Here is a 54,891-nt window from a genome sequence, read left to right as displayed (position 1 = left end):
CCGGGTCGCGCCCGGCTCCACGATGAAGATCATCACCGCGGCGATGCTCATAGACAACGGCGTGACCTCGATGACCGGCGCCGCCCCCTGCCCCGACAAGGCGATCTGGCAGGGACAGGTCTTCAAGAACCTCACCGGCATGGAACCCGACGAGTCCGCCACGCTGGCCAACAGCTTCCAGCGCTCCTGCAACACCGCCTTCATCAAGCTCATCGACGAGAAGCCGCTCACCGACTCCTCGCTGATGGAGGAGGCCCAGGAGCGGTTCGGCCTCGGCAAGGACAACTGGAAGACCGGCATCGTCTCCTTCGACGGCAGCGTGCCCGCCTCCACCGGCCCGGACCGGGCGGCCAACGCCATCGGCCAGGGCCAGGTCCAGATGAACCCGCTCAACATGGCCTCGGTGACGGCCACCGCGATCACCGGCACGTTCCGTCAGCCCTATCTGGTCTCGCCCGACCTGGACGACCGGGAGATGGCCACCGCCGAGGGCCTGTCGTCCGAGACGTCGTCCCAGCTCAAGCAGATGATGCGGCTCACCGCCACGCAGGGCACCGCGATGGAGGCGATGTCCGGGCTCGGCGGCGACATCGGCGCGAAGACCGGGTCGGCGGAGGTCGACGGGCAGACCGTGTCCAACAGCTGGTTCACCGGCTTCCGGGGCGACATCGCCGCGGCGGCCATGACGGAGGAGGGCGGCCACGGCGGCGACGCGGCCGGGCCGATCGTCGCGGACGTCCTGCGGGCCGGCGGCTGACCTCACCCCCCGCGGGGCGGGACTGAACACCGTGTGCCGTCGTTGGAAGCGTGACGGCATCGAGGGAAACGGAAAGCAGTGGGCAACAGAAGGCGTGTCGCCGAGCGACGCAACAGCAGGCGGCCCGTCGTGATCGGCGGGGTGATCGCCGCGGTCGTCGCCGGGGCCGGGGTGGGCGCCTGGGCGCTGTCCGCCGGCGGCACGGACGCCGGGGACGACGCGCGCACCACGGCGGCCGGGAAGAACGTGAAGACCGGCCCCCTGTCGGCCACCGAGGTCACCACGGCGGCCGAGCGGTTCCTCACCGCCTGGCAGCGGGGCGAGGTCGCCGAGGCGGCCGCCGCCACCGACGCCACCGCCGCGGCGAAGGCCCTGCTCACCTCCTACACCGAGGACGCCCGCATCGAGGACGTCACCCTCACCCCGGGCACCCGCAGCGGCGACAAGGTCCCGTTCTCCGTCAAGGCGACGGTGGTGTACGAGGACGTCCGCAAGGCCCTGGCGTACGACAGTTCCCTGACCGTCGTGCGCCGCGACGGCGACGGCGAACCCCGGGTCGGCTTCACTCCCGCCGTCGTCCACCCCGACCTCGGCGAGGGCGACAAGCTGGTCACCGGGGAGGCCGGGACGCCGCCCGTGAAGGCGGTGGACCGGGACGGCGGCGAAATCACCACCGCGAAGTACCCGTCGCTGGGCACGGTCCTGGACGGGCTGCGCGAGAAGTACGGCGAGAAGGCCGGCGGCCGTGCCGGGATCGAGCTGCGCGTGGTGCGCGGCAAGGAGTCGAAGGCGAAGAAGCTCTCCGACAAGACCCTCCTGGAGCTGAGCGAGGGCACGCCGGGCACGGTGAAGACCACCCTCGACCCTCAGTTGCAGGCCCTCGCCGAGGAGCAGGTGGCCGCCACCGAGAAGGCCTCCGTCGTGCTGACCCGCGCCTCGACGGGCGAGATCCTCGCCGTCGCCAACAGCGGCCACGGCTTCAACACCGCCTTCCAGGGTTCGCTCGCCCCCGGCTCCACGATGAAGGTCGTCACCTCCTCGCTGCTGATCGAGAAGGGCCTGGCCTCCGCCGACAAGGCGCACCCCTGCCCGAAGTACTTCACCTACGGCGGCTGGAAGTTCCAGAACGACGACAAGTTCTCCATCAAGGGCGGCACCTTCAAGGCGAGCTTCGCCCGCTCCTGCAACACCGCCTTCATCAGCCAGGCCGGCAAGCTGTCCGACGACGCCCTCACCCAGCAGGCCCAGGAGGTCTTCGGCCTGGGGATGAACAACTGGGCGATCGGGGTGCCCACCTTCGACGGCTCGGTCCCGGTGCAGAGCGACGCCCAGAAGGCGGCTTCCCTCATCGGACAGGGCGGGGTGCGGATGAACCCGCTGAACATGGCGTCCGTGGCGGCGACCGTGAAGTCCGGCACCTTCCACCAGCCGTACCTGGTCGCCCCGTCGGTGGACGACCGCGAGCTGGCCACGGCCTCCCGCACGATGTCCGCCGGCACCCTGTCCCAGCTGCGCGAGCTGATGGCCTACACGGCCGACTACGGCACGGCGGCGGAGGCGATGGCGGGGGTCGGCGGGGACGCCGGCGCGAAGACCGGGTCGGCGGAGGTCGACGGCCAGAAGAAGCCGAACGGCTGGTTCACCGCCTACCGGGACGATCTCGCCGCGGCGGGCGTGGTGCAGGCCGGCGGCCACGGCGGCGAGACGGCCGGGCCGATCGTGGCGGCGCTGCTCAAGGCGGGCGGCTGACGGTTCAAGGCGGGCGGCTCAAGGCGGGCGGCTGACGTCTCAGCGCGGGACGGGCTGCGCCACCGCCGGGTTCGCCGCGTACGTCCTGCGCAGGAAGCGCAGCAGGTCGTCCGTGTCGAACTGGACCACCGAGCAGCCGCCCCGCTCCGGGTGGAACTCGACCACGGCCCGCACCCGCCCGCACGGCCACACCCGCACCTCTCCGGTCCCGGCCGGCGCCCGCAGCCCCCGTTCGAGCAGCTCGCGCGCGAAGCGGAACCAGCGCGGGCCGGGCAGCCCGAGCCGTACCGACCGGGGGTCGTCCTCGGGGTCGTACCGCAGCACCACCGGTACGCAGCCGCCGTCGCCTTCGTCCGGTATGTCCGCGTCGGTGAGCACCTGGACCCGTGCGTACTGTTCGACCACCGACATCGACCGGCTCCTTCACCCTCGACCCTTCTCCAATGTCCCACATTTTCCGTGTCACGCCTTTTGGGCGGTATGCCTGATATGAGATAAGCCTTTACTTCGCTCTTGCACAGGAGTCGCAACTACTCCTTATCATCGGAAGGTGCACGTACCTGACGGATTCATCAACGCCCCGGTCTCCGCGGTCACCGGAGTCGTCGCCGCCGGCGCCGTGGCGGTCAGCCTGCGCGGCGCGCGGCGCGAGCTTGGGGGCACCTCCCGCGCGAGCGAAGCCGAGCGTGGGGGAGAGCGCACGGCCCCGCTGGCCGGCCTCGTCGCGGCGTTCATCTTCGCCGTGCAGATGCTGAACTTCCCGGTCGCCGCGGGAACCAGCGGACACCTCCTCGGCGGGGCCCTGGCCGCGATACTCGTCGGCCCCTGCACCGGGGTCCTGTGCGTCTCCGTCGTCCTCCTCATGCAGGGCATCCTGTTCGCGGACGGCGGCCTGACCGCGCTCGGCGTCAACATCACCGACATGGCGATCGTCACGACGGTCGTCGCCTACGCCGTCTTCCGGGGTCTGGTGAAGGTGCTGCCGCGCACCCGGCGCTCGGTGACCGTCGCCTCGTTCGTCGCGGCGCTGCTCTCCGTCCCGGCCGCCGCCGTCGCCTTCACCCTCCTCTACTGGATCGGCGGCACCACCGACGTCCCGATCGGCAAGGTCGCCACCGCCATGATCGGCGTGCACGTCCTGATCGGCATCGGCGAGGCCGTCATCACCGCGCTGACCGTCGGCGCCGTCATCGCCGTACGCCCGGACCTGGTGTACGGGGCGCGCGGGCTCCAGCAGCGGCTGAAGCTGCGGGTCGGCGGCGAACTGGTCGACGCGCCCGCCGCCGAGCCCGCCCCGGTGGCGGCCACCGGCTCCCGCCGCACGATCTGGCTCACCGGCCTGGCGGTCTCCGTCGTCCTCGCCGGGTTCGTCAGCTTCTACGCCTCCGCCTCCCCCGACGGCCTGGAGAAGGTCGCCGCCGACCAGGGCATCGACGCCAAGGCCGAGGAGCACGCCGCCGCCGACTCCCCGCTCGCCGACTACGGCGTCAAGGACGTCACCGACGCCCGGCTCTCCGGCGGCCTCGCGGGCGTGATCGGCGTCGGCGTCACGGTCGTCGCGGGCAGCACGGTGTTCTGGGCGGTCCGCCGGCGCCGCACCGCGGACACCTCCCCGACCAGCACGAGCGTCTGAGATGGGCGCGGGCCACGCCCACCGGCTCTACCGGCACGGACACTCCCCCGTGCACACCCTGCCGCCGCACACCAAGCTCGCCGCTGCCTTCGGCTTCGTGGTCGTCGTGGTGTCGACGCCGCGCGAGGCGATGTGGGCGTTCGGGCTCTACGCGCTGCTGCTCGCGTCGGTCGCCTGCGCGGCCCGCGTCCCGGCCGGCTTCCTGCTGAAGCGGCTGCTGATCGAGGTGCCGTTCGTCGCGTTCGCGGTCCTCATGCCGTTCGTGGCCGAGGGCGACCGGGTCGGCGTACTGGGCCTGTCCCTGAGCGTGAACGGCCTGTGGGGCGCCTGGAACGTCCTGGCCAAGGGCACCCTGGGCGTCGCCACCTCCGTGCTCCTGGCTTCCACCACCGAACTCCGCGCCCTCCTGCTGGGCCTCCAGCGCCTGAAGCTGCCGCCCCTCCTCGTCCAGATCGCGTCCTTCATGATCCGCTACGGCGACGTCGTCACCGACGAGATGCGGCGGATGCGGATCGCCCGGGAGTCGCGCGGCTTCGATGCGAGCGGGGTACGGCACTGGGGCGTGCTGGCGAAATCCGCCGGGGCGTTGTTCATCCGCTCCTACGAGCGCGGCGAACGCGTCCACCTGGCGATGGTCAGCCGCGGCTACGCCGGTTCGATGCCGGTCATCGACGAGGTGATCGCCTCCCGGGCGCAGTGGTCGTACGCGCTGGCCCTCCCGTGCACCGCACTGCTGGTCTGTCTGCTGGGATGGATGCTGTGACTGCTTCCCTGGAGGTCTCCGGCCTCGCCTACGCCTACCCCGACGGACACCAGGCCCTCTTCGGCGTCGACTTCTCGATCGCGCGCGGCGAACGGGTCGCGCTGCTCGGCCCCAACGGCGCCGGCAAGACGACCCTCGTGCTCCACCTCAACGGCATCCTGACCGGCGGCGCGGGCACGGTGACGGTCGCCGGGCTGCCCGTGGGCAAGAAGCACATGGCCGAGATCCGGCGCCGGGTCGGCATCGTCTTCCAGGACCCCGACGACCAGCTCTTCATGCCGACGGTCCGGGAGGACGTGGCGTTCGGACCGGCGGCGGCCGGGGTGAAGGGCGCCGAACTGGAGGAACGGGTGGACCGGGCACTGACCCGGGTCGGCATGGACGGCTTCCAGGACCGCCCGCCGCACCACCTGTCCTTCGGGCAGCGCCGCCGGGTGGCGGTGGCCACGGTGCTGGCGATGGAACCGGAGATCCTCGTCCTGGACGAGCCGTCCTCCAACCTGGACCCGGCCTCCCGTCGCGAACTCGCCGACATCCTGCTCTCCCTGGACGTCACCGTCCTGATGGTCACCCACGACCTGCCCTACGCCCTCCAGCTCTGCCCGCGCTCGCTGATCCTCAGCGACGGCGTGATCGCGGCGGACGGCCCGACCGCGGACCTGCTCTCCGACGACGCCCTGATGCGCGCGCACCGCCTGGAACTCCCCTTCGGCTTCGACCCCCGCTCGGTGACGACGGCCTGACGGCCGCCTGACGACGGCGTGACAACGGCCACATGAGGAATCGCCGGTGAACGGTGCGTGTTGCACGCACTGTTGTGGGCGAGTGGCAGCGGAAAGGGGCGAGGAGCGTGGACGTGGCGGTGGACGTGGCCGTATGCGGCACAGTGGCCGAGGAGTTCGAACCGGTCAGGGACGCGTTCGTACGGAACTTCACCGCCCTCGGCGACCGGGGCGCCGCCGTCGCCGTCTACCGCGACGGCCGCAAGGTCGTCGACCTGTGGGCCGGCACCCGCGACCTCGACGGCACCGAGCCCTGGCAGCGGGGCACCGCCCAGGTGATCCGCTCGGCCACCAAGGGCGTCGCCGCCGCCGTACCGCTGCTGCTGCACCAGCGCGGCGAACTGGACCTGGACGCGCCGGTGCACGCGTACTGGCCGGAGTTCAAGGCGCACGGCAAGGAGGGCGTCCTGGTCCGGCACGTACTGGCCCACCGGGCCGGCCTCCCCGTCCTCGACCGCCCCCTCACCCCCGCCCAGGCGCTCGATCCGCTGCCCGGGATCGAGGCGGTGGCCGCCCAGACCCCCGTCTGGGAACCCGGCACCGACCACGGCTACCACGCGCTCACCTACGGCTGGCTGCTGGACGGGCTGGTCCGCCGGGTGACCGGCCGCGGCACCGGCGAGTGGATCGCCGACGAGATCGCCCGCCCCCTCGGCCTGGACCTGTGGCTCGGGCTCCCGGCGGGCGAGGAGGCGGCCGGCCGCGCGGGCCGGACCGGCCGCGTCGAGGACGTGGAACCGCCGTCCGGGAGCCTGCGCATGCGTCCCAAGCGCTCCGTCACCGCCGCCTACGACGATCCCGGCTCCCTCACCCGCCGCGCCTTCGGCGCGATCACGCCGTTCCCCGACCAGAACGACCCGGCGTACCGGGCGGCGGCGCTGCCCGCCACCAACGGCATCGCGACGGCCGACGCGCTGGCCCGCTTCTACGCCGCGCTGACCGGCGAGGTCGACGGCGTCCGGCTCTTCGAGGCGCGGACGCTGGCGGCGGCCCGGGCGCAGGAATCAGCGGGCCCGGACCGGGTCCTCGTCGTCGGCACCCGTTTCGGCCTGGGCTACATGCTGCACGGCAGCGCGTCCCCGTTCCTCGCCCCCGGCTCCTTCGGCCATCCGGGGCGCGGCGGCGCGCTCGGCTTCGCCGACCCGGAGTCGGGCATCGCCTTCGGCTACGTCACCAACGGCTTCCGCAAGACCGTGACGGCGGACCCGCGGGCGCAGGCCCTGGTCCGGGCGGTACGGGCGGCGCTGGACGCCGGCCGCTGACTTCCGCCCCGGGCGCTGACACCCGGACCGGACGCTGACACCCGGACCGGGTGCTCAGACGTGGATCGGGTGGGACACCCTCCCCGACGCCTCGTCGATCTCCCCGTGCGCCTTGTCGAGCAGCCGCATCGCCAGCTCGTTCAGCGCCCGCGCCGCGGCGACCTCCTCACCGACCCGGGGTTGCCGGGCGTCGGCACGGTGCCTGCTGGCATGTCCGTGCGCCCGTACCTCCGTACCGTCCGACAGCCGCACCAGCGCGACCGCCCGCGTATGCCGATCGTCCTCCGTGAACTCGACCTCTACATGCCATCCGACCGGTGTGGGCATCATGACGTTCACCTCCGTGGGCCCCTGTTTCCAGGGTGCTACCGACGGGCGTGTTCGCGCACGTCCACGAGGGTCGCGCCGGCGTGGGTGACGAGGTCCCGCGGGGCCATGGGGAAGACGGTGTACGGGGTGCCGGCGGCGGCCCAGACCGTCTCGTGGGCGAGCAGGGAGCGGTCGGCGAGGACGCGGGTGCGGGTGCGGTGGCCGAAGGGCGGGACGCCGCCGATGGCATACCCGGTGGTCTCCCGTACGACGTCGGCCTTGGCGCGGGTGACCTTCTGGGCGCCGAGTTCCGCGCGGACCCGGTCCACGTCGACGCGGGAGGCGCCGTCCATGAGGACCAGCACGGGGACGCCGTCCGCCGCGAAGATCAGCGACTTGCAGATCTGGCTCAGCTCGCAGCCGATCGCTGCGGCGGCCTCGGCGGCGGTGCGGGTGGCTTCCGGGAAGCGCCGGACACGGCCGTTGAGGTCGTCGAGCCCCATGTCGCGGAGGGCGGCGGCGAAGCGGGGATGGGCGTCGGGAGCGTCGTCGGTCGTCGTCATGGCGGCACGGTAGCGAGTGACGGGCGTGGCGGGCGACCGGGTTGTCCGGTGGCCGTCGGGGCCACTCGCTTCTCTGCCAGTGTCGTGCTTCCACGGCCCGCCTCAAGGGCGCTCCGCTGACGCTCCGCGTCGCCTTCGGCGATGGGCCTGCGGCCCACCCTTGACCCGGTCCGCTCCAGCACGGGCCAGAAGCGAGCGAGCGGCCCGAGAAAAGCGGTCCCCCAGCGGCATCGGTCCCCCGGGCCGGTTCCCCCGCACCCGGCGCGGCGGATGCGCGCTCACACCTCACATGCACGCCGGGCCGTCTCGGCGGCCACCGCTCCGTACGGGGTGCGGTACCTGCCGGGGCCCCGGTCCGGGTAGGGCTGCTGGAATTGGATGACACTTCGGCCCGAAGTGTCATCCAATTCCAGCACCCCTACCCCGGAGGACCGCCGACCGGCCCCCACGATCACCAGCCAGCCGCACCCCTCGCCCTCCCCCTCTCGCCGCAACCCCGTACGGACCGGTCGGCCGCCGAGACGGCCCGGCGTGCTGGCGAGGCGCGAGCGCGTCCCCTCACGCCGGGTACCGGGTCACGGGCGTCGGGGGACTCGCGGGCGGGGCCACCGCTTTCCCCGGGCCGCCCGCTCGCTTCTCACCCGTGCTGGAGCGGACCGGGTCAAGGGTGGGCCGCAGGCCCATCGGCGAAGCCGACGCGGAGCGACAGCGCAGCGCCCTTGAGGCGGGCCGTGGAAGCACGACACTGACAAAGAAACGGGCGGCCCCCACGGCCACAAGACAACGTGCGGGGGAACAGGGAAGCCGGTGAGGGCCACCCGTCCCCACGGGACCCTCACCGGCTGGTCACTCAGCCACGCAGCGTCAGGCGCGTGCCAGTTCCTTGTCCTCGTCGGGGTCCTTGCGGCCGTCGGACAGGGTCTTCAGGCCCTCGCCCTCGACATCCACGTTGGGCAGCGCGCGGTCCAGCCACTTCGGCAGCCACCAGGCGCGCTTGCCGAGCAGGGCGAGTACCGCCGGGACGATGGCCATGCGGACGACGAACGCGTCGAAGAAGACCGCGATCGCGAGGCCGAAGCCGATCATCTTGACCATGGACTCGCTGGAGCCGATGAAGCCCGCGAAGACGGCCATCATGATGACCGCGGCGGCGGTGACGACCCGTGCGCCGTGCTTGAAGCCGGTGACGATCGCTTCGCTGGGCCGCTCGCCGTGGACGTACGCCTCCCGCATGCGGGTCACGAGGAAGACCTCGTAGTCCATGGCCAGGCCGAAGACCACGCCGACCATGAAGATCGGCATCATCGACATGACCGGGCCGGTCTCCTCGACGCCCAGCAGGCCGGACAGCCAGCCCCACTGGAAGACCGCGACCACGGCGCCCAGGGCCGCCAGCACGCTCAGCAGGAAGCCGAGGGCCGCCTTCAGCGGGACCAGGATCGAGCGGAAGACCACGATCAGGAGGAGGAAGGCCAGGCCGACGACCAGGACCAGGTACGGGATCAGCGCGTCGTTCAGCTTCTCGCTGACGTCGATGTTCATCGCCGTGGAGCCGGTGACCAGGGTCTGCGCGCCGGTGTCCGCCTCGACGTCGGCCCCCGCGTCGCGGATGCCGTGCACCAGGTCCTCGGTTTCGACGGAGGACGGCTTGGAGTCGGGGATCACGGTGATGGTCGCCGTGTCGCCCGCCTTGTTCGGCGCCGCGGGTGTCACCGTGACGACGCCGTCGAGCTTCTTGATCTCGTCGGACACCTCGGTGAACGCGCCCTGCGCGTCGTCGCTGCCCTTGGCGTCCACCACGACCATCAGCGGACCGTTGAAGCCGGGCCCGAAGCCCTCGGACAGCAGGTCGTAGGCGCGGCGCTGGGTGGTGGAGGTCGGCTGGGAGCCGTCGTCGCCCAGGCCCAGTTCGAGGGAGCCCGCCGGGACGGCCGCCGCGCCGAGGCCGACGATGCCCAGGAGGAGGACGGCGACCGGGCGGCGGACGACGAAGCGGGCCCAGCGGGTGCCCATGTTGGGCTTGTCCTGCCGCTGGTCGCGCTCGGCGCGGGCGCCGCCCAGGAACTTGCTCTTGGCGCCGGCCGGCTTGACCCTGCGGCCGGCGTAACCGAGCAGCGCCGGGACCATGGTGAGCGCGATGAGGACCGCGATGGCGACCGTGCCGGCCGCCGCGACGCCCATCTTGGTCAGCATCGGGATGTTGACGACCGCCAGGCCGACCAGGGCGATGACGACGGTGAGGCCGGCGAAGACCACCGCCGAGCCGGCGGTGCCGACGGCCCGGCCGGCCGCCTCCTCGCGTTCGCGTCCCTCGGCGAGTTCGGCCCGGTAGCGGGAGACGATGAACAGGGCGTAGTCGATGCCGACCGCGAGGCCGATCATCATCGCCAGGATGGAGGTGGTGGAGCCCAGTTCCAGGGCGCTGGCCAGGGCGGTGATGGAGGAGACGCCGATGCCGACGCCGATGAGCGCGGTGAGCAGCGGCAGTCCGGCCGCGACCAGGGAACCGAAGGTGATGACGAGGACGACGGCGGCGACCGCGATGCCGATGATCTCCGTCGAGCCGGTCTCCGGGACGGCCTGGAGCGCGTCACCGCCGATCTCGACGGTCAGCCCGGCGTCCCGCGCCTGCTGGGCGGCGTCCTCCAGGGCCTCCTTGCCGGCCTCCTCCAGCTCCATGCCGGAGACGTCGTACGTCACCGACGTATAGGCGATGGTGCCGTCCTCGCTGACGGTGTTGCCCTCGTAGGGGTCGGCGACGGAGGTGACCTCGGAGCCGTCGGAGAGTTCGTCGACGGTCTTGAGGACGGTCGCCTTGTTGTCGGCGTCCGTCATCTTCTCGCCGTCGGGCGCCTTGAAGACGACGCGTGCGGTCGCCCCGTCGGCGCTCTGGCCGGGGAAGCGCTGTTCCAGCAGGTCGAAGGCCTTCTGGGCCTCGGTACCGGGGATGGAGAAGGAGGAGTTGCCGGCGGATGGGGCGCTGGCCGCGCCGATACCGGCGACGGCGAGCAGCGCGACCCAGATCAGGGCGACGAAATGCCGTCGCCGGAAGGCGAGGCGGCCGAGTTTGTAGAGGAACGTGGCCACGAGGGCGTACTCCCGGTCATGTCGTGGAGTGATTCAGGGCAGGGGTGATCAGCCCGGCGACGTGAGCGGTGACGTCAGGTGGGGGCTTGCAGAAGGGGAGGTGTCAGGAGGCGGAGACGCCGAGGGCGGGGAGGATCACGGCGTCGATGTAGGAGGCGAGGAAGGCCCGGGTGGGTGGCTGTTCGTCCAGCAGTACGGTCGTGGCGAAACCGCCGACCATCATGTGCACGAGGAAGTCCAGGGCCGGGCAGTCCGGTCTGATCTCCATCCGGTCGACGGCGCGTTGCAGCACGCGCCGGAACTCGGCCATCTCCGGTTCGATCAACTGCCCCCGGAACGCCTGGCGCAGGTCCGGGTTCCGGTGCAGCGCCATGGCCACCCCCCGCATCAGCGCGGAGTTCTGTTCCATGGTGCAGTCGTCCTCGCGGGTCAGCAGGCAGTGCAGGTCACCGCGGATCGACCCGGTGTCGATGTCGGCGATCTTCCCCGGCTTGTTGTGCCGGATGGCCTTGACGACCAGCTCGGCCTTGCCGCCCCACTGGCGGTAGAGCGTCGCCTTGCTGGACCGGGTACGGGCGGCCACGGCGTCCATGGTGAGGGCGTCGTAGCCGACTTCGCGGAGCAGGTCGAGCACGGCCCCGTACAGCTCGGCCTCGCGCTCGGGAGTGATCCGGCTGCGGCGCGCCGTCGCGGCCTCGGCCATCTCCCTCACCCCCTCCTCCGTGACGGTCACGGTCGTCACGGTCATGGACAACACGGTCTGCTTGTGTGTCGAAGATAACCCATCCCCACTAGCGAAACGAAACGGTTTCGTACGTGTCCTCGGTCACGGTTGTCAGTTCCCCGTAAGGCCGCTGCCCGCGCCCGTCACGAGTTGCTGCGCCACCGTCCCCGGAAAAGCATGGACAGGGTGAGCTATCTGCGTTTTCCGCACCTCCACGCCGACCTGCTGTGCTTCGTGGCCGAGGACGACCTCTGGCTGGCGTCGCCGGCCGACCCGGGCCGCGCCCGGCGGCTCACCGTCGACCGCACCAAGGTCTCCCACCCCCGCTTCTCGCCCGACGGCCGCCACATCGCGTACACGAGCTGGCGCAGCCTCCTGCCGGAGGTGCACCTGGTGCCCGTGACGGGGGGTCCGGGGCGGCAGCTCACCCACTGGGGTTCGCTGGACACCCGGGTGTGCGGCTGGGCGCCGCCGGACGAGGACGGCGGGTCCGCCGTGCTCGCCGTCACCTCGCAGGGCGAGCCGTTCTCCCACCTGACCTGGGCGTACAAGATCTCCTGCGACGGCGATCCCGGCCGCAAGCTGCCCTGGGGACCGGTCTCCGACCTCCAGGCCGCCGAGATCGACGGCGAGCGCAGGACCCTCCTGCTCACCGGCACCCCTCCGCACGAACCCGCCGCCTGGAAGCGCTACCGGGGCGGCGCCACCGGCCGCCTCTGGCTGCACGGGCAGCGACTGCTGGAGGGCCTGGACGGCCATCTGCACTCCCCCATGTTCGTCGGCGGCCGGATCGCCTTCCTCTCCGACCACGAGGGCGTCGGCAACCTGTACTCGTGCGCGTACGACGGCTCCGGCCTGCGCCGCCACACCGACCACGACGCCTTCTACGCCCGGCACGCGGCGAGCGACGGCACCCGCGTGGTCTACCAGTGCGCGGGCGAGCTGTGGATCGTCGACGACCTCGCACCGGACTCGGTGCCGCGCCGGCTCGACGTACGGCTGGACGGTGCGCGGGCGGGACGGCGTACGTACCAGGTGCCCGCCGCCCAGCACGTGGCCGGCGTCTCCGTGGACGAGACGGGGCGGGCCAGCGCGGTGGTGGTGCGCGGCAGCCTGTACTGGCTCACCCACCGGGACGGTCCGGCCCGCACCCTCGCCGACACCCCGGGGGTACGGGTGCGGCTGCCGGAGATGCTCGGCGCCAGCGGGCGGGTCGCCTACGTCACGGACGCCGAGGGCGAGGACGCCGTCGAGATCGCCCACCTGCCGCGCGCCACCGGGGGGCGGGCACCGAGGCGGCTGGCCTCCGGGAAGATCGGCCGCGTCCTGGAGACGGTCTCCGACCCCCAGGGCGAACGCCTGGCCCTCGCCACCCACGACGGCCGGCTCCTGCTGCTCGACGTCTCCGACACGGATGAGGAGGCGGGGGGTGGGACGGGGTTTGGTCTGGGGGCTGGGGCGGGGTTCGGCGTGGGAGCCGACGCGGAGGCCGGGACGGGGGCTGGCGTGGGGACCAGCACAGGGACCGGTACGGGGCCGGACGCGGGGACCGGGACAGGCCCGGACGCGGAGTCCAGCACGGAGACCGGCACGGAAATCAGTACAGGGGCCGACGCGGAGACCAGCACACAGACCAGCACAGGCACAGGCACAGGCACAGGCACCGTGCCGGACGCGGTGACCGACGTGGGGACCGGCACCGCCTCCGGCACGGAACCCCGCACCGGAACCCACGGCCTCACCGAGCTGATCCGCTCCGTCAACGGCCCCGTGCGCGACCTCGCCTTCTCCCCGGACGGGTGCTGGCTGACCTGGTCCCACCCCGGCATCGGCCGCACCCTCCGGCAGATCAAGATGGCCCGGATCGGCGGCCGGGCGGACGGCCCCGTCGTCATCGACGTCACCGACGGCCGCTTCGAGGACGAGAACCCCGTCTTCACCCGCGACGGCCGCTACCTCGCCTTCCTGTCCTGGCGCGGCTTCGACCCGGTCTACGACGTGCACACCGGCGACCTCTCCTTCCCGCTGGGCTGCCGCCCCTACCTGGTCCCGCTCTCCTCGGCCACCCCCTCCCCCTTCGCGCTGAACCCGGAGGGCCGCCCGGCCGCCGGCGGACTGGACCCCGTGGAGGAGGGGACCGGCGAGGGCGGCGCGGTGACCGTCGAGGTGGAGGGCCTGGCCAGCAGGGTGACGCCGTTCCCGGTCACCGCGTCCAAGTACTCGGCGCTGCACCCGGTGGACGGCGGCGGACTGGTCTGGCTGCGCTGGCCGATCTCCGGCGCGCTCGGCGAGACCTTCGCCAACCCGAACGACCCCAGCGAGCGGCCCACGCTGGAGCACTTCAGCCTCGCCAAGGCACGCAAGTCCGAACTCGTCGACCACCTGGACTGGTTCTCGGTCAGCGGCGACGGCACCCGGCTCGTCGTCCTCGACGAGGGCGACCTGCGGGCCGTACCCGCCACCGAGCCCGGCGACGGCGACTCGACCACCTGGATCGACGCCCGCCGCATCCTGCACCAGGTGGACCCGGGCGCCGAGTGGCGGCAGGCGTACGCGGAGGCCGGCCGGCTGACCCGTGCCTTCTTCTGGGAACCGGGCATGTGCGGCATCGACTGGGACGCGGTACTGGCCCAGTACCGCCCGCTGGTGGAGAAGGTCGCCACGCCGGACGACTTCGCCGACCTGCTGCGCGAGGTCCTGGGCGAACTGGGCACCTCGCACGCCTATGTCGCCGCCGCCCGCCGCAACGAGGGCCCGGCGCACTACCAGCGCCTCCAGGGCCTGCTGGGCGCCGATTTCACCTGCCGGGACGGCCGCTGGACCGTGCGTCGGGTGCTGCCCGGCGACTCCTCCGACTCCAAGGCCCGCTCCCCGCTGGCCGGCACCGGCATCCGCGAGGGCGCGGCCCTCACCCACGTCGACGGCCGCCCCGTGGACCCGGCCGCCGGGCCCTTCCCCCTGCTGGCGGGCGCGGGCGGCACGACGGTGGAGCTGACCTTCGTACCGGCCGAGGACGGCCCCGCCCGCCGGGTCGCCGTCGTCCCGCTCGTCGACGACCGGCCGCTGCGCTACCAGGACTGGGTGGCCAAACGCCGGGAGGTGGTGAGGGAGTTGAGCGGCGGGCGGTGCGGCTACCTGCACATCCCGGACATGGGCGGCTCGGGCTGGGCGCAGTTCAACCGGGACCTGCGGATGGAGGTGTCCCGGCCCGCGCTGATCGTGGACGTGCGCGGCAACGCGGGCGGGCACATCAGCGAGCTGGTGGTGGAGACGCTGAGCCGCACCATCCTGGGCTGGGACCTGACGAGGAACGCGCAGCCGGTGTCGTACGCCTCCAACGCGCCGCGCGGGCCGGTCGTGGCCCTGGCGGACGAGGCGACTTCCTCCGACGGCGACATGATCACGGCGGCGTTCAAGCTGCTGAGGCTGGGGCCGGTGGTCGGGCAGCGCACCTGGGGCGGGGTGGTCGGCATGACCGGCCGGCACCGCCTCGGCGACGGCACGGTGATCACGGTGCCGATGAACGCGGCCTGGTTCGACGCGTACGGCTGGTCGGTGGAGAACCGGGGCGTCGACCCCGACGTGCCGGCCCTGCGCACCCCCCTGGACTGGGCCGAGGGCCGCTACCCGGTGCTGGACGAGGCGGTCCGGCTGGCCCTGCGGCTGCTGGAGACCGAGCCGCCCGCCACCCCGCCCGGCCTCCACGACGTACCGGACCGCTCCCGTCCGCCGCTGCCGCCCCGGGACCAGAACCGGGACCAGAACCGGGACCAGAACCGGGACCAGAACCGGACGTAAAGGGGGCGCCCCCCGTTCGAACGGGGGGCGCCCCTGCGGCCGTCAGCGGCGCGTCAGGCTTCGCGGTCCCGGCGGGAACGCTCCGACGGCTCCTGGTGCAGCGGCTGGTCCATGCCCTCGTCGTCGTCCCGACGACCCGCACGGTCCTGCATCCGGTCGCGGGCCTGCTCGGCCTTCTGCCGGCCCTGCTGTTGCATCCGCTCGGTCTTCTCCTGGAACTGGTCCTTCATACCCATGTGGGTTCACTCCTGGGTGAGATCGGACCCTGCCGGCGACTGTGCCGGCCGGGCCCGATCAGGTTCACACGGGCGGTGACCGTCCGCATGTCGATCAGTCACGGAGCGTGGCGCGCTGCTGCTCGTCGGCCGCGCCACCCGCTCCGACCAGGCCCTTGCCGACGCCGGAGAGCCGGTCGCCGAACCGCCGCATCTCCCGCTGCCCGACGGTGCCGATGAGCCCGGGGAGGTAGCCGCGCACGCCCTGCATGCCGCGCAGCCACCACTGCCCGTAGACATGCGTCCGGCGCCGTTCGATGCCCTCGACGAGCCGGTCGACCGCAGGGCCCAGCGGGTATGTCTTGTTCGACGGCCAGGGCAGCCGCTGCCGCAGCTCCCGCATCACGTCGTCCTGGTCGGCGCCGCGCACCATGTCGGTGTCGGTCCAGGAGAGGTAGCCGACGCCGACCTTCACGCCGCGGTGCCCGACCTCGGCGCGCAGGGCGTGCGCGTACGCCTCCACGCCCGACTTGGAGGCGCAGTACGCGGACATCATCGGGGCGGGCGTGAGCGCGGCCAGCGACGCGATCTGGAGCAGGTAGCCACGGGTCTCCAGGAGCGCCGGCAGGAAGGCGCGGCCGGTCACCGCCGAGCCGATCAGGTTGACCTCGACGACCCGCCGCCAGGAGACCGGGTCGGAGTCGACGAATGGGCCGCCGGTGGCGACACCGGCGTTGGCGACGACGATGTCGACGCGGCCGAACCGTTCCTTCACCTCACCGGCGACCCGGGCCATCACCTCGTGGTCGGTGACGTCGGCGTGCCAGATCTCGCTCTCCCCGTGCAGCCGGCCGGCGACCTGCTTCAGCCCGTCCGGCTCCAGCCCCACCAGCGCCACCCGCACGCCGCGCACGGACAGCTTGCGGGCCAGCAGTTCCCCGACGCCGCGCGCCGCTCCGGTGACGACGGCGACCCGTCCCTCCAGGCTCACCCTGCTCATGCGCTCTCCTCGGCAGCTACGGGTAGGTGGGTCTCGGCGAGTGTGCGTATCTTCGCGGTGATGAGGTCCGGGGCCTCCAGAGGCGTCATGTGACCGACCCCGGGCAGTTCGGTGAGGCCGACGGGGCGGGGCAGCGCGGCGGCCAGCTCGCGTGCGTGCACCGGCGGGGTCAGCCGGTCGGCGGTGCCGACGACCACCTCGACCGGGACCGTCAACTCCCGTATGCCGTGCTCCAGATCGAGCCGGTCCAGCACCCGGGACCAGGCGTGCCGCACCCCGCGCGGGCAGGCGTGCACGATCCGGGCGCACGCCTCCACCATGTCCGGCGCCGAACCCCGGCCCATCGTCCCGTACTTGAGGACGCGCCGGGCGGCGGGCGTGACCGGTCCGAGCGGTGCGCGGGAGCCGAGGACGCGCCGGGTCAGCCAGGTCCGTACCGGCCCCGCCGGCAGCGGCAGCACCGTCGAGGAGGCGACCAGCCGCGCGGCGCCCGTGCTGCACAGCAGGACGGCGGCCACGTGCTCGCGCACCGCGGGGCGGGCGCCGGCGGCGAGGACGGTCATCCCGCCCATGGAGTGCCCGGCGACGACGGCCCGTTCGCCGGGGGCGAGGGTGGCGTCCAGTACGGCTTCGAGGTCGTCGGCGAGGGCGTCGGTGGTGCAGGCGGGGCTCGCCGGGCTGCGGCCGTGCCCGCGCTGGTCGTAGGCGATGACCCGGTGGCCGTCGGCGGCCAGGGCCCGTATCTGCGCGGCCCAGAAGGCGGTCGAGCAGGTCCAGCCGTGGGCGAGGACGACGGCGGGGGCTCCCTGGGGCCCGCCGTGCACCTCTACGTGCAGCCGGGCGCCGTCGGCGGACACGGCGGTCAGCTCACGGACGGGGACGGGCGGCGCGTACGCTCCGGAGGCGACGGCGGACATCCGGCTCACGCGCCCACCTCCGCGCTCCGCTCGGCCGGCGCCTGGTGCGCGGCGGGGCGCAGGACGTCGTACTCCGCGAGATCCACGCGCCGGGTCGCGCGCCGGAACTCGGTGGTCGTACCGGGCCAGATGGTGGTGTTGCGGCCGCTGGCGTCCAGGTACCAGCTCGTGCAGCCGCCGGTGTTCCACACCGTCCGCTTCATCCGCTCCTGCACCCGCCGGTTCCAGGCGTCGACGGCGGCGGGCCGGGCGTCGAGGGCGGCCCGCCCGCCCAGCACGCGCAACTGCCGCAGATAGTCGGCGAGGTAGTTCAGCTGGGACTCGATCATGAGGATCATGGACGTGTTCGCGAGGCCGGTGTTGGGCCCGATGACCGTGAGGAAGTTCGGGAACCCGGCCGCCGAGGCGCCGCGCAGCGCCTCCATGCCGCTCTTCCAGCTCTGGGCGAGGGTGTGCCCGTCCGCGCCGACGACGCGCTCCGCGATCGGCATGTCGGTGACGTGGAAGCCCGTCCCGAAGATGATGACGTCGGCCTCGGTCTCGGTGCCGTCGGCGGCGACGAGGGTGGAGCCGCGCACCTCGCTCAGTCCGCTCGCGACGACGTCCGTGTTCGGCCGGGCGAGCGCCGGATAGTAGTCGTTGGACAGCAGGATGCGCTTGCAGCCGATGCGGTAGTCGGGGGTCAGCTTGGCGCGCAGGGCCGGGTCCTTGATGGCGCGGGCCATGTTGCGTTTGGCGAGGAGTTCGACGAACCCGAGTTCCTCGGGGTGCTTGGTGAACGCCTGCACCTGGAGTTCCCGGATGCCCCACAGCAGGCCCCGGCGCAGCCGCGTGGTGGCGGGGAGCGTCCGGTGCAGGAAGCGCTCGGCGCCGCTGATCGGCCGGTCCATGCGGGGCATGACCCAGGCGGGGGTGCGCTGGAACAGCGTCAGCCGGGCGGCCTTGGGCTGGACGGCGGGTATGAACTGGATGGCGGAGGCGCCGGTGCCGATGACGGCGACGCGCTTGCCCGTGAGGTCGTGGTCGTGGTCCCAGCGGGCGGAGTGGAAGACCTTGCCGGGGAAGGAGTCCAGCCCCGGGATGTCCGGGATCTTCGGGTCGGACAGCGGCCCGGTGGCGGAGACGACGACGTCGGCGGTGAGGCGCCCGCTCGCGGTCTCGATCTCCCACCGCAGCTCCCGCGCGTCCCAGGTCATCCGCCGCACCTCCGAGTGGAAGCGCAGGTGCGGGCGCAGCCCGAAGGTGTCGGCGACGTGCTCCAGGTAGGCGCGGATGTGGCGCTGCCCGGAGAAGGTGCGCGGCCACTCCGGATTGGGCGCGAAGGAGAACGAGTACAGGTGTGACGGCACGTCGCACGCGCACCCCGGATAACTGTTGTCCCGCCAGGTCCCGCCGACCTCGCCCGCCCGTTCCAGGATCACGAAGTCCGTGATCCCCTCCCGGCGCAGCCGCACGGCGGCACCCAGCCCGCCGAACCCGGACCCGACCACCGCGACCCGTACATGCTCGTGCTCGGTCATCCCGACGCCTCCACGCACCGCCGTAGACTCTGCCAGTGAACACTGGCGCAATGGGGAGCGTAGAACAGCGTCCTACCGATGGGTAGGGGTCGGGGAAAAGAAAGTTACCGGCGGTACGCCGTAAGGTCGGGGCGTGACGGACAAGCGCGAGTACCGCATGGAGGAGCTGGCCCGGCTGGCCGGCATCACGGTGCGCACCCTGCGCTTCTACCGCGAACGCAAACTGCTCCCGCCGCCCCGCCGCGAGGGCCGCATCGCCTGGTACGACGACCACCACCTGGCCCGCCTGCGCACCATCTCGGCGCTGCTGGAACGCGGTCACACCCTCAACGGCATCGCTGAGCTGGCCGACGCCTTCGACCACGGCCGCGACGTCGGCGACCTGCTCGGCCTCGGCGAGCCCACCGAGGAGACCCCGGTCCGCCTCACCCCCGAGGAACTCGCCGACCGCTTCCAGGGCCAGGACACCCCGGAGAACCTCGCCGCCGCGATGGACCTCGGCTACCTGGGCACCGACGGCGACGAGATCGTCCACATAAGCCGGAGCCTGCTGGACGCCTCCACGGCCCTGGTCCGCGAGGGCGTCCCGCTCGCCGAGGTCCTGGCCGCCGGCCGCCGCGTCCGCACCCACGCCGAGGCCCTGGCCGGCCTCTTCACCGACCTGGTCCTGCGCCACGCCTCCGAGGCCGACCTGCCCCGGCTACGGCCGCTGGCGCGGAGCGTGGTGGAGGCGGAACTGTCGCTGGCGCTGGACCGGCGGCTGCGGAAGGGGGAGGGGGAAGAGGAAGGGGCGTAGGCGGGGGCGGGGTCCGGGGGGGGACCCGCCGCTGACGGACGTCGACGTGGCGGGAGCCGTCGGCGCACACCAGCGCTCGCGGCTCACCCCGGGCGCAGCCCACATACACCACCGCCACCCGCGACCGCTCGCGCGCCTCTCGCGCGGTTCAGGCGTCGAAACGGCCGCGTGCGCCCTCGATGTGGCCGAGGTGCTGGTGGGTCCAGCCGCAGATGGCGTCGACCGCGGCGAGCAGGCCCCGGCCCGGCTCGGTGAGGGTGTACTCGACCCGCGGCGGCACGGTGGGGTGCACCTTCCGGTCGACCAGGCCATTGCGCTCCAGCATGCGCAGATTCTGGGTGAGCATCTTGTGGCTGACGCCCTCGACCTCGTTCCGCAACTCGCTGAAGCGCAGGGTGCGTTCGCCGAGCGCCTCGATGATCAGGAGCGCCCACTTGTTGGCGACGTCCGAGAAGATCTCCCGGGCCAGGGAGTCCGCGCGCCGCAGATCGGCGTCCTCGGGCAGGCCCTTGAGCAGTCGCTTGGTCACCATGAGGTTCCTCAGTCACCGAAAAGTGCGTTCTTCCAGGTCAACCCTGACTCTCTTACAGTTCCCGAGTAACCACAAGAGAGCAGCCAGGAAAGGGCGAGAACCGTGGCCACCATGGATGTCTTCCAGTACGACGTGCCGGCCGAGAGCGACTTCGGCTACGCACAGGCGATCAGGTCCGGCGAACTGATCCACGTCTCCGGACAGCTCTCGTTCGACGAGGCGGGCGAGTTCCGTCACGCGGACGACTTCGCCGCCCAACTCGCGCGGACCTACGTCAACATGGACAGGGTCCTGGACCACTACGGGGCCACCCGGAACCAGGTCGTCTCGCAGACCGTGTACGTGGTGAACCTGCGGCGCAACGCCGCGACGGCGGCCAAGGGCAATCTCGGGTACTTCGGCGACCACCGCCCGGCCAGCACGGTCCTGGGCGTCACCGAACTGACCATGCCCGGCCAGGTCGTCGAGATCAGCTTCGTCGTCGACACGAGGCTGCCCGCTTGAGGGCTCGAATCCGTCCTGTGGACAGCGGCGGTCGTTGTCACAATGAGTGGCCCATCGACGCGTTCACGGAGCTGACCATGCGAAGATCCGCTGTCCTGTCGGCCGTTGCCGCCGCCCTGGCCGTCCCGTTGGCGGCACCCGCGGCCGATGCCTCGGCCGGTACGCAGGTGACCGAGGTCGTCTGTCAGGATCTGTCCGCGTTCCCGGAGTACATCCGTCACATCTTCCTCAGTCCGGACACTCCCACGGCCGTCGAGGACTTCGACGAGCACCCGGAGAGCCTCAGCTGCTACGAGTGGTCGGGGTCGGCTCCGGCGACGGTGTCGTACTCCATCAGCTACGTCATGAACGGAACCGACCATCCGGACGGTGCGACAGGCATCCTCACCATGGGGCACGGCTTCGGGTGGAGCCCCGTCATGCCGGGCTATGTCTACCGGGCGAGTTTCACGCTCGTTCCCTGACGCGACGCCGCCCTCACCCCCTCGGCCGGCGCGGCGACCGGATCGACGAACGTCGCCCGAGCGGGGTGCGGCACGTCGCCGGCGCGCACCGGCCGCCGGCTAGGGCCGCTCGTAGACCACCGTCACCGGCGCGTGGTCCGACCACCGCTCCTCGTGACGGGCGGCCCGCTCGACGAAGCCCTTGACGGCACAGGCGGCCAGCCCGGGCGTGGACACGTGGTAGTCGATGCGCCACCCCGCATCGTTGTCGAAGGCCCGCCCCCGGTACGACCACCAGGAGTACGGCCCCTCGCCCTCCGGGTGCAGCGCCCGCACGACGTCCACGTATCCGCCCTCGGCCGGGTCGAGCACCCGCCCCAGCCACTCCCGCTCCTCGGGCAGGAACCCGGAGTTCTTCCGGTTCGCGCGCCAGTTCTTGAGGTCGGCCTCCTGGTGGGCGATGTTCCAGTCACCGCAGACGACGACCTCCCGCCCGTCGGCGGCGGCCCGCTCGCGCAGCTCCTTGAGATAGGCGAGGAACTCGCCCATGAACCGGACCTTCTCGTCCTGCCGCTCGGTGCCGACCTCGCCGGACGGCAGGTAGAGAGAGGCGACCGTCACACCGGGCAGGTCGGCCTCCACGTACCGCCCGCTGCCGTCGAACTCCGACGACCCGAAACCGACCCGCACCCGGTCGGGCTCACGGCGCGTGTAGAGGGAGACCCCGGCCCGTCCCTTGGCCGCGGCGGGCGCGTGCGTGACGTACCACCCCTCGGGCTCCCGGACACCCTCGGGCAGCTGCTGCGGCTCGGCCCGCACCTCCTGGAGGCACAGCACATCGGCGGAGGTGGCGGCGAGCCACTCGACGAAGCCCTTCTTGGCGGCGGCACGGAGACCGTTGACGTTGACGGTGGTGACGGTGAGCATTCGGGAAGGGTACCGGGCGGGGCTTTCGAGAGATATTGACTCACATACTGTGGCCAAAGGGTTTCAGCATGTGTATTCCGCGTGGTCGATGCCACGCTCCCACACCGTCTCGAACGCGTCGGAGCACAGCTTGACCACGCCAGGGTCCTCGCTGAACTCCTTGGGCGGGTCAGCCCAGTCACCGTCCCCGGTGAAGAGGTTGAACTGAATCAGGCGACCGTCCAGCAGCCAGAAGTCCGCTCCCGGCGGAGCCACGTCCAGGGCCCGCCGACGGGGCAGCCAGCGCACCAGCTCACCCGCCTCGATATTCAACGAGGTGGCGGCGTGCTCCCACCGGATGTAGTCCGTCACGGGTTCGGAAACGATCCGTGCCCGACGCATCACCACGCCACGACCAACCGCCTCCCGCACGATCCCCAGCCACTCGGGCCACCACCGCGCCGTCGGGTCGAGATCGACGCGACCGGTACGACTGAACTGCTCGAACTCCTCGGCCTCGGCTCCGACGCCGTACGCGTCACGCATCTCCAGGTGCACCGCGCTGCGGCGCGTACCGGACAGCAGCTCAGCGAAGCTCGGCACACCGTTCTGCGACATCCTGCGCCTCTCTCTTCCGTCATGTCCGGGAGTCCACAGATCGCCGGGCTCGGGCGATCACACCCTGCGCGTCCGTCCCGTACACCGCGGACTCCCGAAGCGTGTTCCAGACACGCAGGTACGTGGCCACCGCGTCGGAGTCGTCCAGCCACAGCTCCGCGTGCCAGTCCTCCGCGATGACCAGTTCCTCGTCCAGTACCCAGAACCCGTTCGCGGCGGGAACCCGCAACGATGCTGAAAGGGGGATGATCCCCAGCTCAACGGTGTCCATTCCGACCGTCCCTGTCAGCCGGTCCAACTGAGCCCTGAGCACGGACGGCGGGCAGACCAACGCGTGCAGCGCGGCCTCCCACACCAGCGTGTGAAGTCGCCGGCCGCCACGGTAGAGCCACGCCTGCCGCTCCAGCCGCGCACGGACCGCGTCGTCGGCGTCCCGCGCCGTCCCGAACAGGTCGGCGTACCGCAGGAAGATGTGCCGGGCGTAGTCGGCGGTCTGAAGCATGCCGGGGACCACGGACTCTTCCCAGGCGTGGATGGTGTGCGCCCTGTCGACGGCGGCATTCCACGTGTCCTGGACGGGGCGGTGGCCCGCGGCGAGCTGGCGACGCCACGAGCGGATGTGGGACTCGAAGCCCTTGAGGCGTACATCGAGTTCGGCGAAGGTGTCGGGTCGGCCGACGGCCTGCGCCCACGACCGCAGATCGTCGCTGGTCGCGGTCTGCCGGCCGCCTTCCAGTTTGTAGACCTTGGAGTGCGGCCAACCGATCCGCCGGGCGAGCTGTGTGCCGGTCAGCCGACCACCAACGGCCGAGAGGCGCAACTCCCGCAGCCGCATGCCGAGTGCCTCCCGGGCCCGCTGGTAGTCCGTACTCACCGCTGTCCGGTCAGCTCCTCGTCCCCAGTCGCGCCGCGAAGACGTCGTACGGCGCGGACGCGTGGACCGCGGCGTCGCGGACCTGGCAGTAGCGCAGCACTTCAGCGGGCTCGGTCACGATCTCCGCGTCGCGGAAGACATCCTGGTCGTCGAAGCGGAGGATGGCGACGAGCCGGCTGTCGAAGATCCAGAAATCTTCCGCAGGCAGGCGAACCCGTTCGGCGTCTTCCCGCCACAGGTTGCGCGCGTCCTCACCCGTGGCGGCATTGCACCGCGCGTAGGAGAGCAGGAACAGCTGACCCTCGGTCGGTGGCCGGTCGACGACCCGGGCGCGTCCGACGTATTTCCCGGCCGCCGTCTGCCGCGTGATGTTCCGGCACCAGTCGCTGTCCAGGTCCATCGGCGCCGTGCCGGTGCGCAGGAACTCCGCGTAGGCCGGGTCCTCTCGGTCCGACGCGTAACCGGAACGGGTTTCGAGATGCCACGCCGAGTGCTCGAAGTGGTCGAAGAGACGACCGAACTCCTCCAAGTCGATGATCTCCGGCACGCGATACACCTCCTTCGGCCCGTGATGCACGAGCAACTCCCGTGGTACGGCCACCGCAACATCGCCCTCACCGAGGTAGCGGAGCTGGGCCACGTCCTCGGGATCTGTGACCGGCCGTCCCTGGACGATGATTTCACCGCTGTCCAGGTCCTCATGCACGGCCGGGCACCCGCCGTTCTTGCTGTCCGTCCCGTGGAACCTCAGTCGCCGCGCCATGAACCCGCTCCCTCCATCGATGACACCTGCTGCGAACAGCCTTCACGGCTCGGCGCCCTGGTTCCACGGGGCATGCCAGTCTCCATGAGACCACTCGAGAACAGTCGGACAGTCTGCGAGAACAAACGAGAACATCTCATGGCGTCCCGCAGGATCACGGCCATAGCGTCCTGGACATGGAAACCGCATCGCAGTCGCACCAGTCGCACCAGTCGCAGTACATCGATCCTTTCGCGGCCGTGGAATTCTTGAGGGCGGCACTCGACGAGGTCGGCATCGTTCTGCCGTCACTCGCCGTCGACCCGGCTTCCCCGGCCCTTCACCTCATCGACCTCGGCCGGGTCCGAGCCGACGTGGCTCTGCGCCTCGCGGACTCCCTCGGCGGCGGACAGGCGAGTACGCACCATCCAGTGAGCAACGCCTGAAACAAGTGCGAATCCTGGACTCGATCAGGTCGGCCAGCTGCATGTAGGGAGGCGGCCGGACTCGTGGTCGAGACTCACGGCTCGGGTCGGTCCGCAGACGGATCGTCGACGACGAACGACCCCTTGCCCCGCACCGTCACGATCAGCCCCCGCTTGCCGAGCAGCTGAAGAGCGGCCCGGGCCGTCGGGCGCGACACCGCGAACTCCTCACAGATGGCGGCCTCGGAGGGGACTCTGCGACGGGGTGCGTACATCCCGTCCGAGATGCGGGCGGCGAGTATCGCGGCGATCTGCTCGTACAGGGGCTCAGGTCCTTCGAGATCCACGGTCATATAACGACCCTATTTGCCCTGTAACGATGCCTCTTGTCATACACGTACAGGTGACAACACATGACAACACCTAACAAGCCAATCTACGCTCCTTCTACGCGAAGACCCCGGCGAGGTTGTGGGACCTCCCGGGGCACGGCCACCAGCTACTGAGGAGCTGACGACATGCGCATTATCCACGCGCTGCTGAACGTACTGCTGCCCGCGACGGGCCAAAGACGAGCCGGAACGACAACCGCACCCATCACCCCCTGCTCCCTCGCGCGGCAGCGCGCCCGCATGCGCCACCACCGGGGCGCCGCCCTCCCCGGAGGCGGCCTGTGAACGCCGGCACTCCACCCGAGCCGGGCCAGTCCCGCATGACCATCACCACCTACCGCGTCACCCGGGAAGGACACCGGTCCAGCGGGACCACGACCCGCGTCTACGCCGCCGCCGGTACCCCTTACTCGATCCCCGACTCCCTGACCTGGCCGCCCTGCCGCTGCCACCTCTGCCGGAGCCGCAGGGCGCGGTAACCCCGTGAGGCACACTGGACGATGTCCCGCACCCGCCCGCATACACACCCGGCAGGAAAAATGGAGATACGCCCCGTCCCCTTCGACCACCCCGACGCCGTGAAGCTCAACGACGAGGTCCAGGCCGAGTACGCCCTCCGCTACGGCGACGACGGCGACGCCACCTACCTGGAGCCCTCGCACTTCGCGCCGCCGAACGGCCTCTACCTCATCGCGTACGACGAGGGCGACGTGCCGGTGGCGACGGGCGGCTGGCGCTCCCAGGAGGCCAACGAGGAGAACTACCGGGACGGGGACGCCGAGCTGAAGCGGATGTTCGTGATCGAGCAGATGCGCGGGCGGGGGCTGGCCCGCCGCATCCTGGCCGCGCTGGAGGCGGACGCCCGCGCGGCGGGCCGGAAGCGGATGGTGCTGGAGACCGGGACCAAGCAGCCGGAGGCGGTGGCGCTGTACCTCTCCAGCGGGTACGAGCGCTGCGAGAACTTCGGCTACTACCGCTTCCACGAGGAGAGCCTCTGCTACGCCAAGGCCCTGTAGGTCCGAGGCCGTCGATTGCATCGGGGTAACTCATCAAGTCAGATACTTGCACTTGATGTTAAGAAGTGAACTCCCTAGCGTTCTCGGCATGAACCTCACCGTCCTCGCGGCCTCCGGCCGCACCGGCATCGCCCTCACCCGGCAGGCACTGCGACGTGGTCACACGGTGACCGCCATCGCGCGCGACCCCCGCCGCATCCCCCTGCCCGACACCCCCGCACTGCGCAGGGTGACGGGAGACGTGAACGACGCGGCGAGCATCGCCGCCGTCGTGGACGGGGATTCCGTGGTCCTGTCCGCCCTCGGCACGGACCGGGCCGGGACTCTCCTGACCGGCGCCCGGGCCGTCGTCGCCGCCGGTCCGCGGCGCGTCATCTGGCTCGGCGCCTACGGCACGGGCCGGTCGGCCGCGGCGGCGGGAGCGGGCGCGGGCATGCTCGCCGAGGTGCTGGGCGACCGGCTCCCGGACAAGGTCGAGGCCGACGACACCGTGCTCGCGGCCGGCGGCACCGTCTTCCACGCCGGGATGCTCACCGACGGCCCGGAGAGCCTCCGCCGGCGCACGGTCGGCCTGGACGCCGCGCCGCCTTTCGACCTCGGCGCGAAGGTCAGCCGGGAGACCGTCGCCGCGGCGATGCTCGACGAGGCCGAGGAGCCCCGCTTCCCCGGCGCCGTGGCCCTGCCGTTGGCCGCGTAGTCAGCCGGCGGTGATCTCCTCGAACGACGCCCGGACCTGTTCGCGCAGCCAGCCGTGGGCGGGGTCGGAGTCGTAGCGCTGGTGCCAGTTGCAGTTGACCGTCGCCGCCGGGAACGCGATCGGCAGCGGCCGGGTGAGGAGCCCGAACGCCTCGATGAGCGGCCGGCCGAGCACTTCCGTACAGGTGACCAGCGCGTCGCCGCGGGCGGCGATCCGCAGCGCCGTGGACAAGGTCGCCACCGCCGCGACCACCTGGCGCCGCAGGCCCGCGGCGGCCAGCGCGTCGTCGACCGGCGCGGTGAGCCGGCCCCGCCGGGAGACCACGACGTGCGGCTGGGCGGCGTAGGCGGCCAGGTCGAGGCCGTCGGCGCACGGGTGGTCCGCGCGCATCGCCACGACCAGCCGGTCCTCGCCGAGCGGCTCGGACCGGAACTCGGGCAGGGCGGGCTCGCCGCCACCGAGTTCCAGGTCGACCCGGCCGTGTCTGAGGTCGTCGGTGTCGACCGGGCCCTCCGACAGCACCCGCAACCGCACCCCCGAGGCCCGCTGCTGGACCCTGCCGACCAGGACCGGTACCAGTGACGCGGCCACCGCGTCGTGACACCTGATCGTGAACGTGCGGTCCAGTTCGGCCAGGTTCAGCTCACGGACCGGCGAGAGCACCGCACGCGCCTGCCCGACCAGCCGGTGCACGTCCTCCCGCACCGACACCGCGTACGGGGTGGGCGTCATCGAGTGCCCGGTGCGCACCAGGATGTCGTCCCCGGTGACGGCCCGGAGCCGGCCGAGGGTACGGCTGACCGCCGGGGAGGACAGGTTCAGCCGCTCGGCCGCGCCCATCACACTGCCCTCTTCGAGCAGGGCGTCCAGCACGGTCAGCAGATTCAAGTCCACGTGCATAGAAGCACACCGTAACAACAGACAGATCCACTTCGGTCGATTCCCAGGAGCCTCCCATGAGCCCGAACCCGAGCCCGAACCAGGACCCGAACCCGAGCCCGAACCAGGACCCGCTGGCCGCCGTCACCGTCGCCGCCGTCCGCCGCGCCGGCACCCGGATGATGACGCGCTGGTCCACCGGGTCCCGCCCGCCCGGACTCCCCGAACTGCTCGCGAGCCTCAAGGCCAACGACGCGGCCGTGGCCGACACGCTGCGCCCGGCGCTGGCCGAGGCGCTGCCAGGCGCCGGCTGGCTCGACGACGAGCACGGATCGGGGCCGCTGCCCTCGGGCGAGTGGTGGCTCGTCGACCCGGTCGGGGGCAACGTCAACGCCGTGCACGGCATGCCCGACTGGAACATCGGCGTGAGCCTCGTCCGGGACGGGCGCCCGGTGCTGGCGGTGGTCCACTTCCCGGTCCTCGACGAGACGTTCACCGCGACCGAGGGCGGCGGGGCGTTCCTCAACGGTGTACGGCTGCGGGTCTCCGCGAAGACGTCGCTGGACGGCGCGCTGGCCGGAACGGGCCAGGCCAAGCCGGGTCACGACCCCGAGCCGGCCCGGCGGACGGGCGCCGCGTTCGCCGCGATGTCGGACTCCGCCCTCCATGTGCGCGTCTCCGTACCGGTGACCCAGCAGCTCGCCCAGGTCGCCGCGGGCCGGATGGACCTGCACTGGCAGTTCGACAACGTCCGGTCCCACGTGGCGGGTGTGCTGCTGGTCCAGGAGGCCGGCGGCGTCGTGACCGACCTCGACGGCAGGCCCTGGGAAGCGGCGAGCGAGAACTACCTCGCCGCCGCGCCGGGCGTGCACGCCGCCGCGCTGGAGATCCTGACCGCCTGAGGCCCTACGCCCGCAAGAACGCCAGCACCGCCAGCACCCGCCGGTGGCTGTCGTCGGCGGGCGGCAGGTCCAGCTTGGTCAGGATGGACCCGATGTGCTTGCCGACGGCCGCCTCGGACACCACCAGCGTCCGGGCGATCGCCCCGTTGGACTTGCCCTCCGCGACCTGCGCCAGCACCTCCCGCTCGCGCGGGGTCAGCCGGGCCAGCGGGTCCCGGCGGCGGCGCAGCAACTGCCGTACCACCTCGGGGTCGACGACCGTGCCGCCGGCCGCGACGCGCGTCAGGGCGTCCACGAACTCCTCGACCTGGCCGATCCGGTCCTTGAGCAGGTACCCGACGCCGGTGCCGTCCCCGGAGTCGAGCAGTTCGGCGGCGTAGGCGCGCTGCACGTACTGGCTGAGCACCAGCACCGGCAGTCCGGGCCGCTCCGCGCGCAGCGTCACGGCGGCCCGCAGCCCCTCGTCGTGCAGCCCCGGCGGCATCCGTACGTCCGTCACCACCACGTCCGGCCCGTGCTCCCCGGCCGCGGTGACCAGGGCGTCCGCGTCCCCGACCGCCGCGACGACCTCGTGCCCGAAGCGGGTGAGCAGGCCGATGAGCCCCTCCCGCAGCAGCACGCTGTCCTCGGCGAGGACTATCCGCAAGGGTCGGTCGGCCGGCAAGGGAGCTCCACTCGCAGCAGGGTCGGTCCGCCCGGCGGGCTGGACAGGGAGAGTGTGCCATCGAGGACCGACACCCGGTCCGCGAGTCCGGTCAGTCCGCTGCCGCCGGCCGGGTCCGCGCCGCCGCGCCCGTCGTCACCGATCTCCAGCCACAGCCGTCCGTCCGCGTGCCCGCCGCGCACCGTCGCCCGCGCCGCGCCGCTGTGCTTGGCCACGTTGGCCAGCGCCTCGCACACCACGAAGTACGCGGCGCTCTCGACGGGCCGCGGCAGCCGCCCGGGAACGGACAGCTCCAGGTCCACCGGTACCGGGCTGCGGTCGGCGGCGTCGGCGACGGCGGCTTCGAGCCCGTAGTCGGCCAGCACCTTGGGATGGATGCCGTGGATGAGTTCGCGCAGGTCGGCCAGGGCCAGCTCGGCCTCCCGGTGGGCGCGGGCGAGCTGCTCGGCGAGGGGAGTGCCGGGCGGGGCGTCGAGGCGGGCGAGGCCCAGGGCCATCCCGAGGGCGACCAGCCGCTGCTGGGCCCCGTCGTGCAGGTCCCGTTCGATGCGCCGGCGCTCCGCCTCGAAGGCGTCGACAAGGCGGGCCCGGGACCGGACGAGTTCGGTGACCCGGTCGCCGCCCCGCGCCGTCAGCAGCGCCCGCGCCAGCTCGGCCCGCGCCCCCGCCAGCACTCCCAGGGCGTAGGCCCCGGCGGCCAGCAGCACCAACCCCAGCCCGGCGGCCACCGAGGCGGCCGGCCAGCCGTCCACGAGCCAGACCTTCAGCACCTTCGCCTCGCCGCCGACGGCCACCAGCACCGGCGCGGCGACCATTGACAGGGGCAGGAACACGCAGGTCAGGACGGCCGCCGCGTCCAGCGGCCACAGGACGAGGCCGAGCAGCAGCGCGTACGCCAGCTCCCGCCAGGTCGCCGCCTCCCGTACCCGGGTGGTCAGCCACGCGGGCAGTCCCGGCCGGCCGGGCACCCGGTGCTGCCCGGCGAACACCGGCCCCACCCCCGCCAGCCGCAGCCGCCGGCGCTCGACGGCGGCCACGGGTATCCCGGACAGCGCGGTCAGCCCCAGCACCGGGAACCCGAGCAGTACGACGGCCAGGGCGCCCCCGACCACCACCCCGCCGGCGAGCACCACCAGGACGACCGCCCCGAACAGCGCCCCGCTCACCAGGTACGCGACCGCCCGCCAGGGCCACCCCGACCCCAGGTATCCGCGCCTCGCGAGCGCCCCCCACATCGTCATGCGGCTCACCGTACGGGCGGTCGGCCCGCCCTCACCATCACCGTGACCGGAGCCTCGGGGGTAGGCCTGGCCCTACCCCGACTCTCGCCCCTGCCGCACTGACCCGGCCCGCCCTCCCGGGGTTTCGTAGAGCCCTGACCAGCGAGGAAGGGCGGCGACATGGCGAGCGACGCGATCGACGTGCGGGACGTGAGCAGGCGGTACGGAACAGGGGACGGCGGGGTGCGGGCGCTGGACGGCGTCTCCCTCGCCTTCCGCGCCGGCACCTTCACCGCCGTGATGGGCCCGTCCGGCTCGGGCAAGTCGACACTGTTGCAGTGCGCGGCGGGCCTGGACCGGCCCACCTCCGGTTCGGTGCGGCTCGGCGGGACGGAGCTGACCGGGCTGAGCGAGCGGCGGCTGACGCTGCTGCGCCGGGAGCGGATCGGGTTCGTGTTCCAGGCGTTCAACCTGCTGCCGTCCCTGACCGCCGAGCAGAACGTCGCCCTGCCGCTGCGCCTGGCCGGCCGCCGCCCGAAGCGGTCCGAGGTGCGGGAGGTGCTGCGCCGGGTCGGTCTCGCGGACCGGGCATGGCACCGGCCGTCGGAGCTGTCCGGCGGCCAGCAGCAGCGGATCGCGCTGGCCCGCGCCCTGATCACCCGCCCCGAGGTGCTGTTCGCCGACGAACCGACCGGCGCGCTCGACTCGACGACGGGCCGTCAGGTCCTCGCGCTGCTGCGGGAGATGGTGGACGCCGACGGCGGCACGCTGGTCATGGTGACGCACGATCCGGTGGCCGCCGCGTACGCGGACCGGGTGGTGTTCCTGGTGGACGGGCGGGTGCACGGCGAGCTGCCGGGCTCGTCGGCCGGGGACATCGCGGCCCGTATGACGTCCCTGGAGACGCGCGCGACGTCCCTGGAGACGCGCGACGCGGAGGCCGCCCCGTGCTGACCCTCGCCCTGCGCACCCTGCGCACCCGCTGGACCGCCTTCACCGGCGGCTTCGTCGCCCTCGCGCTCGGCGTCGCGCTGCTCACCGTGATGGGCCTGGCCCTGGCCTCGGCGGCGGACGCCCCCGACCGCGCCCCGCGGCGGTTCGCCGCCGCGCCGGTGGTGGTGCGCGGCGAGGACACGCTCCGCGTGCCGACCCCGACCGGTGTGCGGACCGCGGCACTGGACCGCCCGCGCCCCGTACCGCCCCGCACGGTCGCCGCCCTGCGCGCGCTGGGCGAGGTCACCGAGGACCGCTCCTTCCCGGTACGGATCGAGGGCGGGCCGCCCTCCCTGGTGGGCCACCCCTGGTCGACCGCCGCCTTCGCCCCGTACGAGCTGAGCGCGGGCCGCGCGCCCCGGACCGCCGACGAGGTCGTGACCACCGGCCGCTGGGCCGCGCCCGGCGACCGGCTGCGCACGGGTCACGGCACCGTGCGCGTCGTGGGGACGGTCACCGGCCCCGGCGTGGAGGACGCCGTCTTCTGCACCGACGCCCGCGCCGCCCGCCTGGCCCCGGTGAGCGACCAGCTGGTGGTGGACGCGGACCCGGCCGACGTACGCCGCGTCGTCGGTGACCGGGCCCAGGTGCTGACCGGGGACGCGCGGCGGCTGGCGGACCCGGACCCCGGCCGGGACGCGGCGGCGGTGACCGCGCTGAACTCCCTGTTCGGGACGGCGGGCGGGGTGGCCGCCTTCGTGTCCGTGTTCGTGATGGCGTCGACGTTCGCGTTCACGGTGGCCCAGCGGCGCCGGGAGTTCGGGCTGCTGCGGCTGGCGGGCGCGACGCCGGGCCAGGTCCGGCGGACGGTGACCGCGGAGGCGCTGCTGGTCGGCGTGGCCGCCTCGGCGGCGGGCTGCGCGCTGGGCGGGTACGCCGCCCCGCACCTGGCGGCCCACACCGTGGCGGGCGGACTCGCGCCGGACTGGTTCGCGATCGGCGACCACACCTGGCCGTACCACGCGGCGTTCTGGACCGGGCTGACGGTGGCGCTGTGCGGGGTGACGGCGACGTCCTGGCGGGCGGGGCGGACCCGGCCGGCCGAGGCGCTGCGCGAGGCGTCGGTGGATCACGGCGCCCTCACCCGGGGCCGGCTGCTGGCCGGTACGGCGCTGCTGGCGACGGCCGCCGGGACGGCCGGGTGGGCGCTGCTGACCGACCCGGGCGAGCTGCTGCACCGCAAGACGTACGTCAGCCGCCCGATGCTGCTGATCACGGCGGTGGCCCTGCTCTCCCCTCTCCTCGTACGGCCCCTGATCCGGCTGGTCGCCTGGCCGGCGTCGCGGCTGCCGGGCGCGGGCGGCGTCCTCGTACGGGAGAACGCGGCGGCGGGCGTCCGCCGGGCCGCGTCCGTGGCGGCGCCGGTCCTGGTGACGGTGGCGCTGACGGGCTCGCTGCTCGGGGCGACGGCCACCCTGGACGCGGCGGGGGCGGCCGAGGCGCGGTCCCGGACGGCGGCCGACTTCGTGGTGACGGCCCCGGACCTGGACGAGGCGGCGGTACGGCGGCTGGGGGCGGTGCCCGGCACGGCGGCGGTCTCGGCGACGGCGACCGCCGCGGTGTACGTCGTGGAGGAGGGCGTGGCCCTGGTCCGGTCCGCCGCCCGGGCGGCCGATCCGCGGGCGCTGGCCGCCACCACCCGGCTCCCGGTGACGTCCGGCCGGCTCACCGGCCTGGACGACGACTCGATCGTCGTCAACGAGGAGTGGGAACGGCACACCGTGGGCGAGCGGATCCCGGTCCTCCTCGGCGACGGCACCCGCCGGACCCTGCGCGTCGCCGCCGTCCTGGCCATCGGCACGGGCGACAACGGCGTGTACGTCACCCCGGCCAACGCGCCGCGCGCCCCGGTGGACCGGGTGGAGGTGACGGTGGCGGACGGCGCCGACCGGGACGCCGTGGCGGCGGGACTGCGGGAGGCGGTGCGGTCCTCGGACGCCCGGGTGCGCACCGCCGCCGCCTGGCTGGCGGCCACCGCGCCCCGCTCCGACGGCACGACCCGGCTCGGCTTCCTGCTGGTCCTGGGCATCGCCCTGGTCTACGCGGCCATCGCCCTGGCCGGCACCCAGGTCATGGCGACGGCCGGCCGACGCCGCGAGCTGACCGCCCTGCGCCTGGCCGGCGCCACCGCGCCCCAGGTCCTGCGCCTGGTCGCGGCGGAGGCGCTCACCGTGGCCGCCGTCGGCGCGCTGCTCGGCGTCCTGGTGGCGGCCCTGAACCTGCTCACCATGACCGGCGCCCTGTCCCTGCTGTCGGCCCCGTCCGCCCCGGTACTCCCGTGGCCCGCGCTCGGCGCGGCGGCGGGCGGCTGCGCGCTGACGGCCGTGGTCTTCGCGGTGCTGCCGGTGACGCGCGCGACGCGCACGACCGCCTCCGCCGGACGTCCGCGAGGACGGCGCCCGTAGTCCCGCGAGGACGACGCCACCACGCCGCCCTACGCCGCCAGCGTCGCGCTCTCGCGGGAGACCCCCGTACGGCCGGCGTACTGCTCAAGCAGCGCGTCCGCCGTGCACAGCGCCTGCTCGGCGGTGCGGGCCCCGGTCATCACGCACAACGTGTACGTGGCGTCTTCGAGAGCCTTGCTCGTACGGCCGGTGGGGTGCACATCGTGGTCGATGCGCGCCTGGGCGAACCGGGCCAGCACCGCGCGCAGTTCCTTCTCCGCCGGAACGATCATGGTGATACCTCTCCCTCACAAGCCCCGTACGGGGACACCGCGAAGCCTTGGACAGCGGCACGTCGACGAATGCCCCTCCTCGGCGGATTCACGCCTGCGCGAAGAGCCGGGGCCGACGTGGATCCCCGGCAGGGGGACGGCTAGCAGACGGCGGCCTCCGCCACCGTCTCCCGCACCGTGAGCAGGGTGTCGACCCCGGTCAGCTGCAGAAGCCGCCGCACCTGGCGCGCCGGGGCGGCCACCCGGAGGTCGACCGTCCGGCGGGTGAGAATCAGCAGGTTCAACAGCGCGGAGTCCGCGAAGGTGATCTCCGAGGCGTCCAGGACCACTCTCGGACACTCCTCGGCCGCGGCGGCCAGCGCCTGCGCCAAGGGCTCGATCGAGGACGCGTCGTAGGCGCCTCTCGCACCGATGACCCGGGCGCCGCGCCATTCGTACTGCGCCACCGTGGCCCCGTCCACCGCTCGCGGCCGACGCGTGCCGTCCTGGCTCGCACACCCTGTTGCCGCTTCGTTCACTGACACCCTGGGGTCCCTCCTGCACTCCCCGAGACAAGACGGTCCTTCATTACGTGAAAACTATGTCATGTAACGAGCGTCCGGCAAAAGTCGTCCCTAAAATGCTGTGCATGGTTCCAGCGCCTGAATCCCACTCCGGATGGACGTTCGTCACCAACCACGCCCGTGTACTGGCGGTCATCGCCGACAACCCCAACGTCCGGATCCGCGACATCGCCGCTCACTGCCGGCTGACCGAGCGCGCCGTCCAGCGGATCATCTCCGACCTCGAACAGGACGGTTACCTCTCCCACACCCGCGACGGCCGCACCAACACCTACCGCGTCCAGCCGGACAAGGTGCTGCGTCACCCGGCGGAAGCGGGCCTGACCGTGGCCTCTCTGCTGTCCCTCCTGGTGCGGGACGAGAGCGACCGCGCGCACGGGCCCAGCGGGCAGCTGCCACACCTGGCCGGCAGCAACGGCACGCGGTAACGGCGGCTCGCGGTAACGGCGGAGCGAAGGACCGCCACGGCCGATCGTCTCAGGCTGCCCCAGCGGGACGCCCGGACGGGTCGGGGCCGTCGGCGGCGCCGCTGTCGGAGTCCAGCGCGAAGATCTGGTCCAGGCCCACGATGCGCAGCACCCGCAGGGTGTGTTCGGGCACCCCGACCAGCGCGATGCCGGCCCGGGCGGCCTGCGCGTGATTGTGGGCGGCGATCAGGGCGGTGATGCCGCTGGAGTCGCAGAACTCCATCGCGGCCAGATCCAGCACGAGGCGCTGTCCCGGCCGGAGAGTGAGGGTGGCGAGCAGTTCGCGCAGTCCCCCGGCGGTGGCGTAGTCGAGGTCGCCGGCGATTCCCAGGACGGGGCCGTCGGGGGCGTTTCGGGTGGTGATGTTCAGCGGGCTCATGCGGTGGCTTCGGTCCGGGGGGCGTGGGCGGGGATGCCGAGGGCTAGCAGGGCGGTGTCGTCGTCGAGGCCGTCACCGAAGGTTTCCAGCAGGTCGGTCAGGGCTTGGATCACGGCCTTCGGGGACCGGCCGGCGCAGCCCCGGGCGAAATCGAGCAGGGCCTCGTAGCCGTAGAGGTCGGCGCGGTCCTCACCGGTACGGGCTTCGGTGAGGCCGTCGGTGTACAGCACCAGGGTGTCGCCGGGGCCGAGGAGGGCCGTGGCGGTGGTGAAGGTGGCGTCGGGCAGGACACCGACGAGGAGACCCCCGGGGGTCGGCAGGAAGTCGGCGGTGCCGTCGGCACGCAGGACCAGGGCCGGGGGGTGCCCGCCGGAGGCGAGACGGACGGTGACCTGACCGGTGCGGGGGTCGGGGTCGAGGATGCCGAAGATGACGGTGCAGTAGCGCGGGTCGCCGCCGGTGTAGCGCTCGTGGAGCACCTGGTTGAGCGTCGTCAGGGCGGAGACGGGGTCCGGGTCGTGCACGGCGGCGGCGCGCAGGGTGTAACGGGTCAGCGAGGTGACCGCGGCGGCCTGGGGCCCCTTGCCGCACACGTCGCCGAGGAAGAAGGCGAAGCGTCTGCCGTCGATGGGGAAGAGGTCGTAGAAGTCACCGCCGAGCCGGTCCGGGAACGCGGTGCAGTAGTGCACGGCCGCCTCCACCCCCGGTACCGACGGCAGGGTGGCCGGCAGCAGCGACTGCTGGAGCACGGCCAGGGCGTCCTGCAACCGGGCCCGGTCGGCCTCCGCCTCGGCACGTGCCTCTTCCGCCGCCTTACGGGCTCGCAGCAGTTCCTCTTCGTAGGCGCGGCGCTGCCGGGCGTCGAAGACGGTGCTGCGGATCAGCAGGGACTCACCGGTACTGCCGTGCTTGACCACGGAGGAGACCAGCACCGGTATCCGGCCGCCGCCGGACTGTCTGATCTCCAGGGCTATCCCGCTGACCTCCCCCTGCATCCGCAGCAGCGGCGCGAAGTGCGTCTCGTGGTACAGCTTGCCGCCCACGGTCAGCAGGTCGGTGAACCGCATGCGGCCCACCACGGCCTCCCGCTCGAGGCCCAGCCAGCCCAGCAGAGTCGCGTTGATCTTGGCGATGGTGCCGTCCATCAGCGTCGACAGATAGCCGCACGGCGCGCTCTCGTACAGTTCCTCGGCGCTGTCCTCCAGGAGCGAGGCGAACACCACGCCCGCCGGCTTCGCGTCGTCGGCGTCGTACGGGTCCGGCTGCTGCCCGGTGCGGCACATCACTGCAGACGCGCCAGGAAGTCGGTTATCGCTTCGTTGGTCGCCTCCGGCGCGGACAGGTGCGGGCAGTGCCCCGTGGCGTCGAGCGTGACCAGCTCCGCCCCGGGGATCGTCCGGTGCACGAAGGCACCGACCTCCCGGGGGGCGATGACGTCGTGGAGGCACTCGAGCACCAGCGTCGGCACGCTCACACTCTTCAGGTCGTCCCGCGAGTCCGACAGGAACGTCGCCTGGGCGAAGACGCGCGCCATGGCCGGGTCCGTGGCGCAGAAGCTGTTCTTCAATTCCTCGCCCAGCTCGGGCCGGTCGGCGTTGCCCATGATCAGAGGTGCCATCGTCGCCGACCAGCCCAGGTAGTTCGCTTCCAGGGAGGCCAGCAGTTCCTCGATGTCCTCGGCGCTGAATCCGCCCCGGTAGCCCTCGTCGTCGATGTAGCGCGGTGACGGCGCCACCATCACCAGCGCCCCGATCCGCTCTGGCGCCATTCCGGCGGCCAGCACCCCGATCATGGCGCTCACCGAGTGCCCGACGAACACGGCGTCGCGCAGGTCGAGCGCCTCGCACACCTCGACGACATCACGGGCATAGCCGTCCAACGCCGCGTAGCGCTCCGGTGAGAACGCGGACAGATCCGAGCGGCCGGAACCCACGTAGTCGAACAGCACCACCCGGTGGTCATCCACCAGAGCGGGCACCGTCAGTCGCCACATGTTCTGATCGCAACCGAACCCGTGAGCGAGCACCACCGTCCGCCCTCGCGGGTTCCCGGTGACCGTCACGTTGTTCCTGCGTTCGACATCCATACGCACCACTCTCTCAGGGTTTGTTCCATCAGGGCGCGCCCTCCTCGTCGGCGGCGCCCTCGCCCGCGCCCCCTCGGCAAGCCCTGCCCGCCGCGCGGTCACCGCCGCCGGGCCGCTGCCCAACTCCCGCCCACTGAGTGGCCCGGCCCACCGAGTTCCGGACAACTGCCGTCGGTTCCGCGGGGAATCGCCCCTCACCGCTCCCCGACACGACAGGCCTCAAAACGACGAAGATCCCGTCCGATCGCCATGATCGGACGGGATCTTCTTGCCAACCGCCCTTGAGGAAACTCAAGAACAGTCATTGCGGTGGACCTGAGGGGATTTGAACCCCTGGCCCCCTCGATGCGAACGAGGTGCGCTACCGGACTGCGCCACAGGCCCTTGCAACGAGTGAAACTCTAGCACCCCTCCCGGCCTGCTCAAAAATCCGTTCCGGAGCAGCGGGAGAGCCCGGAGGGCTACTCGTTGGCGGCCTTGGGGCGGTCGCCGTCCTCGTACTGGTCGAACAGCGGGGTGCGGCCCCGCTCCCGGGACCGGCGGGCGGACGCGGCGCGGCGTCCGCCGCGGCGGGCCGGGCCCTGCTGCCGGTCCTCGGCGGCGGACTCGGCGGACGACTCGGCACGGCCGGGCGCGGTGTCCGGCTCGGCGTCGGAGGCCGTGTCGCCGCCGGTCTCCTCCGGACGGTCCGGGGCGGCGGCGCTGGAGCGGGCGGAGCTCCACGCGTCGGGCGCGGTGAGGTCCACGCCGGCCGTGGCCCGGGGGGCGACCGGCGCGGTCACGTACGTCGGCAGCGGCACCGGCACCGGGTCCCAGCTCTCGCCCTGCCCGGGGCGCCGCTGCCGCTCGCGCTGCTGGTCGACCCACTCGGCGTGGTCGGTCTGCTCGACCAGCGCCCGCCGGTCGGCGGCCAGCGCCGACAGGCCGGGGTCGGTCTCCGCGCCGGGGGCCTCGTGCGGCTCCTCGGCGTCGGGCTCGGCGCCGGCGTCGGCCGTGGCCCGCCTGCGGGGCCGGGTGCCGCGTTCCCGCAGCCGCTGGGCGGCGACCTCGGCGCGGCGGCGGTCCATCTGGAAGGCGAAGCGGCGCCGCTCCTGGGCCCGGAGGTAGGCGATGTACGCGCTGAGCAGCACGGCGGGCACGGCGGGCGCCCACAGGAACGCGAGCCCGCCCACCGCGGCGACCATCGCGCCGAGCGTGAAGGCGAGGAAGAGCACCACGGTGGTCCGCCGCCGGCGGGCCAGCACCTTGGTACGCCGGGCGCGGGCCGCCGCGGCCTGGGCCGCCGCCCGGTCGCCGGCGTCGCGCCGGGCGGGACGCTCGGGAGCCGCCTGTTCCGGGGACTGCGGGGCCGGAGGGGCCGGCGGGCGGACCTCCGTCCTGGTCCGGGACACGGCGAAGGCCCGGACGTCCACCGAGTCGGTGACGGCGTCCGGGTCGCCGGCGTCGGGCTCCCCCTCGTCGGCGGAGCGCGCCCGCAGGTCCTTGGCGTACCGGCGCTCCATGCCCGCCCGTCCGGACAGGAGCCGGATGGCGGTGCTGAAGCGTTCCGTCGGACGGGCCTCGTTCAGCTCGTCCTGCCTACGGAGCCACATCGGCACCAAGTAGGCGGCCCAGGCCCCGACAATGACTGCGTAGATGAGGCCGCTGCTGCTCACGCCTCACACGGTAGAGGGATGTGCGCGAGGGGATCCGCCAATTGAGCCGGTGTGTCGCACGATCTGGCTGATATTTCAAAATTTTTTTCGGACTGATGACAATTCACGGGTCCGGGTGAGCTTAATTCGAACGTTTATTCAATTCCGCTGGTGTCCTGAGTGGCCCGGCTGCGGCGCCAGCGCCGCAGGAGGCCCTCCGGCACCTCCTCCGCGGTCAGCGCGAAGACGAGGTGGTCGCGCCAGGCGCCGTCGATGTGGAGATAGCGTGGTCGGAGACCCTCTTCGCGGAATCCGAGTTTCTCCACGACCCGGCGGCTGGGGCCGTTCTCGGGGCGAATGCAGACCTCGATGCGGTGCAGGCCGACGGTGTGGAAACAGTGGTCGACGGCGAGTGCCACGGCCGTCGGCATCACCCCGCGGCCGGCCACCGCCTCGTCCACCCAATAGCCGACGTGCCCGGAGCACATCGACCCCCAGGTGATCCCGGCGACGGTCAGCTGCCCCACCAGCCGGCCCTGGTACTCGATGACGAACGGCAGCATCCGGCCCGCGTTCGCCTCGGAGCGCAGGTGGCGCACCATCTGGCGGTAGGTCGGCCGGTGGGCGAGCGGCCCGCCCGGGCCGGGCGGCGGGATGGTGGCCTCCCAGGGCCGCAGCCAGTCCCGGTTGCGCCGGTTGACCTCGCGCCAGGCCCGCTGGTCGCGCAGCTTTATGGGCCGCAGGACGATGTCGCCGTCGACCAGCTCCGCGGGCCAGGAGGGGCTGTTCAGCTCGCACCCCCGCCGTTCGGGCTGCTGTTCGGTCTGGGGTGGTCGCCGCCGCGGAGCTGGTCGACGGCGTGGCGCAGGAGGGGTTCCAGTACGGCCAGTCCGTCCTTCACTCCGCCGGTGGACCCGGGCAGGTTGACGACGAGCGTGCTCCCCGCCACCCCGGCCAGGCCGCGCGAGAGCGCCGCGGTGGGCACCTTGTCCCGGCCGTACGCCCGGATCGCCTCCGCGATGCCCGGCACCTCGTGGCCGATCACCGCGCGGGTCGCCTCGGGGGTGCGGTCGGTGGGCGACAGGCCCGTGCCGCCGGTGGTGACGATCACGTCGTACCCGGCGTCGACGCCCGCGCGCAGGGCGGCCTCGACCGGGTCGCCGTCGGGGACGACCCGGGGGCCGGCGACGTCGAAGCCGAGGCGGGCGAGGCCCTCGGCGATCAGGGGGCCGCCCTTGTCCTCGTAGATCCCGGAGGCGGCCCGGTTGGAGGCGGTGACGACCAGAGCGCGGTATCCGGTACCGGACGTCATGCCCGGCTCCAGTCGCCCGACTTGCCGCCCGTCTTCTCCTCCACCCGTACGTCCGTGATGACCGCTCCCTTGTCGACCGCCTTCACCATGTCGATCACGGTGAGCGCGGCGACGGAGACCGCGGTGAGCGCCTCCATCTCGACGCCCGTGCGGTCCGTCGTCTTCACGGTGGCGACGATCTCCACGGCGTCGTCCGCGACCGACAGGTCCAGTGTCACACCCGACACCGACAACGGGTGGCACAGCGGGATCAGGTCGGGGGTGCGCTTGGCGCCCATGATGCCCGCGATCCGCGCGGTGGCCAGGGCGTCGCCCTTGGGGACGCCCGCGCCGCGCAGCAGCTCGACGACCTCGGGGGCGACCAGGACCCGTCCGCTGGCGCGGGCGGTGCGGGCGGTCACGTCTTTCTTTGAGACGTCGACCATACGGGCGGCGCCCGCCTCGTCGAGGTGGGTGAGTCGGTCCTGCGTGCTCATGCTGTGTGGCGCTCCCGGTCCGGGCCCGGCGCGGTGCGCCGCGCGGGGCCAGTTGTGCGCGACACGGTACTCCCCTGCCGGTCGCCGCACCCGGGCAGGACCGCCCGCCGGACGTGCTCAGCCCAGCAGGACGACCTCGACCTCGGTGCCGGGCTCGACGCTCTCCACGTCCTCGGGTACGACGATCAGCGCATCGGCGTGGGCGAGCGCGGCCACCAGGTGCGAACCGGCGCCGCCGACCGGGGTGACCGAGCCGTCGGCGCACGTGCCGCGCAGGAACTGGCGGCGGCCCTTCGGGGAGGTCAGGGCCTGCTCGGCGGTGAGGGTCGCCGTGGTGCGGGGGCGGTGGACGTCCGGGAGGCCCATGAGGGTGCGGATCGCGGGGCGGACGAACAGCTCGAAGGAGACGTACGACGACACCGGGTTGCCCGGCAGGGCGAGCAGCGGGGTGTGGTCGGGGCCGACGGAGCCGAAGCCCTGGGGTTTGCCGGGCTGCATGGCGAGCTTGCGGAACTCCACGCCGCTGCCCGGCTCGTCCTCGTCGGCGACGTGGGCGAGGGCTTCCTTGACGACGTCGTAGGCGCCGACGCTGACGCCGCCGGTGGTGACCATGAGGTCGGCGCGGACGAGCTGGTCCTCGATGGTGGAACGCAGGGTCTCGGCGTCGTCGGCGACGGCGCCGACGCGGTAGGCGATGGCTCCGGCGTCGCGGGCGGCGGCGGTGAGGGCGAAGCTGTTGGAGTCGTAGATCTGGCCGTGGGTCAGCTGCTCGTCGGGCTGGACGAGTTCGCTGCCGGTGGACAGGACGACCACGCGGGGGCGGGGGCGGACGCGGACCCTGCCCCGGCCGATCGCGGCGAGCAGGCCGAGCTGGGGCGGGCCGAGGACGGTGCCGGCCGCCAGGGCGCGGTCGCCGGCCCTGACGTCGCTGCCCGCCGCGCGGACGTGCGCGCGGGCCTCGGCCGGGCGGTACACGTACACCTGGCCCGCGGCGCCCTCGGGGGCCGCGCTGCGGGCGCGCATCCCGGTGACCGGGCCCTCGCCGAGTCCGCCGTCGGTCCACTCGACGGGGACGACGGTCCCGGCGCCGGGCGGCAGCGGGGCGCCGGTCATGATGCGGGCGGCCTGGCCGGGGCCGACGGTGAGCTGCTCGGCGGCGCCCGCGGCGACGTCCCCGACCACCTCCAGGCAGGCCGGGAACTCCTCGCTCGCGCCCGCGACGTCCGCGACCCGCACCGCGTACCCGTCCATGGAGCTGTTGTCGAACGGTGGCAGGGAGACCGGCACCGTGACGTCCTCGACCAGGACGCAGCCCTGGGCGTCGAGGAGGTTCAGCTCGATGGGTTCCAGGGGCCGGACCGTGGCGAGGATGTCCTCCAGGTGGTCCTCCACCGACCACAGCCGGTCCTCGGCCTGATGGTGACCGGTGGTGCGGGGCGCGGGGCTGCTCAACGTCGTTACATCTCCTCGGCTACGTAACTGCGAAGCCAGGTCCGGAAGTCCGGGCCCAGGTCTTCACGTTCGCATGCGAGTCTGACAATGGCACGCAGGTAGTCGCCGCGGTCGCCGGTGTCATAGCGGCGGCCCTTGAAGACGACGCCGTGCACGGGGCCGCCGACCTTCTCGTCGGTGGCGAGCTGCTGGAGGGCGTCGGTGAGCTGGATCTCGCCGCCGCGGCCGGGCTCGGTCCGGCGCAGTATGTCGAAGACGTGCGGGTCGAGGACGTAGCGGCCGATGACGGCGTAGTTCGAGGGGGCGTCGGCCGGGTCGGGCTTCTCGACCAGGCCGCTGACCTTGACGACGTCGCCGTCCTCGGTGGTGTCGACGGCGGCGCAGCCGTAGAGGTGGATCTGCTCGGGGGCGACCTCCATGAGGGCGATGACGCTGCCGCCGTACTGCCCCTGGACCTCGATCATGCGCTGGAGCAGCGGGTCGCGCGGGTCGATCAGGTCGTCGCCGAGGAGGACCGCGAAGGGCTCGTCGCCGACGTGCGGGGCGGCGGCGAGGACGGCGTGGCCGAGGCCCTTGGGGTCGCCCTGGCGGACGTAGTGGATCATCGCGAGGTCGCTGGACTCCTGCACCTTGGCCAGCCGGTCGGCGTCGCCCTTCTTCTGCAGGGCCGACTCCAGCTCGTAGTTGCGGTCGAAGTGGTCCTCCAGGGGGCGCTTGTTGCGGCCCGTCACCATGAGGACGTCGTCGAGACCGGCGGCGACGGCCTCCTCGACCACGTACTGGATCGCCGGCTTGTCCACGACCGGCAGCATCTCCTTGGGAGTGGCCTTGGTGGCCGGCAGGAACCGGGTGCCCAGACCTGCTGCTGGAATGACAGCCTTGCTGATCCTGGGGTGCGACTGAGTCATGCCCGCCACCATATCCGCTGCCTTCGCAGGGAATCAGCACCTGCGGACGGAACGTGCTCATATGAGCACATTGGAACAGTACGGGAGCGACCTTGACCGGGACCGGACGCGATGACGAGCCTGACAAGCGCACGTTGCGGCGCGAAGTCGTCGCGGCGAGGAACAGGTTGACGGCCGATGAGCTGCGGGTGACGGCGCGGGCGTTGGCGGAGCGGGCGCTCGGGCTGCCGGAGCTGGCGCGGGCGCGCACGGTGGCGGCGTACGTCTCGGTGGGCGCCGAACCGGGCACCCGCGCGCTGCTCGACGCGCTGTGCGCGCGGGGGGTGCGGGTGCTGCTGCCGATGCTGCTGCCCGACGGCGACCTGGACTGGGGCGCGTACACGGGGGCGTCCACCGGGGAGGGCTCGCTCGCCCGCGTGCGGCACGGCGGGCGGATGGAGCTGCTGGAGCCCGCCGGGCGGCGGCTGGGTCCGGAGGCGGTGACGGAGGCCGACGTGGTGCTGCTGCCGGGCCTGGCGGTCGACGGGCGCGGCATGCGACTGGGGCGCGGCGGCGGCTCCTACGACCGGGTGCTGGCACGGCTGGAACGGTCGGGAGCGGAGCGGGAAGGGGCGCGGGAAGGGGCGCGGGAAGGGGCGCGGGAAGGGGCGCGGGAAGGGGCGCGGGAAGGGGCGCGGCCGGTGCTGGTGGTGCTGCTGTACGGCGGCGAGGTCGTCGCCCGGGTCCCGCGGGAGCCGCACGACCGGCCGGTGGACGCGGTGGTCACGCCGGAGGGGGTACGGCGGTTCCGCTGAGCGACCCGGAAGACGGGAAACGGCCTCCACGCGCGCGTGGAGGCCGTTTCCGTGCTCGTCGGTCGCTACGGCTTGAGCACCAGGGTGTCGCTCGTGCTCTTGTCGACCGCCTTCTCCGAGAACGACCAGGGCAGCAGCTCGCCCTCGGCCCACTTCTCGGTCTGGTCGGTGTAGTGGGCGCTGAAGGCGTGCCCGGAGGCGCCGGAGAGGTTGATCCACCGCGACTTGTCGAGGTCGTCGAGGTTGACCACCATCCGCATGGACGGCACCCAGAGCACCCCGTAGCCGCCGGCCGCGTTCCAGCCGGTGGCGTTGACGGCGGCCTGGCCGCCGCTCAGCTCCCAGGGGCCGCGGTTGAGGGCGTACTTCAGGAAGCTCGGGCCGTCGGTGCCCAGGGTCTGGTTCTTCAGGAACAGGCGGTGCAGCCGGCCCCAGCTCCAGGTGTCGATGTCCTTGCCGAGCTTGGCGGTCAGCTCCCAGCGGGCGTCGACCATGGCGCGCTTGAACAGGTCGTCGCGGTTGTGGTCGGCGCCCTCACGGGTGCCGTTGTCGGGCGTCGTCCACCAGTCGCTGTCGGTGTCGTCCATCAGCGTGCGGACCACCTCGAACCAGCGGTCGCCGCCGTCCGGCTGGGCCTGGTCCGCCTCGCGCTGGCCGCACTCGCGGACCTTCTGCGTCTCGTCGGCGGGGCCGGTGGTGTTGACCGGGTCGACCCACAGGCACTGGCCCTTGACCCGCAGCTCCTTGGGCAGCTTGTTGCCGAAGGCCAGCTTGACGATGTTGCGCCAGGTGGCGTTGAAGTACGCGGCGGCGGCCGAGTCGGCGTCCTGGGTGTAGTCCCAGCCTTCCAGGAGCTTCTGCGCCTCGCGGACGTCCTCGTCCTCGACGTCGATCTTCAGCAGCGTGGGCACCAGCAGCTTGGCGATCTCGCTGCTGTTGTCCAGCTGCATCTGGCGCATGTCGTCGGTGGAGACCTTGCCGCCGTCCTTGATCTTCGCCTCGATCAGGGAGGTGATCCGCTGGCTGCGGGTGCCGTAGCCCCAGTCCGTGGTGAGGGTGTACGGGTACGCGTCCTCGTCGACGACGGCCTGGTTGGCGGTGACGATGTAGCCGCGGTCGGGGTTGTACTCGTAGGGCAGCTCGTCGTCCTCGACGTACTTGCCGGTCCAGTTGTAGTCGGGGTCCCAGCCCGGCGCCGGCAGGGAGCCGTCGTGGCCGTCGGCGCGGACCGGGATCCGGCCGGGCAGGGTGTAGCCGATGTTGCCCTCGGTGTCGGCGTAGACCAGGTTCTGCGAGGGCACGTCGAACTTGGCCGCCGCGGCGCGGAACTCGCTCCAGTCCCCCGCGCGGTCCATCTCGAAGACGGCGTCCATGGTGGTGCCGGCTTCCAGCGCGGTCCAGCGCAGGGCGACGCCGTAGCCGTCGCCGCGGTCGGGCGCGGCGGCGTCGACGGTGGCCTTCTTGCCGGTCTTGACCAGTTCGTCGTCGCGGTCGGAGAGCAGGGGCCCGTTGTTGGTCTCGCGGACGACGATCTTCTTGGACGTGCCGCCGGCGACCTTGATGGTCTCCTCGCGCGTCTCGAAGGGGACCACCTTGCCGTCGTACTGGTAGCCGTCGCCGGTGATCTTCTCCAGGTAGAGGTCGGTGGCGTCGACCCCGGAGTTGGTCAGGCCCCAGGCGATCTCCTGGTTGTGTCCGATTATCACGCCGGGCATGCCCGCGAAGGTGTAGCCGGTGACGTCGTACTGGCACTTGGCCGAGACGCTGCGGCAGTGCAGGCCCATCTGGTACCAGACCGAGGGCAGCGACGGGGACAGGTGCGGGTCGTTGGCCAGCAGCGGCTTGCCGGTGATGGTGTGCTTGCCGGAGACGACCCAGGAGTTGGAGCCGATGCCGTCGCCGTTCACGCCGACGGCGGTGGGCAGGTCGTCCAGGACGTCCTGGAGGCCGGAGAGCTGGCTCTCCAGCACCGAGGTGCCGGTGGCGTCGGAGGTGCCGGTGGCGGTGCCTGTGGCGTCGGAGACGGCCGTACCGGACGTACCGGAGGTGCCCGCCGTGCCCGCCGTGCCCGAGCTGTCGCTCGTACCGCTGTCGCCGCCCGCGAAGGTGCCCGTCAGCTCGTCGTACTGGCCCTCCTGGACGATCGCCTTGTTGCGGTCGTACGGGTAGTCCGGGTACAGGTCGGCGATCTGCTCGGGGCCCAGGCGGCTGGTCATCAGGGCGCGGTCGATCTCGTCCTGCATGTTGCCGCGCAGGTCCCAGGCCATCGCCTTGAGCCACGCGACGGAGTCGACCGGGGTCCACTCCTCGGGACGGTAGTCGTTGGTGAAGCCCAGCGCGGCGTACTCCAGGGAGATGTCCGCGCCGTCCTTGCCCTTCAGATAGGCGTTGACCCCCTTGGCGTACGCCTGGAGGTACTCCTTGGTGGAGTCGGAGAGCGTCTCCTCGTACTCCTTCTCCGCCACCCGGTCCCAGCCCAGCGTGCGCAGGAACTCGTCGTTCTCGACCTGGCCCTTGCCGAACATCTCCGACAGGCGCCCCGAGGTCATGTGCCGGCGCACGTCCATCTCGTAGAACCGGTCCTGCGCCTGCACGTAGCCCTGCGCCATGAACAGGTCCGCGTCGGAGGAGGCGTAGATCTGCGGAATGCCGTAGGAGTCACGCTTGACGTCGACGGGCCCCGACAGGCCGTCCAGCGTGATCGATCCCTTGGTCTGCGGGAACGAGGCGCGGACGGTGCTGATCGACCAGTACGCCCCGTAGGCGAGGCCACCGATGACGGCCAGCACCAGCACGAGGACCATCAGTTTGGCTCTGCGCCCCTTCTTCCTCGCGGACTTGGCGGGCCGGTGGCCCGAAGAGGCGGTGTTGGTGGGGGGCATCGCTGTCCTTGCTGTCCTAACACGAGCGGCAGGGGCGGGCTGTGCTTTCTTCTGCGCTGCTTTTCTACTGCGCTGTCTGCTGCGCTTCCTACTGAATGAACGCTGGAGCAACCATAGGCGCAGGGCTCGCCCGGCCTTGACGCGGAGTCGGGAACAGGCGTGGACGGGCGTTCGATCATGCCAAGGTCCGCGTCAAGAAAGCGTCAAGAGTTAGGTAAGGTAACGAAGTAGTTGGCTTCGATGGACCCGTTCGCAGGCGTCGGCCCGTCCGCCGCGTCGTCACATACGCAGCATCCGTCACCTTCGCGACATCGGGCACATCTGCGCTATCCGTCATATTTGCACCATCCGTCATGTTTCCCATGCCGGTCACGTTCGCATCATCTGCCGGAAGGAACGGCCCCTGACTGTCCACCACCTCAACCAGCTCCTGCTCGTCTGCTCGCTCGTCCTGCTCATCGCCGTCGCGGCGGTCCGGATCTCCTCGCGCAGCGGGCTGCCGAGCCTGCTCGTCTACCTGGCGATCGGCATCGCCATGGGCCAGGACGGCATCGGCGACGTCAAGTTCGACAACGCCGAACTGACCCAGGTCATCGGCTACGCCGCCCTGGTCGTGATCCTGGCCGAGGGCGGCCTCGGCACGAAGTGGAAGGAGGTGAAACCCGCCCTGCCGGCCGCCTCCGCGCTGGCCCTGGCCGGCGTCGCGGTGAGCGTCGGCGTCACCGCGGCGGGCGCCCACTACCTGACGGGGCTGGAGTGGCGGCAGGCACTGATCATCGGGGCGGTGGTGTCCTCGACGGACGCCGCGGCCGTCTTCTCCGTGCTGCGCCGCATCCCCCTGCCCTCCCGCATAACGGGCACCCTGGAGGCCGAGTCGGGCTTCAACGACGCCCCGGTGGTCATCCTGGTGGTCGCCTTCTCCACGGCCGGTCCCATGGAGCACTGGTACGTGCTGGTCGGCGAGATCGCCCTGGAGCTGGCCATCGGCGCGGCCATCGGGCTCGCGGTGGGCTGGCTGGGCTCCTGGGGGCTGAGGCACGTCGCGCTGCCCGCCTCCGGCCTCTACCCGATCGCCGTGATGGCGATCGCCGTCACGGCCTACGCGGCCGGTGCCCTGGCGCACGGCAGCGGCTTCCTCGCCGTCTACCTGGCCTCCATGGTGATGGGCAACGCCAAGCTGCCGCATTGGCCGGCCACCCGCGGGTTCGCCGACGGGCTCGGCTGGATCGCCCAGATCGGCATGTTCGTCCTGCTCGGCCTGCTGGTCACCCCGCACGAACTGGGCGACGACATCCTGCCCGCCCTCGTCATCGGCCTGGTGCTGACCATGGTGGCCAGGCCGCTGAGCGTCGTGCTGTGCCTGCTGCCGTTCCGGGTGCCGTGGCAGGAGCAGACCCTGATGTCCTGGGCGGGACTGCGCGGCGCGGTGCCCATCGTGCTGGCCACCATCCCCATGGTGCAGGGCGTCGACGGCAGCCGGCGGATCTTCAACATCGTCTTCGTCCTGGTCGTCGTCTACACCCTGGTCCAGGGGCCGACGCTGCCGTGGCTGGCCCGCAAGCTCAGCCTGGGCGGCGGTTCCGGGGCGGCCGACCTCGGTATCGAGTCGGCGCCCCTGGAGCGGCTGCGCGGGCACCTGCTCTCCGTGGCGATCCCCGAGGGGTCGAAGATGAGCGGCGTGGAGGTGGCCGAGCTGCGGCTGCCGGCCGGGGCCGCCGTCACCCTCGTCGTACGCGAGGGCACCTCCTTCGTACCGCTGCCCTCGACGGTGCTGCGGCTCGGGGACGAGCTGCTGGTGGTCGCCACCGATCCGGTACGGGACGCCGCCGAGAAGCGGCTGCGCGCGGTGGGCCGGGGCGGCAAGCTGGCCGGCTGGCTGGGGACGGACGGGGCGGAGAAACGTACCGGGTGAGGCCTGGGCGGGTTCGTTACCGGGAGATGTCCGGCGGCGGCTGCTGTATACGCTCTATACGGCTGCTCTATACGGCTGCTCTATACGGCTGCTGTATACAATGGGACGGTCACCTGATCGAACCAACTCTGCCTGACGCAGAGCTGGCGCGACCGTATGGCGGCCGGGCTGCACCTGTTCGACGGCTCCGGTATCTACCGCAGTCCGCGCAAGAGGACAGCTCTCGGCGCCCGTACCCGCCCTTGTGCGGGGGACCGCGCCACCAGGCGGCAGAAAGGCACGGGCCGTGGCACCCACGGTCACCGAGTCGAAGACGACGCGAGAGACGAAGCGGCGCCCGGGATACGGGCAACTGCTGCGCACCCGCGGCGCCTGGACCTTCCTGGTCCCCGGCTTCGCCGCCCGCCAGCCCTTCGCGATGCTGACGATCTCCATCGTCCTCCTCGTCCAGCACACCACCGGCTCCTACGGGGCCGCGGGCGCCGCCGCGGCCGTCACCGGCGTCTCCATGGCGCTGTTCGCCCCCTACAGCGGACGGCTCGCCGACCGTCACGGGCAGCGCGCGGTCCTCGTGCCCGGTGTCCTGGTCCATGTGCTGTCGGGGCTGGCCCTGACGGGGCTGGCGCTGGCGGACGCGCCCCTGTGGGCACTGTTCGCGGCGGCGGTGCCCACCGGCGCCTCGGTGCCGCAGATCGGGCCCATGGTCCGCGCCCGCTGGGGCGTACGGCTCAAGGGGTCGCCGCTGATGTCCACCGCGGCGGCCTTCGAGTCCGTCACCGACGAGCTGACCTTCGTCGTCGGCCCGCTGCTGGCCACCGCCCTGTGCACGGCCCTGCACCCGGCCGCGGGGCTGGTCACGGAGGCCGCGCTGACCCTGCTGGGCGGCCTGCTCTTCGCCGCGCAGAAGCGCACCCAGCCGCCCGTCGGCACGGACGGCGCCGCCGGGCAGGACGGGGGACAGGACGGCGGGCACGCGCGCGTGGAGCACGTTCCGGCGCTGCGCGTCCCCGGGGTGCGGGTGCTGGCCGTGGCCTTCCTGGGCATCGGTTCCGTCTTCGGCGGCATGCAGGTCGCGCTGGCCGCGTTCACCGAGTCGATCGGCGAGCCCGGCCTGAACGGCGCCCTGTACGGCACCTTCGCCGCGGGCAACATGCTCTCCGGCGTCGTCTGCGGCGCCGTCGCCTGGAAGGCGGCCCCGCAGCGGCGCCTCCTCGTCGGCTACACCGCCCTGGCCCTGACCGCCTCCGGCCTGTGGGCCGCGCAGTCCGTGCCGCTCCTCGCGGGCCTCGGCCTGCTCGTCGGCATGTGCATCGCGCCGACCCTGATCACCGGCTACACCCTCGTCGAGTCCCTGGTCCCGGCCGGGGCGCGCACCGAGGCGTTCACCTGGCTGACCGGCGCGGTCGCGCTCGGCCAGGCGGCCGCCGTCACGGTCGCCGGACAACTGGAGGACAGGGTCCGCGAAGGCGCCGGGTTCATGGTGCCGATGGGGGGCACGGTGCTCGCCCTGGCGACCCTCGTGGCGCTGCGGTCCCGGCTGACGGCTCGGCCGTCCGGGCGGACCGTGGCACGTGGCGTCGGTCACCGCGAGCCCGCCGCAGTGGACTGATGCCGAGGAATACGTCACTATGGACCGTCGTTAGCACTCATCGAGTGAGAGTGCCAGGAGGAAGACAGTGCCGACGTACCAGTACCAGTGCACCGAGTGCGGCGAGGGCCTCGAGGCGGTGCAGAAGTTCACCGACGACGCCCTCACCGAGTGTCCCGCCTGCGGCGGGCGCCTGAAGAAGGTCTTCTCGGCCGTCGGCATCGTCTTCAAGGGCTCCGGCTTCTACCGCAACGACAGTCGCGGCTCGTCGTCCAGCAGCTCCCCGGCGTCGTCCGCCAAGTCGACGTCCTCCGACACGAAGTCGTCCTCGTCGTCCTCCGACTCCAAGTCATCGGGCACGAGCACCTCCTCCAGCAGCAGCTCCGCCGCCTGAGGACCCTTTCCGCGCGAGACCCTGCTGTCGTCGACGGCGGGGTCTTCGGCGTTGGCGGGGGCGGGCTAGGGTGCGGTCCATGGCGAACAAGGCGAACGCCGAGATCGGCGTGATCGGCGGCTCCGGTTTCTACTCATTCCTCGACGACGTGACCGAGGTCCAGGTGGACACCCCCTACGGGGCGCCCAGCGACTCCCTCTTCGTCGGCGAGGTCGCCGGCCGGCGGGTCGCCTTCCTCCCCCGGCACGGCCGCGGTCACCATCTGCCGCCGCACCGGATCAACTACCGGGCCAACCTGTGGGCCCTGCGCTCGGTCGGCGTGCGCCAGGTCCTCGGCCCCTGTGCGGTCGGCGGGCTGCGCCCCGAGTACGGGCCCGGGACGCTGCTCGTGCCCGACCAGTTCGTCGACCGGACCAAGTCGCGGATCTCCACGTACTTCGACGGGCTGCCGCTGCCCGACGGCACCCTGCCGAACGTGGTGCACGTGTCGCTGGCCGACCCGTACTGTCCCGCCGGACGGTCCGCCGCGCTGAAGGCGGCGCGCGGACGGGACTGGGAGCCGGTGGACGGCGGCACCCTCGTCGTGGTCGAGGGGCCGCGCTTCGGGACCCGCGCCGAATCGCTGTGGCACCGGGCGCAGGGCTGGTCGGTGGTGGGCATGACCGGTCATCCGGAGGCCGCGCTCGCCCGTGAGCTGGAGCTCTGCTACACGTCGCTGACCCTCGTCACCGACCTCGACGCGGGCGCCGAGACCGGCGAGGGCGTCTCGCACGACGAGGTGCTGCGGGTGTTCGCCTCCAACGTGGACCGGCTGCGGGGTGTCCTGTTCGACACGGTGGCCGCGCTGCCGGCCGACGGGGCGCGGGACTGTGCGTGCGGACGGGCCCTGGGCGGGATGGATCCGGGGATCGTGCTGCCGTGACGCCGGGGCGGCGAGCACGTCGGGGGGTTGCGGAACGCCCCCTTCGGGTGAGCGAGTTTTCCACAACCCGTCGGTAGTACACGGGCCGCGGCGAGCGGCGGCGCGAAGCCTCATCGTGGTGTCCGCAAGCCGGTCCCTCGTCGCAGGTGGTGGTCACCGTGTCCTACAACCGTTCCTCCTCTTCCTCTCCTTCTTGGGCTTCTTGGTCTTCCTCTCCTTCTTGGGCTTCTTCGCACTCTTCGTCGCCCTCGGCTCTCTCCTCCCCCGCTCCTCGTCCACCGGGGACGGACGCCCCGCCCACGTGCGAGGTGCCGCACTTCGCGCCGGTACGGGTGCGCGGCGGACGCCACCCGTTGCAGCGGCTGCTGCGGCACCGGCGGCGCGCCGTGGCCGCCGGGCTGGCCGTCACCGCAGCGGCCCTGGTGGCGGCGGGCCCGCACACGGCCGCCGACACGGGCGACGGCCGGCGTGCGCGGGGGCATCCGGTGACCGGTCGGCCGTCGCAGCGCCCCGTCCCACGGATGGTGTCGGCGCCGGTGCGGATCGCCGACGGGGAGACGGTGCGGCTGCTGCGGCCCGGTGACCGCGTCGACGTCGTGGCGACCGGCGCCGGGGTCGGGTCCGGACCCTGGCCCGGGGGTGCGGGTGGTGCCGCGAGCGGTGTCGCGGGCGGTGCGGCCTCGGTGATCGCCCGGGGTGTGCGGGTGGCCGAGGTGCCGGAGATCCTGGACCCGGGCGGTACTGACGGTGACGGTGGGGTGGGTGGGGTGGGTGGGGCCGGCGGGGCGCTGGTGGTGCTCTCGGTGCCGCGCGAGACGGCGGCCCGGCTGGTCGGCGCGGGCGCCGAGTCCCGGCTGGCGGTGACCCTGTGCTGAGTCCGGCGCCACCGACCGCGTCACGCCCCTCGTTCAGGCGGCCCGATTGGACAGAGCGACCCAACGCTGACGTAGGTTGCGGAGCGTTTTGTTCCACAAGCTGTTCATGCGAGGAGTGCGCCCGAGGTGAGCGAGAAGAATCCGAGTGTCTGGCAGGGCTTCAAGGCCTTCCTGATGCGCGGGAACGTCATCGACCTGGCCGTTGCGGTGGTCATCGGCGCCGCCTTCACCAACATCGTGAACTCGGTGGTGAAGGGGGTCATCAACCCGCTTGTCGGGGCATTCGGCACCAAGAGCCTGGAGCACTACAGCTCGTGCCTCAAGGCCCCCTGCGAGGTGGCGGACGACGGCACGGTCACCAGCGGTATCCCGATCATGTGGGGCTCCGTCCTCGGCGCCACGCTCACCTTCGTGATCACCGCGGCCGTCGTCTACTTCCTGATGGTCCTGCCCATGTCGAAGTACCTGGCCCGGCTGGAGGCCCGCCGCAAGGCCAAGGAGGGCACGCAGGAGGTCATCGAGGTGACCGAGCTGGAGGTGCTGAAGGAGATCCGGGACGCGCTGATCGCACAGCGCGGCTCGGGACACGACCAGCGGTAGACCGGTCGCCGGTGCGGCGGTGCGGCGGTGCGGCGGTTGTCGATATGGCGGTTGTCGGCACGGCGGTCGCCGCGGGCCGGGCCGGGGCTCAGAGGTGGTGCGGCGGCTTCTCGTCGAGGAAGCGCTTCAGATCGCCCGCCGGGTCTCCGTCGGCCGGCCGATCGCCCCACCCGCGGTCGGTGTCGTCCGAGGACTGCTGGTCCAGCGGGTCGTCGAAGATCAGCGCCGACTTGGGCGCGCGAGGCTCGGGGGCGGGGTCGGGGGCGGTGCTCATGGATCCAGGGTACGGCGCCCGCGCTGGACGACACTGGCGTCATGACAGTTGACGCATTGACGGACGTCGCCGGTGTGCGGGTGGGCCACGCGACGCGGACCGGTGGCGGGTGGCTCACGGGTACGACGGTCGTGCTCGCGCCGGAGGGCGGTGCGGTCACCGCGGTGGACGTGCGCGGCGGTGGGCCCGGTACCAAGGAGACCGACGCGCTCGATCCGCGCAACGTGGTGCAGAAGGTGGAGGCCCTCGTCCTGACCGGCGGCAGCGCCTACGGCCTGGACGCGGCTTCGGGCGTGATGGCCTGGCTGGAGGAGCGGGGGCGGGGCGTGCGCGTCGGGCCGGACCCCTCGCACGTGGTGCCGGTCGTGCCGGCCGCCTGCGTCTTCGACTTGGGGCGTGGGGGCGATTTCCGGGCCAGGCCGGACGCGGCGACCGGCCGAACGGCGGTGGAGGCGGCCGCCGCGAGCGCGCCGGGGGCCGCCGTGGCCGAAGGGTGCGTGGGGGCCGGTACGGGAGCCGCACTCGGTCTGCTGAAGGGCGGGGTCGGCACGGCGAGCACCGTCGTGGGCTCGGGGTTCACGGTGGCGGCCCTGGTGGTGGCCAACGCGGCGGGATCGGCGCTGGATCCGGAGAGGGGGGTGCTGTACGGGGAACTGCTGGACGGACGTGTGGAGTATCCGGCGGCGGAGGTGCGGGAAGCCGCGCGGCGGCGCCTGGCCGAGGCCGCGGAGAGGAACACCCTGCCACCGCTGAACACCACGCTCGCCGTCGTCGCCACGGACGCCGGCCTGTCCAAGGCACAGGCCCAGAAGCTGGCCGGCACCGCGCACGACGGCATCGCCCGGGCCGTACGTCCGGTGCACCTGCTCAACGACGGGGACACGGTGTTCGCCATGGCGACCGGGGAGCGTCCGCTGGACGCCGGGCAGCCGCTAGCCCTGAACGAACTGCTGGCGGCCGGCGCGGACACGGTGACGCGCGCGATCGTACGGGCCGTGCGCGCGGCCGACCCGG

58 protein-coding genes and 1 tRNA gene (1 of these 59 only partly in view) are annotated in these 54,891 nt (G+C 72.5%); 27 read left to right on the top strand and 32 right to left on the bottom strand.

Features of this window, described 5'->3' with window-relative positions:
- Both J7I94_RS08055 and J7I94_RS08050 read left to right on the top strand, forming a co-directional pair.
- Positions 1 to 757, top strand: partial view of a penicillin-binding transpeptidase domain-containing protein gene (locus tag J7I94_RS08055; RefSeq protein WP_215166240.1) — the 3' end only. The gene continues 857 nt to the left of window position 1, outside the view; only the last 757 of its 1,614 coding nucleotides appear in the window; its start codon lies beyond the left edge, outside the window; it ends in the stop codon at positions 755 to 757.
- 78 nt (positions 758 to 835) lie between these two features.
- Positions 836 to 2,506 carry a penicillin-binding transpeptidase domain-containing protein gene (locus tag J7I94_RS08050; RefSeq protein WP_215166238.1) on the top strand — a complete coding sequence of 557 codons (1,671 nt, stop codon included), beginning with the start codon at positions 836 to 838 and terminating at the stop codon, positions 2,504 to 2,506.
- 39 nt (positions 2,507 to 2,545) lie between these two features.
- Here J7I94_RS08050 and J7I94_RS08045 read toward each other — a convergent pair whose 3' ends face one another.
- Positions 2,546 to 2,917, bottom strand: a complete 372-nt coding sequence (locus J7I94_RS08045; protein WP_215166237.1) for an SsgA family sporulation/cell division regulator — start codon at positions 2,915 to 2,917, stop codon at positions 2,546 to 2,548.
- Positions 2,918 to 3,056: 139 nt separating this feature from the next.
- Between J7I94_RS08045 and J7I94_RS08040 the strand changes: the two genes are divergently transcribed.
- The 4 genes from J7I94_RS08040 to J7I94_RS08025 all read left to right on the top strand — a co-directional run bounded on the left by J7I94_RS08040 (position 3,057) and on the right by J7I94_RS08025 (position 6,946).
- Complete coding sequence (locus J7I94_RS08040) at positions 3,057 to 4,139, top strand: energy-coupling factor ABC transporter permease (protein WP_215166236.1); 1,083 nt, start codon at positions 3,057 to 3,059, stop codon at positions 4,137 to 4,139.
- A gap of 1 nt (position 4,140) precedes the next feature.
- Positions 4,141 to 4,902 (top strand): cobalt ECF transporter T component CbiQ, encoded by a 762-nt coding sequence (gene cbiQ / locus J7I94_RS08035; RefSeq protein WP_215166235.1) that lies wholly within the window; start codon positions 4,141 to 4,143, stop codon positions 4,900 to 4,902.
- Positions 4,890 to 5,645 (top strand): energy-coupling factor ABC transporter ATP-binding protein, encoded by a 756-nt coding sequence (locus J7I94_RS08030; protein WP_215166234.1) that lies wholly within the window; start codon positions 4,890 to 4,892, stop codon positions 5,643 to 5,645. The genes cbiQ and J7I94_RS08030 overlap by 13 nt, the downstream gene beginning before the upstream one ends.
- Positions 5,646 to 5,770: 125 nt before the next feature.
- On the top strand, positions 5,771 to 6,946 hold the full coding sequence (locus J7I94_RS08025; RefSeq protein WP_215166247.1) for a serine hydrolase domain-containing protein: 1,176 nt from the start codon (positions 5,771 to 5,773) through the stop codon (positions 6,944 to 6,946).
- Between the two features lie 54 nt (positions 6,947 to 7,000).
- On the opposite strand, the gene J7I94_RS08020 is transcribed toward J7I94_RS08025, so the two are convergent.
- From J7I94_RS08020 to J7I94_RS08005, 4 genes are all read right to left on the bottom strand, one after another.
- Positions 7,001 to 7,276, bottom strand: a complete 276-nt coding sequence (locus J7I94_RS08020; RefSeq protein ID WP_215166233.1) for a DUF1876 domain-containing protein — start codon at positions 7,274 to 7,276, stop codon at positions 7,001 to 7,003.
- 35 nt (positions 7,277 to 7,311) lie between these two features.
- Entirely contained in the window at positions 7,312 to 7,818 is a 507-nt protein-coding gene (locus tag J7I94_RS08015; RefSeq protein WP_215166232.1) for a YbaK/EbsC family protein, read from the bottom strand.
- A gap of 864 nt (positions 7,819 to 8,682) precedes the next feature.
- Positions 8,683 to 10,905 (bottom strand): MMPL family transporter, encoded by a 2,223-nt coding sequence (locus J7I94_RS08010; protein WP_215166231.1) that lies wholly within the window; start codon positions 10,903 to 10,905, stop codon positions 8,683 to 8,685.
- Positions 10,906 to 11,008: 103 nt separating this feature from the next.
- Complete coding sequence (locus tag J7I94_RS08005; protein WP_215166246.1) at positions 11,009 to 11,608, bottom strand: TetR/AcrR family transcriptional regulator; 600 nt, start codon at positions 11,606 to 11,608, stop codon at positions 11,009 to 11,011.
- Positions 11,609 to 11,806: 198 nt separating this feature from the next.
- On the opposite strand from J7I94_RS08005, the gene J7I94_RS08000 reads away from it, so the two are divergent.
- Positions 11,807 to 15,427 carry a S41 family peptidase gene (locus J7I94_RS08000; RefSeq protein ID WP_215166229.1) on the top strand — a complete coding sequence of 1,207 codons (3,621 nt, stop codon included), beginning with the start codon at positions 11,807 to 11,809 and terminating at the stop codon, positions 15,425 to 15,427.
- 53 nt (positions 15,428 to 15,480) lie between these two features.
- Here J7I94_RS08000 and J7I94_RS07995 read toward each other — a convergent pair whose 3' ends face one another.
- From J7I94_RS07995 to J7I94_RS07980, 4 genes are all read right to left on the bottom strand, one after another.
- Positions 15,481 to 15,663 carry a hypothetical protein gene (locus J7I94_RS07995; protein ID WP_215166228.1) on the bottom strand — a complete coding sequence of 61 codons (183 nt, stop codon included), beginning with the start codon at positions 15,661 to 15,663 and terminating at the stop codon, positions 15,481 to 15,483.
- A gap of 94 nt (positions 15,664 to 15,757) precedes the next feature.
- Positions 15,758 to 16,642, bottom strand: a complete 885-nt coding sequence (locus J7I94_RS07990) for an SDR family oxidoreductase (RefSeq protein WP_215166227.1) — start codon at positions 16,640 to 16,642, stop codon at positions 15,758 to 15,760.
- Positions 16,639 to 17,568, bottom strand: coding sequence for an alpha/beta fold hydrolase (locus J7I94_RS07985; RefSeq protein WP_215166226.1), 930 nt, complete (start codon positions 17,566 to 17,568; stop codon positions 16,639 to 16,641). The genes J7I94_RS07990 and J7I94_RS07985 overlap by 4 nt, the downstream gene beginning before the upstream one ends.
- Complete coding sequence (locus tag J7I94_RS07980) at positions 17,565 to 19,079, bottom strand: NAD(P)/FAD-dependent oxidoreductase (protein WP_215166225.1); 1,515 nt, start codon at positions 19,077 to 19,079, stop codon at positions 17,565 to 17,567. Before J7I94_RS07980 ends, J7I94_RS07985 begins: the two co-directional genes overlap by 4 nt.
- A gap of 133 nt (positions 19,080 to 19,212) precedes the next feature.
- Here J7I94_RS07980 and J7I94_RS07975 point away from each other — a divergent pair, with 133 nt between their 5' ends.
- Positions 19,213 to 19,875 (top strand): MerR family transcriptional regulator, encoded by a 663-nt coding sequence (locus J7I94_RS07975; protein ID WP_215166224.1) that lies wholly within the window; start codon positions 19,213 to 19,215, stop codon positions 19,873 to 19,875.
- 148 nt (positions 19,876 to 20,023) lie between these two features.
- On the opposite strand, the gene J7I94_RS07970 is transcribed toward J7I94_RS07975, so the two are convergent.
- A complete protein-coding gene (locus tag J7I94_RS07970; RefSeq protein WP_215166223.1) occupies positions 20,024 to 20,407 on the bottom strand; it encodes a helix-turn-helix domain-containing protein in 384 nt (127 codons plus the stop codon).
- A 102-nt stretch (positions 20,408 to 20,509) separates the two neighbouring features.
- On the opposite strand from J7I94_RS07970, the gene J7I94_RS07965 reads away from it, so the two are divergent.
- Positions 20,510 to 20,911 (top strand): RidA family protein, encoded by a 402-nt coding sequence (locus J7I94_RS07965; RefSeq protein WP_215166222.1) that lies wholly within the window; start codon positions 20,510 to 20,512, stop codon positions 20,909 to 20,911.
- 77 nt (positions 20,912 to 20,988) lie between these two features.
- Complete coding sequence (locus tag J7I94_RS07960) at positions 20,989 to 21,375, top strand: hypothetical protein (protein WP_215166220.1); 387 nt, start codon at positions 20,989 to 20,991, stop codon at positions 21,373 to 21,375.
- Between the two features lie 99 nt (positions 21,376 to 21,474).
- Here J7I94_RS07960 and J7I94_RS07955 read toward each other — a convergent pair whose 3' ends face one another.
- The 4 genes from J7I94_RS07955 to J7I94_RS07940 all read right to left on the bottom strand — a co-directional run bounded on the left by J7I94_RS07955 (position 21,475) and on the right by J7I94_RS07940 (position 24,515).
- On the bottom strand, positions 21,475 to 22,281 hold the full coding sequence (locus J7I94_RS07955; RefSeq protein WP_215166218.1) for an exodeoxyribonuclease III: 807 nt from the start codon (positions 22,279 to 22,281) through the stop codon (positions 21,475 to 21,477).
- Between the two features lie 63 nt (positions 22,282 to 22,344).
- On the bottom strand, positions 22,345 to 22,878 hold the full coding sequence (locus J7I94_RS07950; protein WP_215166217.1) for a DUF6879 family protein: 534 nt from the start codon (positions 22,876 to 22,878) through the stop codon (positions 22,345 to 22,347).
- A 19-nt stretch (positions 22,879 to 22,897) separates the two neighbouring features.
- Positions 22,898 to 23,752, bottom strand: a complete 855-nt coding sequence (locus tag J7I94_RS07945) for a helix-turn-helix transcriptional regulator (RefSeq protein ID WP_215166215.1) — start codon at positions 23,750 to 23,752, stop codon at positions 22,898 to 22,900.
- A gap of 10 nt (positions 23,753 to 23,762) precedes the next feature.
- Positions 23,763 to 24,515 carry a DUF6879 family protein gene (locus J7I94_RS07940; RefSeq protein WP_215166214.1) on the bottom strand — a complete coding sequence of 251 codons (753 nt, stop codon included), beginning with the start codon at positions 24,513 to 24,515 and terminating at the stop codon, positions 23,763 to 23,765.
- A 176-nt stretch (positions 24,516 to 24,691) separates the two neighbouring features.
- Here J7I94_RS07940 and J7I94_RS07935 point away from each other — a divergent pair, with 176 nt between their 5' ends.
- On the top strand, positions 24,692 to 24,940 hold the full coding sequence (locus tag J7I94_RS07935) for a hypothetical protein (RefSeq protein WP_215166213.1): 249 nt from the start codon (positions 24,692 to 24,694) through the stop codon (positions 24,938 to 24,940).
- 74 nt (positions 24,941 to 25,014) lie between these two features.
- Here the strand turns inward: J7I94_RS07935 and J7I94_RS07930 are convergent, their stop codons facing one another.
- On the bottom strand, positions 25,015 to 25,272 hold the full coding sequence (locus tag J7I94_RS07930) for a GntR family transcriptional regulator (protein WP_215166211.1): 258 nt from the start codon (positions 25,270 to 25,272) through the stop codon (positions 25,015 to 25,017).
- Positions 25,273 to 25,437: 165 nt separating this feature from the next.
- On the opposite strand from J7I94_RS07930, the gene J7I94_RS07925 reads away from it, so the two are divergent.
- From J7I94_RS07925 to J7I94_RS07910, 4 genes are all read left to right on the top strand, one after another.
- Positions 25,438 to 25,596, top strand: coding sequence for a hypothetical protein (locus J7I94_RS07925; RefSeq protein WP_215166210.1), 159 nt, complete (start codon positions 25,438 to 25,440; stop codon positions 25,594 to 25,596).
- Positions 25,593 to 25,790, top strand: a complete 198-nt coding sequence (locus J7I94_RS07920; RefSeq protein ID WP_215166208.1) for a hypothetical protein — start codon at positions 25,593 to 25,595, stop codon at positions 25,788 to 25,790. The genes J7I94_RS07925 and J7I94_RS07920 overlap by 4 nt, the downstream gene beginning before the upstream one ends.
- A 60-nt stretch (positions 25,791 to 25,850) precedes the next feature.
- Positions 25,851 to 26,327, top strand: coding sequence for a GNAT family N-acetyltransferase (locus J7I94_RS07915; protein ID WP_215166207.1), 477 nt, complete (start codon positions 25,851 to 25,853; stop codon positions 26,325 to 26,327).
- Between the two features lie 88 nt (positions 26,328 to 26,415).
- On the top strand, positions 26,416 to 27,024 hold the full coding sequence (locus J7I94_RS07910; RefSeq protein WP_215166206.1) for an NAD(P)-dependent oxidoreductase: 609 nt from the start codon (positions 26,416 to 26,418) through the stop codon (positions 27,022 to 27,024).
- Here J7I94_RS07910 and J7I94_RS07905 read toward each other — a convergent pair whose 3' ends face one another.
- Positions 27,025 to 27,924: a LysR substrate-binding domain-containing protein gene (locus J7I94_RS07905; protein ID WP_215166205.1), complete on the bottom strand. Its 900-nt coding sequence runs from the start codon at positions 27,922 to 27,924 to the stop codon at positions 27,025 to 27,027.
- Between the two features lie 56 nt (positions 27,925 to 27,980).
- Between J7I94_RS07905 and J7I94_RS07900 the strand changes: the two genes are divergently transcribed.
- Positions 27,981 to 28,805, top strand: a complete 825-nt coding sequence (locus tag J7I94_RS07900; RefSeq protein ID WP_215166203.1) for an inositol monophosphatase family protein — start codon at positions 27,981 to 27,983, stop codon at positions 28,803 to 28,805.
- Positions 28,806 to 28,809: 4 nt separating this feature from the next.
- Here J7I94_RS07900 and J7I94_RS07895 read toward each other — a convergent pair whose 3' ends face one another.
- Both J7I94_RS07895 and J7I94_RS07890 read right to left on the bottom strand, forming a co-directional pair.
- Positions 28,810 to 29,469, bottom strand: coding sequence for a response regulator transcription factor (locus J7I94_RS07895; protein WP_215166202.1), 660 nt, complete (start codon positions 29,467 to 29,469; stop codon positions 28,810 to 28,812).
- On the bottom strand, positions 29,442 to 30,704 hold the full coding sequence (locus tag J7I94_RS07890; RefSeq protein ID WP_215166245.1) for a sensor histidine kinase: 1,263 nt from the start codon (positions 30,702 to 30,704) through the stop codon (positions 29,442 to 29,444). Before J7I94_RS07890 ends, J7I94_RS07895 begins: the two co-directional genes overlap by 28 nt.
- A gap of 165 nt (positions 30,705 to 30,869) precedes the next feature.
- Here J7I94_RS07890 and J7I94_RS07885 point away from each other — a divergent pair, with 165 nt between their 5' ends.
- Both J7I94_RS07885 and J7I94_RS07880 read left to right on the top strand, forming a co-directional pair.
- Positions 30,870 to 31,643, top strand: coding sequence for an ABC transporter ATP-binding protein (locus J7I94_RS07885; RefSeq protein WP_215166201.1), 774 nt, complete (start codon positions 30,870 to 30,872; stop codon positions 31,641 to 31,643).
- A complete protein-coding gene (locus tag J7I94_RS07880; protein WP_215166200.1) occupies positions 31,637 to 34,087 on the top strand; it encodes an FtsX-like permease family protein in 2,451 nt (816 codons plus the stop codon). The genes J7I94_RS07885 and J7I94_RS07880 overlap by 7 nt, the downstream gene beginning before the upstream one ends.
- A 29-nt stretch (positions 34,088 to 34,116) precedes the next feature.
- On the opposite strand, the gene J7I94_RS07875 is transcribed toward J7I94_RS07880, so the two are convergent.
- Entirely contained in the window at positions 34,117 to 34,359 is a 243-nt protein-coding gene (locus J7I94_RS07875) for a DUF5133 domain-containing protein (protein WP_215166199.1), read from the bottom strand.
- A gap of 140 nt (positions 34,360 to 34,499) precedes the next feature.
- A complete protein-coding gene (locus J7I94_RS38180) occupies positions 34,500 to 34,805 on the bottom strand; it encodes an STAS domain-containing protein (RefSeq protein WP_308114512.1) in 306 nt (101 codons plus the stop codon).
- A 182-nt stretch (positions 34,806 to 34,987) separates the two neighbouring features.
- Between J7I94_RS38180 and J7I94_RS07865 the strand changes: the two genes are divergently transcribed.
- Positions 34,988 to 35,350, top strand: coding sequence for a helix-turn-helix domain-containing protein (locus J7I94_RS07865; protein WP_215166196.1), 363 nt, complete (start codon positions 34,988 to 34,990; stop codon positions 35,348 to 35,350).
- Between the two features lie 49 nt (positions 35,351 to 35,399).
- Here the strand turns inward: J7I94_RS07865 and J7I94_RS07860 are convergent, their stop codons facing one another.
- The 10 genes from J7I94_RS07860 to galU all read right to left on the bottom strand — a co-directional run bounded on the left by J7I94_RS07860 (position 35,400) and on the right by galU (position 43,636).
- Complete coding sequence (locus tag J7I94_RS07860) at positions 35,400 to 35,768, bottom strand: STAS domain-containing protein (RefSeq protein WP_215166194.1); 369 nt, start codon at positions 35,766 to 35,768, stop codon at positions 35,400 to 35,402.
- Entirely contained in the window at positions 35,765 to 37,051 is a 1,287-nt protein-coding gene (locus J7I94_RS07855) for a PP2C family protein-serine/threonine phosphatase (protein ID WP_215166192.1), read from the bottom strand. The genes J7I94_RS07860 and J7I94_RS07855 overlap by 4 nt, the downstream gene beginning before the upstream one ends.
- The gene (locus J7I94_RS07850) at positions 37,051 to 37,854 is read right to left on the bottom strand and encodes an alpha/beta fold hydrolase (RefSeq protein WP_215166191.1); all 804 of its coding nucleotides are present in this window, start codon (positions 37,852 to 37,854) and stop codon (positions 37,051 to 37,053) included. The genes J7I94_RS07855 and J7I94_RS07850 overlap by 1 nt, the downstream gene beginning before the upstream one ends.
- A gap of 310 nt (positions 37,855 to 38,164) precedes the next feature.
- Positions 38,165 to 38,238, bottom strand: a tRNA-Ala gene (locus tag J7I94_RS07845).
- Between the two features lie 77 nt (positions 38,239 to 38,315).
- On the bottom strand, positions 38,316 to 39,509 hold the full coding sequence (gene glpR / locus J7I94_RS07840; RefSeq protein ID WP_215166190.1) for a gephyrin-like molybdotransferase receptor GlpR: 1,194 nt from the start codon (positions 39,507 to 39,509) through the stop codon (positions 38,316 to 38,318).
- Between the two features lie 134 nt (positions 39,510 to 39,643).
- The gene (locus tag J7I94_RS07835; protein WP_215166244.1) at positions 39,644 to 40,279 is read right to left on the bottom strand and encodes a GNAT family N-acetyltransferase; all 636 of its coding nucleotides are present in this window, start codon (positions 40,277 to 40,279) and stop codon (positions 39,644 to 39,646) included.
- Positions 40,276 to 40,800 (bottom strand): molybdenum cofactor biosynthesis protein B, encoded by a 525-nt coding sequence (locus J7I94_RS07830; RefSeq protein ID WP_215166189.1) that lies wholly within the window; start codon positions 40,798 to 40,800, stop codon positions 40,276 to 40,278. The genes J7I94_RS07835 and J7I94_RS07830 overlap by 4 nt, the downstream gene beginning before the upstream one ends.
- Complete coding sequence (moaC, locus tag J7I94_RS07825; protein WP_215166188.1) at positions 40,797 to 41,276, bottom strand: cyclic pyranopterin monophosphate synthase MoaC; 480 nt, start codon at positions 41,274 to 41,276, stop codon at positions 40,797 to 40,799. Before moaC ends, J7I94_RS07830 begins: the two co-directional genes overlap by 4 nt.
- Before the next feature lie 117 nt (positions 41,277 to 41,393).
- Complete coding sequence (gene glp / locus J7I94_RS07820; protein ID WP_215166187.1) at positions 41,394 to 42,728, bottom strand: gephyrin-like molybdotransferase Glp; 1,335 nt, start codon at positions 42,726 to 42,728, stop codon at positions 41,394 to 41,396.
- 5 nt (positions 42,729 to 42,733) lie between these two features.
- Entirely contained in the window at positions 42,734 to 43,636 is a 903-nt protein-coding gene (gene galU, locus J7I94_RS07815) for a UTP--glucose-1-phosphate uridylyltransferase GalU (RefSeq protein ID WP_215166186.1), read from the bottom strand.
- Between the two features lie 92 nt (positions 43,637 to 43,728).
- Here galU and J7I94_RS07810 point away from each other — a divergent pair, with 92 nt between their 5' ends.
- Positions 43,729 to 44,430 carry a 5-formyltetrahydrofolate cyclo-ligase gene (locus J7I94_RS07810; protein WP_215166185.1) on the top strand — a complete coding sequence of 234 codons (702 nt, stop codon included), beginning with the start codon at positions 43,729 to 43,731 and terminating at the stop codon, positions 44,428 to 44,430.
- A gap of 65 nt (positions 44,431 to 44,495) precedes the next feature.
- Here the strand turns inward: J7I94_RS07810 and J7I94_RS07805 are convergent, their stop codons facing one another.
- On the bottom strand, positions 44,496 to 47,312 hold the full coding sequence (locus J7I94_RS07805; RefSeq protein WP_215166184.1) for a penicillin acylase family protein: 2,817 nt from the start codon (positions 47,310 to 47,312) through the stop codon (positions 44,496 to 44,498).
- 379 nt (positions 47,313 to 47,691) lie between these two features.
- Here J7I94_RS07805 and J7I94_RS07800 point away from each other — a divergent pair, with 379 nt between their 5' ends.
- The 6 genes from J7I94_RS07800 to mscL all read left to right on the top strand — a co-directional run bounded on the left by J7I94_RS07800 (position 47,692) and on the right by mscL (position 53,603).
- On the top strand, positions 47,692 to 49,224 hold the full coding sequence (locus tag J7I94_RS07800) for a potassium/proton antiporter (protein WP_374198365.1): 1,533 nt from the start codon (positions 47,692 to 47,694) through the stop codon (positions 49,222 to 49,224).
- 286 nt (positions 49,225 to 49,510) lie between these two features.
- On the top strand, positions 49,511 to 50,833 hold the full coding sequence (locus J7I94_RS07795) for an MFS transporter (protein ID WP_215166183.1): 1,323 nt from the start codon (positions 49,511 to 49,513) through the stop codon (positions 50,831 to 50,833).
- Positions 50,834 to 50,900: 67 nt separating this feature from the next.
- The gene (locus J7I94_RS39205) at positions 50,901 to 51,206 is read left to right on the top strand and encodes an FmdB family zinc ribbon protein (RefSeq protein WP_215166182.1); all 306 of its coding nucleotides are present in this window, start codon (positions 50,901 to 50,903) and stop codon (positions 51,204 to 51,206) included.
- A 79-nt stretch (positions 51,207 to 51,285) separates the two neighbouring features.
- Positions 51,286 to 52,128, top strand: coding sequence for an S-methyl-5'-thioadenosine phosphorylase (locus J7I94_RS07785; protein WP_215166181.1), 843 nt, complete (start codon positions 51,286 to 51,288; stop codon positions 52,126 to 52,128).
- Between the two features lie 308 nt (positions 52,129 to 52,436).
- Positions 52,437 to 53,003 carry a hypothetical protein gene (locus J7I94_RS07780; RefSeq protein WP_215166180.1) on the top strand — a complete coding sequence of 189 codons (567 nt, stop codon included), beginning with the start codon at positions 52,437 to 52,439 and terminating at the stop codon, positions 53,001 to 53,003.
- Positions 53,004 to 53,129: 126 nt separating this feature from the next.
- A complete protein-coding gene (gene mscL, locus J7I94_RS07775) occupies positions 53,130 to 53,603 on the top strand; it encodes a large conductance mechanosensitive channel protein MscL (protein ID WP_215166178.1) in 474 nt (157 codons plus the stop codon).
- Positions 53,604 to 53,691: 88 nt separating this feature from the next.
- On the opposite strand, the gene J7I94_RS07770 is transcribed toward mscL, so the two are convergent.
- The gene (locus J7I94_RS07770; RefSeq protein ID WP_215166176.1) at positions 53,692 to 53,877 is read right to left on the bottom strand and encodes a hypothetical protein; all 186 of its coding nucleotides are present in this window, start codon (positions 53,875 to 53,877) and stop codon (positions 53,692 to 53,694) included.
- Between the two features lie 41 nt (positions 53,878 to 53,918).
- On the opposite strand from J7I94_RS07770, the gene J7I94_RS07765 reads away from it, so the two are divergent.
- Positions 53,919 to 54,891, top strand: a 973-nt coding sequence (locus J7I94_RS07765) for a P1 family peptidase (RefSeq protein WP_215166174.1), incomplete at its 3' end; no start/stop codon positions are given.

Origin of the sequence: Streptomyces sp. ISL-12 (assembly GCF_018614415.1) — a bacterium.
Lineage (GTDB): Bacteria > Actinomycetota > Actinomycetes > Streptomycetales > Streptomycetaceae > Streptomyces.
Note: the sequence above shows the minus strand (reverse complement) of the source record. Positions and strands in the feature narration are given on the sequence as shown.

What these genes read in the sequence shown, in the direction of transcription:
- J7I94_RS08045 (WP_215166237.1), bottom strand. Translation starts at nt 2,917, where the DNA reads ATGTCGGTGGTCGAACAGTACGCACGGGTCCAGGTGCTCACCGACGCG.
- cbiQ (WP_215166235.1), top strand. Translation starts at nt 4,141, where the DNA reads ATGGGCGCGGGCCACGCCCACCGGCTCTACCGGCACGGACACTCCCCC.
- J7I94_RS08030 (WP_215166234.1), top strand. Translation starts at nt 4,890, where the DNA reads ATGGATGCTGTGACTGCTTCCCTGGAGGTCTCCGGCCTCGCCTACGCC.
- J7I94_RS08020 (WP_215166233.1), bottom strand. Translation starts at nt 7,276, where the DNA reads ATGATGCCCACACCGGTCGGATGGCATGTAGAGGTCGAGTTCACGGAG.
- J7I94_RS08015 (WP_215166232.1), bottom strand. Translation starts at nt 7,818, where the DNA reads ATGACGACGACCGACGACGCTCCCGACGCCCATCCCCGCTTCGCCGCC.
- J7I94_RS08005 (WP_215166246.1), bottom strand. Translation starts at nt 11,608, where the DNA reads ATGGCCGAGGCCGCGACGGCGCGCCGCAGCCGGATCACTCCCGAGCGC.
- J7I94_RS08000 (WP_215166229.1), top strand. Translation starts at nt 11,807, where the DNA reads ATGGACAGGGTGAGCTATCTGCGTTTTCCGCACCTCCACGCCGACCTG.
- J7I94_RS07995 (WP_215166228.1), bottom strand. Translation starts at nt 15,663, where the DNA reads ATGGGTATGAAGGACCAGTTCCAGGAGAAGACCGAGCGGATGCAACAG.
- J7I94_RS07990 (WP_215166227.1), bottom strand. Translation starts at nt 16,642, where the DNA reads ATGAGCAGGGTGAGCCTGGAGGGACGGGTCGCCGTCGTCACCGGAGCG.
- J7I94_RS07980 (WP_215166225.1), bottom strand. Translation starts at nt 19,079, where the DNA reads ATGACCGAGCACGAGCATGTACGGGTCGCGGTGGTCGGGTCCGGGTTC.
- J7I94_RS07970 (WP_215166223.1), bottom strand. Translation starts at nt 20,407, where the DNA reads ATGGTGACCAAGCGACTGCTCAAGGGCCTGCCCGAGGACGCCGATCTG.
- J7I94_RS07960 (WP_215166220.1), top strand. Translation starts at nt 20,989, where the DNA reads ATGCGAAGATCCGCTGTCCTGTCGGCCGTTGCCGCCGCCCTGGCCGTC.
- J7I94_RS07955 (WP_215166218.1), bottom strand. Translation starts at nt 22,281, where the DNA reads ATGCTCACCGTCACCACCGTCAACGTCAACGGTCTCCGTGCCGCCGCC.
- J7I94_RS07950 (WP_215166217.1), bottom strand. Translation starts at nt 22,878, where the DNA reads ATGTCGCAGAACGGTGTGCCGAGCTTCGCTGAGCTGCTGTCCGGTACG.
- J7I94_RS07940 (WP_215166214.1), bottom strand. Translation starts at nt 24,515, where the DNA reads ATGGCGCGGCGACTGAGGTTCCACGGGACGGACAGCAAGAACGGCGGG.
- J7I94_RS07935 (WP_215166213.1), top strand. Translation starts at nt 24,692, where the DNA reads ATGGAAACCGCATCGCAGTCGCACCAGTCGCACCAGTCGCAGTACATC.
- J7I94_RS07930 (WP_215166211.1), bottom strand. Translation starts at nt 25,272, where the DNA reads ATGACCGTGGATCTCGAAGGACCTGAGCCCCTGTACGAGCAGATCGCC.
- J7I94_RS07925 (WP_215166210.1), top strand. Translation starts at nt 25,438, where the DNA reads ATGCGCATTATCCACGCGCTGCTGAACGTACTGCTGCCCGCGACGGGC.
- J7I94_RS07915 (WP_215166207.1), top strand. Translation starts at nt 25,851, where the DNA reads ATGGAGATACGCCCCGTCCCCTTCGACCACCCCGACGCCGTGAAGCTC.
- J7I94_RS07910 (WP_215166206.1), top strand. Translation starts at nt 26,416, where the DNA reads ATGAACCTCACCGTCCTCGCGGCCTCCGGCCGCACCGGCATCGCCCTC.
- J7I94_RS07905 (WP_215166205.1), bottom strand. Translation starts at nt 27,924, where the DNA reads ATGCACGTGGACTTGAATCTGCTGACCGTGCTGGACGCCCTGCTCGAA.
- J7I94_RS07900 (WP_215166203.1), top strand. Translation starts at nt 27,981, where the DNA reads ATGAGCCCGAACCCGAGCCCGAACCAGGACCCGAACCCGAGCCCGAAC.
- J7I94_RS07890 (WP_215166245.1), bottom strand. Translation starts at nt 30,704, where the DNA reads ATGTGGGGGGCGCTCGCGAGGCGCGGATACCTGGGGTCGGGGTGGCCC.
- J7I94_RS07885 (WP_215166201.1), top strand. Translation starts at nt 30,870, where the DNA reads ATGGCGAGCGACGCGATCGACGTGCGGGACGTGAGCAGGCGGTACGGA.
- J7I94_RS07875 (WP_215166199.1), bottom strand. Translation starts at nt 34,359, where the DNA reads ATGATCGTTCCGGCGGAGAAGGAACTGCGCGCGGTGCTGGCCCGGTTC.
- J7I94_RS07865 (WP_215166196.1), top strand. Translation starts at nt 34,988, where the DNA reads ATGGTTCCAGCGCCTGAATCCCACTCCGGATGGACGTTCGTCACCAAC.
- J7I94_RS07860 (WP_215166194.1), bottom strand. Translation starts at nt 35,768, where the DNA reads ATGAGCCCGCTGAACATCACCACCCGAAACGCCCCCGACGGCCCCGTC.
- J7I94_RS07855 (WP_215166192.1), bottom strand. Translation starts at nt 37,051, where the DNA reads ATGTGCCGCACCGGGCAGCAGCCGGACCCGTACGACGCCGACGACGCG.
- J7I94_RS07850 (WP_215166191.1), bottom strand. Translation starts at nt 37,854, where the DNA reads ATGGATGTCGAACGCAGGAACAACGTGACGGTCACCGGGAACCCGCGA.
- J7I94_RS07830 (WP_215166189.1), bottom strand. Translation starts at nt 40,800, where the DNA reads ATGACGTCCGGTACCGGATACCGCGCTCTGGTCGTCACCGCCTCCAAC.
- moaC (WP_215166188.1), bottom strand. Translation starts at nt 41,276, where the DNA reads ATGAGCACGCAGGACCGACTCACCCACCTCGACGAGGCGGGCGCCGCC.
- galU (WP_215166186.1), bottom strand. Translation starts at nt 43,636, where the DNA reads ATGACTCAGTCGCACCCCAGGATCAGCAAGGCTGTCATTCCAGCAGCA.
- J7I94_RS07805 (WP_215166184.1), bottom strand. Translation starts at nt 47,312, where the DNA reads ATGCCCCCCACCAACACCGCCTCTTCGGGCCACCGGCCCGCCAAGTCC.
- J7I94_RS07785 (WP_215166181.1), top strand. Translation starts at nt 51,286, where the DNA reads ATGGCGAACAAGGCGAACGCCGAGATCGGCGTGATCGGCGGCTCCGGT.
- J7I94_RS07770 (WP_215166176.1), bottom strand. Translation starts at nt 53,877, where the DNA reads ATGAGCACCGCCCCCGACCCCGCCCCCGAGCCTCGCGCGCCCAAGTCG.